47 protein-coding genes and 1 pseudogene (2 of these 48 running past the window's edge) are annotated in these 57,671 nt (G+C 72.2%); 27 read left to right on the top strand and 21 right to left on the bottom strand.

Annotated elements, in window-relative coordinates; translation table 11 throughout:
* Together Msi02_RS04885 and Msi02_RS04880 are read left to right on the top strand one after the other, a co-directional pair.
* Window positions 1–393, top strand: partial view of a Rieske (2Fe-2S) protein gene (locus Msi02_RS04885; RefSeq protein WP_204047261.1) — the final stretch only. Its footprint begins 528 nt before the window's first position; 393 of the gene's 921 nt are visible here — the last part of the coding sequence; its start codon lies off the left edge, out of view; the stop codon is at window positions 391–393.
* Complete coding sequence (locus Msi02_RS04880; protein WP_204047260.1) at window positions 390–944, top strand: hemerythrin domain-containing protein; 555 nt, start codon at window positions 390–392, stop codon at window positions 942–944. The genes Msi02_RS04885 and Msi02_RS04880 overlap by 4 nt, the downstream gene beginning before the upstream one ends.
* Before the next feature lie 87 nt (window positions 945–1,031).
* Here the strand turns inward: Msi02_RS04880 and Msi02_RS04875 are convergent, their stop codons facing one another.
* Entirely contained in the window at window positions 1,032–2,186 is a 1,155-nt protein-coding gene (locus tag Msi02_RS04875; protein WP_204047259.1) for a cysteine desulfurase family protein, read from the bottom strand.
* Window positions 2,187–2,288: 102 nt separating this feature from the next.
* Between Msi02_RS04875 and Msi02_RS04870 the strand changes: the two genes are divergently transcribed.
* Complete coding sequence (locus tag Msi02_RS04870; RefSeq protein WP_079312851.1) at window positions 2,289–2,780, top strand: TetR/AcrR family transcriptional regulator; 492 nt, start codon at window positions 2,289–2,291, stop codon at window positions 2,778–2,780.
* A gap of 154 nt (window positions 2,781–2,934) precedes the next feature.
* Window positions 2,935–4,149, top strand: coding sequence for an MFS transporter (locus Msi02_RS04865; RefSeq protein ID WP_204047258.1), 1,215 nt, complete (start codon window positions 2,935–2,937; stop codon window positions 4,147–4,149).
* 68 nt (window positions 4,150–4,217) lie between these two features.
* Here the strand turns inward: Msi02_RS04865 and Msi02_RS04860 are convergent, their stop codons facing one another.
* On the bottom strand, window positions 4,218–5,171 hold the full coding sequence (locus Msi02_RS04860) for an electron transfer flavoprotein subunit alpha/FixB family protein (protein ID WP_204047257.1): 954 nt from the start codon (window positions 5,169–5,171) through the stop codon (window positions 4,218–4,220).
* Between the two features lie 10 nt (window positions 5,172–5,181).
* Window positions 5,182–5,961, bottom strand: a complete 780-nt coding sequence (locus Msi02_RS04855; protein ID WP_079312857.1) for an electron transfer flavoprotein subunit beta/FixA family protein — start codon at window positions 5,959–5,961, stop codon at window positions 5,182–5,184.
* A 453-nt stretch (window positions 5,962–6,414) separates the two neighbouring features.
* Between Msi02_RS04855 and Msi02_RS04850 the strand changes: the two genes are divergently transcribed.
* Window positions 6,415–7,155 carry a DUF8094 domain-containing protein gene (locus Msi02_RS04850; protein ID WP_204047256.1) on the top strand — a complete coding sequence of 247 codons (741 nt, stop codon included), beginning with the start codon at window positions 6,415–6,417 and terminating at the stop codon, window positions 7,153–7,155.
* A gap of 13 nt (window positions 7,156–7,168) precedes the next feature.
* Here the strand turns inward: Msi02_RS04850 and Msi02_RS04845 are convergent, their stop codons facing one another.
* From Msi02_RS04845 to Msi02_RS04810, 8 genes are all read right to left on the bottom strand, one after another.
* Window positions 7,169–8,404: a serine/threonine-protein kinase gene (locus Msi02_RS04845; protein ID WP_204047255.1), complete on the bottom strand. Its 1,236-nt coding sequence runs from the start codon at window positions 8,402–8,404 to the stop codon at window positions 7,169–7,171.
* Between the two features lie 37 nt (window positions 8,405–8,441).
* Window positions 8,442–10,379, bottom strand: a complete 1,938-nt coding sequence (locus Msi02_RS04840; RefSeq protein ID WP_239108129.1) for a serine/threonine-protein kinase — start codon at window positions 10,377–10,379, stop codon at window positions 8,442–8,444.
* Between the two features lie 11 nt (window positions 10,380–10,390).
* Window positions 10,391–12,679 (bottom strand): serine/threonine-protein kinase, encoded by a 2,289-nt coding sequence (locus Msi02_RS43000; RefSeq protein WP_239108128.1) that lies wholly within the window; start codon window positions 12,677–12,679, stop codon window positions 10,391–10,393.
* A gap of 106 nt (window positions 12,680–12,785) precedes the next feature.
* Window positions 12,786–13,301 carry a YbaK/EbsC family protein gene (locus Msi02_RS04830; protein WP_204047253.1) on the bottom strand — a complete coding sequence of 172 codons (516 nt, stop codon included), beginning with the start codon at window positions 13,299–13,301 and terminating at the stop codon, window positions 12,786–12,788.
* Complete coding sequence (locus Msi02_RS04825; protein ID WP_239108127.1) at window positions 13,302–14,882, bottom strand: flavin monoamine oxidase family protein; 1,581 nt, start codon at window positions 14,880–14,882, stop codon at window positions 13,302–13,304.
* Window positions 14,883–14,930: 48 nt separating this feature from the next.
* Window positions 14,931–15,773, bottom strand: a complete 843-nt coding sequence (locus Msi02_RS04820) for a M55 family metallopeptidase (RefSeq protein WP_079316785.1) — start codon at window positions 15,771–15,773, stop codon at window positions 14,931–14,933.
* Window positions 15,770–16,996: a DUF6395 domain-containing protein gene (locus tag Msi02_RS04815; protein ID WP_204047252.1), complete on the bottom strand. Its 1,227-nt coding sequence runs from the start codon at window positions 16,994–16,996 to the stop codon at window positions 15,770–15,772. The genes Msi02_RS04820 and Msi02_RS04815 overlap by 4 nt, the downstream gene beginning before the upstream one ends.
* A gap of 6 nt (window positions 16,997–17,002) precedes the next feature.
* The gene (locus Msi02_RS04810) at window positions 17,003–17,371 is read right to left on the bottom strand and encodes a hypothetical protein (protein ID WP_239108126.1); all 369 of its coding nucleotides are present in this window, start codon (window positions 17,369–17,371) and stop codon (window positions 17,003–17,005) included.
* Window positions 17,372–17,514: 143 nt separating this feature from the next.
* On the opposite strand from Msi02_RS04810, the gene Msi02_RS04805 reads away from it, so the two are divergent.
* Window positions 17,515–20,214: a helix-turn-helix transcriptional regulator gene (locus Msi02_RS04805; RefSeq protein WP_204047251.1), complete on the top strand. Its 2,700-nt coding sequence runs from the start codon at window positions 17,515–17,517 to the stop codon at window positions 20,212–20,214.
* A gap of 3 nt (window positions 20,215–20,217) precedes the next feature.
* Window positions 20,218–21,087 (top strand): alpha/beta fold hydrolase, encoded by an 870-nt coding sequence (locus tag Msi02_RS04800; RefSeq protein WP_204047250.1) that lies wholly within the window; start codon window positions 20,218–20,220, stop codon window positions 21,085–21,087.
* Window positions 21,088–21,130: 43 nt separating this feature from the next.
* Here the strand turns inward: Msi02_RS04800 and Msi02_RS04795 are convergent, their stop codons facing one another.
* The 3 genes from Msi02_RS04795 to glgP all read right to left on the bottom strand — a co-directional run bounded on the left by Msi02_RS04795 (window position 21,131) and on the right by glgP (window position 25,649).
* Complete coding sequence (locus tag Msi02_RS04795; protein WP_079316776.1) at window positions 21,131–21,904, bottom strand: enoyl-CoA hydratase/isomerase family protein; 774 nt, start codon at window positions 21,902–21,904, stop codon at window positions 21,131–21,133.
* 21 nt (window positions 21,905–21,925) lie between these two features.
* A complete protein-coding gene (locus tag Msi02_RS04790; RefSeq protein WP_204047249.1) occupies window positions 21,926–22,984 on the bottom strand; it encodes a glycosyltransferase family 4 protein in 1,059 nt (352 codons plus the stop codon).
* A 67-nt stretch (window positions 22,985–23,051) separates the two neighbouring features.
* Window positions 23,052–25,649 (bottom strand): alpha-glucan family phosphorylase, encoded by a 2,598-nt coding sequence (glgP, locus tag Msi02_RS04785; RefSeq protein WP_204047248.1) that lies wholly within the window; start codon window positions 25,647–25,649, stop codon window positions 23,052–23,054.
* A 378-nt stretch (window positions 25,650–26,027) separates the two neighbouring features.
* Here glgP and Msi02_RS04780 point away from each other — a divergent pair, with 378 nt between their 5' ends.
* From Msi02_RS04780 to glgB, 4 genes are read left to right on the top strand one after another with little or no spacing between them, the layout of a single operon-like run.
* Entirely contained in the window at window positions 26,028–28,076 is a 2,049-nt protein-coding gene (locus Msi02_RS04780; protein ID WP_204047247.1) for an alpha-1,4-glucan--maltose-1-phosphate maltosyltransferase, read from the top strand.
* Between the two features lie 31 nt (window positions 28,077–28,107).
* Window positions 28,108–29,859 carry a maltose alpha-D-glucosyltransferase gene (gene treS, locus Msi02_RS04775; RefSeq protein ID WP_204047246.1) on the top strand — a complete coding sequence of 584 codons (1,752 nt, stop codon included), beginning with the start codon at window positions 28,108–28,110 and terminating at the stop codon, window positions 29,857–29,859.
* Complete coding sequence (locus tag Msi02_RS04770) at window positions 29,856–31,205, top strand: maltokinase N-terminal cap-like domain-containing protein (protein ID WP_204047245.1); 1,350 nt, start codon at window positions 29,856–29,858, stop codon at window positions 31,203–31,205. Before treS ends, Msi02_RS04770 begins: the two co-directional genes overlap by 4 nt.
* A 47-nt stretch (window positions 31,206–31,252) precedes the next feature.
* Entirely contained in the window at window positions 31,253–33,481 is a 2,229-nt protein-coding gene (gene glgB / locus Msi02_RS04765; protein WP_204047244.1) for a 1,4-alpha-glucan branching protein GlgB, read from the top strand.
* 47 nt (window positions 33,482–33,528) lie between these two features.
* Here the strand turns inward: glgB and Msi02_RS04760 are convergent, their stop codons facing one another.
* Window positions 33,529–34,683 carry an epoxide hydrolase family protein gene (locus Msi02_RS04760; protein ID WP_204047243.1) on the bottom strand — a complete coding sequence of 385 codons (1,155 nt, stop codon included), beginning with the start codon at window positions 34,681–34,683 and terminating at the stop codon, window positions 33,529–33,531.
* Window positions 34,684–34,745: 62 nt separating this feature from the next.
* Here Msi02_RS04760 and Msi02_RS04755 point away from each other — a divergent pair, with 62 nt between their 5' ends.
* The gene (locus Msi02_RS04755) at window positions 34,746–35,735 is read left to right on the top strand and encodes a helix-turn-helix transcriptional regulator (protein ID WP_204047242.1); all 990 of its coding nucleotides are present in this window, start codon (window positions 34,746–34,748) and stop codon (window positions 35,733–35,735) included.
* Here the strand turns inward: Msi02_RS04755 and Msi02_RS04750 are convergent.
* Window positions 35,725–36,708, bottom strand: coding sequence for an NAD(P)-dependent alcohol dehydrogenase (locus Msi02_RS04750; protein ID WP_204047241.1), 984 nt, complete (start codon window positions 36,706–36,708; stop codon window positions 35,725–35,727). The genes Msi02_RS04755 and Msi02_RS04750 overlap by 11 nt on opposite strands.
* 162 nt (window positions 36,709–36,870) lie before the next feature.
* Here Msi02_RS04750 and Msi02_RS04745 point away from each other — a divergent pair, with 162 nt between their 5' ends.
* Window positions 36,871–37,560: a DUF2306 domain-containing protein gene (locus Msi02_RS04745; RefSeq protein ID WP_204047240.1), complete on the top strand. Its 690-nt coding sequence runs from the start codon at window positions 36,871–36,873 to the stop codon at window positions 37,558–37,560.
* Between the two features lie 79 nt (window positions 37,561–37,639).
* Window positions 37,640–38,434, top strand: coding sequence for an ArsR/SmtB family transcription factor (locus Msi02_RS04740; RefSeq protein ID WP_079316770.1), 795 nt, complete (start codon window positions 37,640–37,642; stop codon window positions 38,432–38,434).
* Window positions 38,435–38,509: 75 nt separating this feature from the next.
* On the opposite strand, the gene Msi02_RS04735 is transcribed toward Msi02_RS04740, so the two are convergent.
* Window positions 38,510–39,754: an MFS transporter gene (locus Msi02_RS04735; protein ID WP_204047239.1), complete on the bottom strand. Its 1,245-nt coding sequence runs from the start codon at window positions 39,752–39,754 to the stop codon at window positions 38,510–38,512.
* Between the two features lie 146 nt (window positions 39,755–39,900).
* Between Msi02_RS04735 and Msi02_RS04730 the strand changes: the two are divergent.
* Window positions 39,901–40,389 (top strand): annotated as a pseudogene (locus Msi02_RS04730) (LysR substrate-binding domain-containing protein); the annotation flags it as partial.
* 57 nt (window positions 40,390–40,446) lie between these two features.
* Here the strand turns inward: Msi02_RS04730 and Msi02_RS04725 are convergent.
* Together Msi02_RS04725 and Msi02_RS04720 are read right to left on the bottom strand one after the other, a co-directional pair.
* Window positions 40,447–41,133 (bottom strand): response regulator, encoded by a 687-nt coding sequence (locus Msi02_RS04725; protein WP_204047238.1) that lies wholly within the window; start codon window positions 41,131–41,133, stop codon window positions 40,447–40,449.
* Entirely contained in the window at window positions 41,130–42,272 is a 1,143-nt protein-coding gene (locus tag Msi02_RS04720) for a sensor histidine kinase (protein ID WP_239108124.1), read from the bottom strand. Before Msi02_RS04720 ends, Msi02_RS04725 begins: the two co-directional genes overlap by 4 nt.
* Window positions 42,273–42,478: 206 nt before the next feature.
* Here Msi02_RS04720 and Msi02_RS04715 point away from each other — a divergent pair, with 206 nt between their 5' ends.
* Together Msi02_RS04715 and Msi02_RS04710 are read left to right on the top strand one after the other, a co-directional pair.
* Window positions 42,479–44,125, top strand: coding sequence for a glycosyl hydrolase family 18 protein (locus tag Msi02_RS04715; protein WP_193201292.1), 1,647 nt, complete (start codon window positions 42,479–42,481; stop codon window positions 44,123–44,125).
* 115 nt (window positions 44,126–44,240) lie between these two features.
* On the top strand, window positions 44,241–45,932 hold the full coding sequence (locus tag Msi02_RS04710) for a S49 family peptidase (protein ID WP_204047237.1): 1,692 nt from the start codon (window positions 44,241–44,243) through the stop codon (window positions 45,930–45,932).
* On the opposite strand, the gene Msi02_RS04705 is transcribed toward Msi02_RS04710, so the two are convergent.
* The gene (locus Msi02_RS04705) at window positions 45,925–46,404 is read right to left on the bottom strand and encodes a flavin reductase family protein (protein ID WP_204047236.1); all 480 of its coding nucleotides are present in this window, start codon (window positions 46,402–46,404) and stop codon (window positions 45,925–45,927) included. The genes Msi02_RS04710 and Msi02_RS04705 overlap by 8 nt on opposite strands.
* Window positions 46,405–46,566: 162 nt before the next feature.
* Here Msi02_RS04705 and Msi02_RS04700 point away from each other — a divergent pair, with 162 nt between their 5' ends.
* Window positions 46,567–47,841 (top strand): phytase, encoded by a 1,275-nt coding sequence (locus Msi02_RS04700; protein ID WP_204047235.1) that lies wholly within the window; start codon window positions 46,567–46,569, stop codon window positions 47,839–47,841.
* A 64-nt stretch (window positions 47,842–47,905) separates the two neighbouring features.
* On the opposite strand, the gene Msi02_RS04695 is transcribed toward Msi02_RS04700, so the two are convergent.
* Entirely contained in the window at window positions 47,906–49,078 is a 1,173-nt protein-coding gene (locus tag Msi02_RS04695; RefSeq protein WP_204047234.1) for an ABC transporter substrate-binding protein, read from the bottom strand.
* A 201-nt stretch (window positions 49,079–49,279) separates the two neighbouring features.
* Here Msi02_RS04695 and Msi02_RS04690 point away from each other — a divergent pair, with 201 nt between their 5' ends.
* The 9 genes from Msi02_RS04690 to Msi02_RS04650 all read left to right on the top strand — a co-directional run.
* Window positions 49,280–50,023: a GntR family transcriptional regulator gene (locus Msi02_RS04690; protein ID WP_204047233.1), complete on the top strand. Its 744-nt coding sequence runs from the start codon at window positions 49,280–49,282 to the stop codon at window positions 50,021–50,023.
* A 109-nt stretch (window positions 50,024–50,132) separates the two neighbouring features.
* Entirely contained in the window at window positions 50,133–51,104 is a 972-nt protein-coding gene (locus tag Msi02_RS04685) for a Gfo/Idh/MocA family protein (RefSeq protein ID WP_204047232.1), read from the top strand.
* Window positions 51,101–51,952 (top strand): sugar phosphate isomerase/epimerase family protein, encoded by an 852-nt coding sequence (locus tag Msi02_RS04680; RefSeq protein ID WP_204047231.1) that lies wholly within the window; start codon window positions 51,101–51,103, stop codon window positions 51,950–51,952. Before Msi02_RS04685 ends, Msi02_RS04680 begins: the two co-directional genes overlap by 4 nt.
* A gap of 47 nt (window positions 51,953–51,999) precedes the next feature.
* Window positions 52,000–53,007 carry a 5-dehydro-2-deoxygluconokinase gene (gene iolC / locus Msi02_RS04675; protein ID WP_204047493.1) on the top strand — a complete coding sequence of 336 codons (1,008 nt, stop codon included), beginning with the start codon at window positions 52,000–52,002 and terminating at the stop codon, window positions 53,005–53,007.
* Window positions 53,000–53,875, top strand: coding sequence for a Cgl0159 family (beta/alpha)8-fold protein (locus Msi02_RS04670; RefSeq protein WP_079316761.1), 876 nt, complete (start codon window positions 53,000–53,002; stop codon window positions 53,873–53,875). Before iolC ends, Msi02_RS04670 begins: the two co-directional genes overlap by 8 nt.
* Window positions 53,872–54,684, top strand: a complete 813-nt coding sequence (iolB, locus tag Msi02_RS04665) for a 5-deoxy-glucuronate isomerase (RefSeq protein ID WP_204047230.1) — start codon at window positions 53,872–53,874, stop codon at window positions 54,682–54,684. The genes Msi02_RS04670 and iolB overlap by 4 nt, the downstream gene beginning before the upstream one ends.
* Window positions 54,681–56,543, top strand: a complete 1,863-nt coding sequence (gene iolD / locus Msi02_RS04660; RefSeq protein WP_204047229.1) for a 3D-(3,5/4)-trihydroxycyclohexane-1,2-dione acylhydrolase (decyclizing) — start codon at window positions 54,681–54,683, stop codon at window positions 56,541–56,543. The genes iolB and iolD overlap by 4 nt, the downstream gene beginning before the upstream one ends.
* Window positions 56,543–57,523: an inorganic phosphate transporter gene (locus Msi02_RS04655; RefSeq protein ID WP_204047228.1), complete on the top strand. Its 981-nt coding sequence runs from the start codon at window positions 56,543–56,545 to the stop codon at window positions 57,521–57,523. The genes iolD and Msi02_RS04655 overlap by 1 nt, the downstream gene beginning before the upstream one ends.
* On the top strand, window positions 57,520–57,671 hold the 5' end (the start) of the coding sequence (locus Msi02_RS04650; RefSeq protein WP_204047227.1) for a DUF47 domain-containing protein. 508 nt of this gene lie beyond the right edge of the window; only the first 152 of its 660 coding nucleotides appear in the window; the start codon lies at window positions 57,520–57,522; its stop codon lies beyond the right edge, outside the window. Before Msi02_RS04655 ends, Msi02_RS04650 begins: the two co-directional genes overlap by 4 nt.

Genomic DNA, 57,671 nt, shown 5'->3' with positions numbered 1-57,671 from the left:
CAGACCGGCAGGCAGCTCGAACCACGTCACTTCGTCCGCGTCATGGCCGAGCACGACCTGACCGACAAAAGCCCTCGCCGGGCGCGGGCGGGCGACGTGGACGTCGTCCTGGTCCGCGCGGACGGCCGCATCCACGCCCTGGAGAACACCTGCCCGCACCTGCGCGGCCCGCTGTCCGAGGGCTGGCTCAGGGACGGCGCCCTCACCTGCCCCTGGCACGGCTCCCGGTTCGAGCTGTCCAGCGGAGAGAGCCTGAACGGCCCGGCCGCGGCGCCCGTGCCGTGCTTCCAGACCCGCGTACGCGACGGGTGGATCGAGGTGCGCCGTGCGCCTGCCGCGGCCACCGCCCCTCCCGGGAGCGCACTGGTCCACCAGCAGGAGGTGCAGCCGTGAGGAGGAGGCAGCAGGTGCTCACGGAGGCGCCGCAGGCGCCCGCCCGGCGGGAGCGGAAGACGGCGACGCGGGTGCTCGTGGAGCACCACGAGGTGTTGCGGGGGCTCATGCGGCAGCTGCGGGAGACGCCGCGCTCCCAGCCCGGCCGGCGGCGCGCGCTCGCCGACGAGCTGTTCGACGAGCTGTGGATGCACGAGCGGATCGAAGAGAGCGTCTTCTATCCCGCGATGCGGGACATCACCCCGGCCATCGCGGCGGCCTGGTCCGAGCACCGCCAGCTCAGCGACCAGCTGGCGGCGCTGGTGCGGGCCGACCCGCGGACCGAGCGGTTCGACCGGGAGCTGGGCGTGATGCACGACGCGCTGGAGTCGCACGCCCACCTGGACGAGGAGCGGCAGATGTTCCCGGAAATCGAGCGCTTCGCGGACGAGGAGCTGCTCGTCGACCTGGGCGACCGGCTCCAGGCCCGCCTGGAGTGGCTGCGCTCGTCACGGCGCATCCGGGCGGTCCTACGGCTGCAGCGGGCGCTGCTGCGCCGTACGGCCCGGTAGGCGCGGCGATGGCGGCGGGAGGTCACGGGTTCCGGCGGGGGCCGCTCGCGACGGTCGTGTGGCACTGCACCGGGCTCCGAAGGCAGGTTACGACAAGCCGGCACGTCGGGCGCGCTCGACGACGTGCCCGATGACCTCCGCGACCCGGTCGACGTCCTCCTCCACCGAGGTGTGGCCGAGGGAGAAGCGCAGCGAGCCGCGGGCGCGTACGCCGTCCTGGCCCATGGCGAGCAGCACGTGGGACGGCTGGGCGACCCCGGCCGAGCAGGCCGACCCGGTGGAGCACTCCACGCCCTTGGCGTCGAGGAGCATGAGCAGGGCGTCCCCCTCACAGCCGGGGAACGAGAAGTGGGCGTTGCCCGGCAGCCGGTTGACCGGGTCGCCGTTCAGCACGACGTCGGGCACGGCCAGCCGTACGCGCTCGATCAGGTCGTCGCGCAGCGCCGACAGCCGCTCGGCGGTGGCGGGCTGCCGCGCGACGGCCGTCTCGACCGCCGCCGCGAACCCGGCGATGGCCGGGGCGTCGAGAGTGCCGGAGCGGATGTCGCGTTCCTGCCCGCCGCCGTGCAGGACGGGCACCGGATCGACGCCCCGGGCCAGCAGCAGCGCCCCGACGCCCACGGGACCGCCGACCTTGTGGCCGGAGACGGTCATGGCGTCCACGCCGGACTCGGCGAACGAGACCGGGAGCTGGCCGACCGCCTGCACCGCGTCGGTGTGGAAGGGGATGCCGTATTCGTGCGCGATGGCGGCCAGCACGGGCACCGGCTGCACGGTGCCCACCTCGTTGTTGGCCCACATGACGCTCACCAGCGCCACGTCGTCCGGGTCGCGGGCGATGGCCTCGCGCAGCGTCTCCGGATGCACCCGGCCCCGCTCGTCCACTTCCAGCAGCTCGATCCGGGCGCCGTGGTTGTCGCCGAGCCAGTGGGCGGGGTCGAGGGCGGCGTGGTGCTCGACCGAGCTGATCAGGATCCTGGGCCGCTTCCTCGCCCAGAACAGGCCCTTGATGGCGAGGTTGTCGGCCTCGGTGCCGCCGGCCGTGAACACGACCTCGCTCGGGCGGGCGCCGAGCGCGCAGGCGATCGTCTCGCGCGACTCCTCGACGACCCGGCGGGCCCGGCGGCCCGCCGCGTGCAGGGACGAGGGGTTGCCGACCTGCCCGAGCTGGGCGGTCATCGCCTCGATCGCCTCGGGCAGCATGGGTGTGGTCGAGGCATGGTCCAGATAAGCAGCTCCCACGACCCCTCCCTGACACGTATTCAGCCCACCAAGCGTATCCGGGTGGGCAAAGGACACCGGCACGTGTCGCAACTTAACCGTCCAGACGGTACAGTAGAGGGCATGAGGAGGGACGAACTGCTGGACGCGGCCGAGGGCCTGCTGCAGGATCAGGGCGCCCAGGCCCTGACCCTGGCGGCGGTGGCCGAGCGCGCCGGTGTCAGCAAGGGCGGTCTCCTCTATCACTTCGCGAGCAAGGACGCGCTCGTCAAAGGCATGATCGAGCGCCTGATCGCCGATTTCGACGCGCTCATCGAGGCGCAGTCCGAGAGCACCTACACCCGGGCATACGTCGCCGCGACGTTCGAGGCCGTGGAGACCGGCCGGCTGCGACGATGGGCCGTGGTCACGGGCGCGGCCGGCGATCCCGGACTGCTCGCGCCGCTGCGCGAGGCGATGGACCGCTGGATGCGGCAGGGCCTGGACGACGAGCCCGACCCCCTGACCTCCCAGGTCGTACGGCTGGCCTGTGAGGGCGTCTGGGAGGTCGCCACCCACTGTGCGGCGATCATCGACTACGCCGCGATCCGCGCCAGGCTGCTCGCCCTGTTGTAGCGCGCCGCTTGTGAACAGCGCCGCTTGTTGACCCCTGACCCACACCTGGTGGTCGCCCTTCCTTCCGGCTCCGCCGTGAAAGGGCGACCTGCTGGTGTCTGCCCGTAAAACCGGGCCCGGAAACCCACTCCACTCACCTGGAAAGGAAGCTGTGATGACCCGCGCTTTGAGGAAGGCCCGTCACGGGGCAGTCCTCACCTTTGTCCTGGCCGGCCTTATGTGTGGAACTTTCACCGTGCGCCTCCCGGCGCTGGCCGACCGGCTCCGCCTGCCGGAGTCGTCGGTCGGGCTCACCCTGCTCAGCTGGGGGATCGGCGCGCTGCTCACCATGCAGCTCATGCGCGTCGTCCTGGCCAGGATCGGCAGCCGAGGCGTCCTGCGCGCGGCCGCTCCCCTGTGCGCGGCGTCACTGGTCCTCGTCGCGTTCGCGCCGTCCCTCCCGGTGCTGGCCGTGGCCGCCGCGCTGTTCGGCATGGCGTTCGGCGCGGTCGACGTCGGCATGAACGCCCAGGGCTCGGCCGTCGAGCGCGCGTACGGCCGGCCGATCATGAGCGGCATGCACGCGGGATGGTGCGTCGGCGCGATCTCGGCGGGCCTGCTGGGCACGGCGGCCATCTCCCTGGGCCTGTCCCTCACCGTCCACATCCTGGTCGTCGCCCTGGTGTCGGTGCCGGCGGCGCTGGCCCTGAGCCGTCTGCACCTGCCCGACCCCGCGCCCGAGGCGGACGAGGCGGGCCGGGCGCCGGCTCGTGCCCGGCGCAGGCTGCCCGGGGTCGTCTACCTGCTCGGCGCGGTCACCTTCGCCGCGTTCATGGTGGAGGGCGTCGTCGCCGACTGGAACGGCCTCTACCTGATCGGCACGCTGCACGCCTCCGAGGCGGTCGCCGCGCTCGGCTACCCGGTGTTCGAGGCGGGCATGCTGCTCGCCCGGCTGGCCGGCGACCGGCTGCGCGGCCGCTACGGCGCGCGTGGGCTGATCACGTTCTCCGGCGCCGCCACCGCACTCGCGTTCCTCGTGGTCATCGCCGCGCCGGTGACCGTGGCCGCCGTCGCCGGGCTGTTCTTCATCGGGCTGTCGGTGGCGACGATCTCGCCGATGGCGCTGTCGCTGGCGGGGACCGCGACACGCGAGCCCGGCCCGGCGATCGCGCAGGCGAGCGCGATGGGCTACGCGGGCCTGCTGCTCGGGCCCGTGGTCATCGGCTTCCTGTCCACCGCGGCCTCGCTGCGGCTCGCGATGGGCGTGGCGGTCGTGCTCGGCGTCGTCATCGCCGTGGCCGCACGGCTGCTGCCCGCGTCCCGTACGGAGATCATCCCGCTGCGGGCGTCCACGGAGGACGAGGAGCGGTCCCTTCCCCAGGCCGCGTGACTCCCGGCCCGCCCCGGCAGACGGAAACGGCGCCGCACTCCTCGTGCGGCGCCGCTTCCTGCTCGGTCCTACTTGCGCTTCTCGATCTCCTCGGTGAGTTGCGGGACGACCTGGAACAGGTCGCCCACGACACCGAAGTCGGCGATCTCGAACAGGGGCGCCTCGGCGTCCTTGTTGATCACGACGATGGTCTTGGAGGTCTGCATGCCGGCCCGGTGCTGGATGGCGCCGGAGATGCCGGCCGCGATGTAGAGCTGCGGGGAGACGGTCTTGCCCGTCTGCCCGACCTGGAACTGGTGCGGATACCAGCCGGCGTCGGTCGCGGCCCGCGAGGCGCCCACGGCCGCGCCGAGCGCGTCGGCGAGCTTCTCGATGATCGCGAAGTTCTCGCCCGAGCCCACGCCCCGGCCGCCGGAGACCACGATCGCGGCCTCGGTCAGCTCCGGACGCGCGCCCTTCTCCTGGACGACCCGCTCGACGATCCTGGCCGCGCGGGCGGCGTCCGACAGCGCGACCTCCACCTTCTCCTCGGCGCCGGCCGCGGCCGCGGCGACGGGGGCGGTGCTGTTCGGCCGGACCGTGATGATCGGCGTGCCCTTGTTCACGCGGCTGTGGACGTTGACGCCGCCGCCGAAGATGGACTGCTCGGCGACGAAGCCCTCGCCGACGCCCACCGCGTCCGAGATCACGCCGGAGTCCGTCTTGACCGCCAGGCGGCCGGCGATCTCCTTGCCCTCGCCGGTCGCGGCGACGAAGACCGCGGCCGGGGACCGCTCGGCCACCAGGTGCGCCAGCACCTCGGCCTTGGGAGCCACCACGTAGTCGCCGATCTCGTCGGCCGCCGCCACGTAGATCTTCTCGGCGCCGTACTCGGCGAGCCTGGCCTTCGCAGCGTCGGAGTAGCCGGGGCCGGCCCACACGGCGGCCGGGGTGCCCAGCGACCGGGCCAGGGTCAGCAGTTCGAGGGTGACCTTCTTGACGTCACCGTCGACGTGCTCGACGAGAACCAGAATCTCACTCATCCCAAGCCCCTCAGATGAACTTCTTCGACGCGAGGAACTCGGCGGCCTTGGCTCCGCCGTCGCCCTCATCCTTGATCACGGTGCCCGCGGCACGCGGCGGGGCGGCGGCGAAGTCGACGACCTCGCTCCAGGAGCTCGCCAGGCCCACCTGGTCGGCCGCGATCTCCGCGTCGGCGACGCCGAGCGTCTCGACCGGCTTCTTCTTGGCGGCCATGATGCCCTTGAACGACGGGTAGCGCGGCTCGTTGATCTTCTCGACCACTGACACGACGGCGGGCAGCGACGCCTCGACCTTGTCGTAGCCGTAGTCGGTGATCCGCTCGACCCGGATCGAGGTGCCCTCGACCTCGACCTTGCTGGCGAGCGTGAGCTGCGGGGCGCCGAGCCGCTCGGCCAGCATCGCGGCGAGCATGCCGGTGCGGGCGTCGGTCGACTCGGAACCCAGGATCACCAGGTCGAAACCGATCTTCTTCAGGGCCTGGGAGATGGCGTAGGAGGTGCCGAGGGCGTCCGAGCCGTGCAGCGCGTCGTCGTGCAGGTGCACCGCCTTGTCGGCGCCCATCGCCAGGGCCTTGCGGATGGTCTCGGTCGCCTTGGCGGGGCCCATGCTGAGGACGGTGACCTCGCCTCCATGGGCCTCCTTGAGCCGCAGCGCCTCCTCGACCGCGTACTCGTCGAGCTCGTTCACGACGCCGTCGGCGGCGTCGCGGTCGAGCGTCTTGTCATCGGACCTCAGCTTGCGCTCGGTCGCCGTGTCGGGGACCTGCTTCACGCAGACGACGATGTTCATGGCCGGTGGCCGACCTCCCCTTTCCGTACGGCTGACGCCGCGGTTCTCGGTACGTGGCGCGGGGTACGCGCACGTGATGCAAGACTGCCAGGTGCTCGCGGGCGCGCCTGTGCAGGTGGCCCGGGTGTCGAACTGACCCTGGTCCCCCCAGGCGTATGTTACCCATCGGTAGCTTAGGTGCAAACCTCCAGGTTTTTACGGCCGCGTCCTTCGGTTGAGGAATTACCCAGAACCCGGTCACGCCCACTGCCACCCTACCGAACTATGTTCCGGAGACGTCGCGGAGGTCCCTGTAGCCGGGACCTCCGAGCGGCGCTCGCCGCCCACGCCCGCCACTCCATGATCGTAAGCAGGCGGGACCTCGCGGCGCTTACCGTGCTCCGGTGTCCGATATGTTGGCATTTTGGGGCTGATCTTGGGGGGTCTCTGCCGGTGCGTGGGACGTGGCTGATCGTGGCTATTGTCGTGAGCCTGTCCGGCTGTGGTGTGGTCACCGATCTGGTCGCCCACCGCGCCGACGCGCCGAGCACGGTCACGTCACCCCGGCCGACGTCGAGCGCCGCCCCCACTCCCTCCGCCGGCGAGACCGGGCTGACCATCTCCCAGGCGAGGCAGGCCCTGCGGGAGTGGGTGGGCAAGTACAACGCGACGCTGCGGAAGCGCGAGTGGTGGCGGCCGGAGCGGCAGCAGCCGATCGGCGACTGGTTCATCGCGCAGGCGACCTACAAGGACACCAAGGGCCATGCCCGCCCCCACGCGCTCGCGTTCTTCCGCTCCCCCGGGCAGTCGTTCAGGCTGGCCGTCGCGACACCGATCCACTGGGGCGAGCGGATGCCGGAGCCGCGGCTCGACGCCGACGGCTACATCACCGATATGGACACCACCGTGGCGCGTGCCGTGGCCGAGGAGTACCTGAACTTCTGGAACAACGAGAAGAAGGAGGGCGCCTCCGGCTACCGCCTGGCCAAGGACAGCTACAGCCGCAAGGTGTTCCCCAAGGTGTACAAGGGAGCGTACGTCGCGTTCGCCGGGCACGGTTCGGTCTTCGGCTTCCGTACGGCGGACGGCGGCTCGTTCTTCCTGTTCGGCATGGTCAACGACCCCAAGCACGTCAACCAGGTGCTGAGCGAGGCGCTGCTGGTGCCCCAGGGCAGCAGGACCATCCGGGAGCTCGGCGGCAACTGGTTCTCCTAGCCGCCGGCGGGATTCAGCTCGCGAACACGAGCATGACGAGCAGGAACAGGACGGTGCCGACGGCCAGGAGGAGCGTCGCCGTGCTGAACAACGTGCTGAGCAGCGCCCACACCGCGACGGCCCCGACGCCGCCCGCGAGGTCCACCACGAGCCGCCGCCTCGACTTCCCCATCAGCCCGAACCCCGCGTCCACGAGCAGGGCGATGCCGTAGAGCACCAGCAGGAGAAGCGACACCTCGGGCAGGTCGGCGCGCGCCGCGGCGGCGAACAGGCCGACGACCACCGCCGAGCCGATCACCCAGCGCCGGTGCAGCTTCTCCCGGTGCGCGGCGCGCGTGTCGTCCACCTCTCCCCGCCGGGTTCCGCGCGAGGGCCGGCCCTGCCGCCGGTCACCGGGCCGCCACTGCTGGGTGGGCGCCTCCGACAGGCCGGGCCGCGCCGGCTCGATCCCCTCCAGCACCGGCGCGGCCTCCTTGACGAGCCCGGCCAGCTCGGCCGTCGCCGGGCGGTCCGCGGGATCGGCGCTCAGGCACCGCTCCACGATCGGGACGAGCCAGGACGGCACGCCCGACAGGTCGGGCTCGCGGTGGACGACCCGGTAGGCGATCGCCGCGGCCGGCCCGGTCCCGTACGGCTGCCGCCCCGACGAGGCGAAGGCCAGCGTCGCCCCCCAGGCGAACACGTCGGCCTCCGGCCTGGCCTCCCGGCCCTCCAGCACCTCGGGGGCCAGGTAGCCGGGCGTGCCGACGACCGCGCCCGACGCGGTGACCGAGGCCGACTCCAGCGCGCAGGCGATGCCGAAGTCGATCACGTACGGCTCGCGCTCGGAGACGATCACGTTGGCCGGCTTGAGGTCGCGGTGGACGACACCGGCCGCGTGGACGGACTCCAGCGCCTCCGCCAGCCCCAGGGCGAGCCGCAGCAGGTCGGCCCCGGCGACCGGACCGTCCTTGGCCACGACCGTGCTGAGCGGCCTGCCCTGGACGTACCGGGTGACGATGTAGGGCCGCTCCCCCGACAGCGAGACGTCCAGCACCTCGGCGACGTGGGCCCCGCGAACGCGGCGCATGGTCTCCACCTCGCGGGCGAGGCGGGTGATGGCGAACCCGTCGGAGGCGACGTGGGGATGCAGGACCTTCACCGCCACCGTGCGCCCGTCGGGGTCGAGCGCGAGGTGGACCTCACCGAACCCCCCGGAGCCGAGCGCGGAGACCAGACGGTAGGGACCAAGCTGTTCCGGCGTACCCAATTAGGTGCCTCCCGGTTCACCGTGGGGACCGGGGCGGTCAGGTCCAGAAGGTCAGGAAGCCCAGGCCGATCCTGTCCATGATGTCCCCGATCACGCCGCCGATCAGGTTGACGACCGTGTCCTGACCCTTCTGTTTGAGATCCGCGACGATGTGGTCCACCGCCACCGACGGCGGCCGCCAGGGGACCCACGAGGCGTCCGCGGACAGCGCCGTCATGACCGCGAACAGCGCGACCGTGCCGACCGCGATCGTCACGATCATTCCCGCTCCGGGGCTCCGGATCACCGCGCTCAGCGTCCGGGACACGGCCTTGCGGGGGGCCTTCCCGCCCGGGAGGAGGAACAGCCCCGCCACGAAGGCGCCCGCGGCGTACGCGGCGGCGGGGTCGGGCCTGACCCCGCCCAGGTAGTGGAACCCGCCCCACACGCACATCGCGAACATCACGGCCAGCGGCACCTGCACCACCGTCGCCAGCCCGGCCTTGATCAGCGCCCAGGGCGTGCCGAGCACCGCGAGGAGCGGGTCGGCCCCGCTGCTGCCCCGGGCGGCCCGGCGGTCGGCGAGATCGCCGAGCAGATACTGCCCCACCCGCAGGCACAGCGCCGCCACGACGGCGAACAGGCTCACCACGACCGGCAGCAGGCAGGCCAGCGCCACGATCGTGGCCAGCAGCAGGGCCGCGAGCACCGGATGCGGGGCCCGGTAGGGGGCCCGCCTCGGCTCGGGCTCGTGCGGCGCGACGGGAGCCGGCGGCGGCGCGACCCGGGGCTCCGGGTAGCCCGCCACCCGCTGGTCGGTGTACGGCTGGTACACGGGTTGCTGATACCCGGGAGGCTGGTACGGCGGCGGGGGCGGGCCCGCCTGCCCGTACGGCGGGGCCTGCGGATGCGCCGGAGGCGGCGCGGACACCGGGCGGCGCTGCCGGGGCGCCCGGGGCTCCCTGCGGGGGCGCTCCGGCTCCACGTAGTTCACCGGCGGCAGCAGGTCGGAGTAGCTGTCGTCGTCGGCCGGCAGCATGGTGGTCCGGCTTCCGTTGGCGCCGTTCACCGGGCCGCCCCCGTTCAAGCCGCCCGTGTTCCCCCGCGCCGGCTCGTCGAGCACGCGCGTGCCGTCCAGGATCCGCGTCCCGCCGTCACGTGGCGGCTCGTGGGCGGTCTCCTGGAGCACGGTGACCGAGGGGTCGAGCGAACGGGTGAGCCGGAGCAGCGACGCGGCCGTGGGACGTGACGTGGCCTCGGGCGCCAGCGCGGAGCGGAGCCAGCCCCGCAGCCAGGCCGGCGCGAGATCCACCTGCGCCTTGCCTTCGAGGATGTTGTAACAGACCGACTCGAACGTGCCCGAGCCGAACGGCGCCTTCCCTGTCGCCGCGAAGAACACCGTGGCCGCCAGCGCGTGCACGTCGGCGGCCTGGGTGATCTCGGTGTCCCGGATGATCTCCGGAGCGAGGTAGCCGGGCGTGCCGACGAACATCCCCGTCTGGGTCAGCCGGGTGGCGTTGACCAGGTGGGCGATGCCGAAGTCGATCACGAGCGGCTCGCCGTCCACGAGCATCACGTTGGCCGGCTTGAGGTCGCGGTGGATGACGTCGGCCGCGTGGATGGCGACCAGGGCCTCGCACAGCCCCACCGCGAGCCGGATCACGCCGTCGTCGGCGAGCGGCCCGTCCTCCAGCACCGTCTGCTCTAAGGTCCGCCCGGGGGCGTACCGCGTCACGATGTAGGGCGCGGCGCCGGTCAGGTCGGCGTCGAGCACCTCGGCGACGCGCTTGCTGCGCACCCGCCGCATGGTCTCGACCTCGCGGGTGAGCCGGTCGCGCGCCTTGAGGTCGGTGGCGACATGCGGGTGCAGGACCTTGACCGCGACCTCGCGCCCCTCCGCGTCAAGGCCGAGATGGACCACCCCCATGCCGCCCTCGCCGAGCTGCCTGAGCAGCCGGTAGGGCCCGATCCTCTCCGGAGCCTCAGTAGCCGACATGTCGTCCCCCGTCACCCGTTCCCCGCCTGGTTACGCAGGTCTCTCAGTCGTTCCAGTACTGACACAACGTCGATTGGGCCCCAGAAGTGCCCTGCTGTCTGTTTACCCAGGAGGCTGGAGAGCGCGATCGCCGCCGCCAGCACCGCGAAGGCGCCGATCCCCCAGGCGAGCCCCTTCGCCGCTCCCTCGCCGGGCACCAGTGAGGCCAGCGTCCGCCGCATCTGCCTGCCCGGGCCCACCACTCCGGGCCCCGCGCAGATCGTCCACAAGGCCGTCGCGATCCCCCAGCTCAGCGCCGCGAGCCGGAGCGCGGGCGTGCCGCCGAGGAGAACGGTGAGCAGCAGCGTCACCGGCAGCCCCAGGATCAGCGCGTACGGCACGAGCGCGATCGTGACGCCGATCGACTTCACGAGCTCCGCCGGACGGCTCAGCACCCGCAGTACGTCGGCCGCCGCGGCGCCCGCCGGACGGCGGGAGTTGAGGTGCGGCTGGGCCATGTCGGCGGCCCGCAGCAGCACCACGGCCGGCACGGCCACCAGGCACACCAGCAGCGGCGCCACGACCGCGAGAGACGTCATCACGACGAGCAGCAGCGCGCTCGCCACGCCGTACGCCTTGGAGCGCTGGAACAGCCCCCCGGGCGGGAACGCTATGGGCGGCACGGTCGGCGGCGGCACCCGCACGGTCGGCATGAACGGCGCGGGGTTCGGCTGGTGGATGTGCGGAGTCCGCTCGTAGATCTCGGGCGCGTGCCCGAAGAGCGCGTGGTCGCGCGCCGCCACGTCTCCCTGCTCGTAGGACCCGTGCTGTGGGGACCCGTGCTGTGGGGACCCGGGTTGGGTGAACGCCGAGGACGCCGCGCGTGGTCCCGTGGGATCGCCGGTGACGGCCTGGCGCACCTCCTCGGAGGTCACCCGCCGGGTGGGGATGTCGCCCTCCGGGCGCAGCATCGGCGTGGGCCACTCGTCCGCCCGGCCACGCGGCGGCGCGGACGGCCCACCGGTCGTGGGAGCCGGGCCCGACACGGGCGAGCCGGGGTACGCGGGCGGACCGGACGGGCCGGTCGGCGGGGTGCGGGGCGGAGCCATCCGCGTGGGGATGTCGCCCTCGGCCGGGTTCTCCACCGGGCCGTGCCCTGGGCCGTTCGCCGGGCCGTTCGGTGGAGCGGCCGGCCCGAGGCCCGCTCGGCGCAGGTCCTCTCCGGTCACCCGCACGGTCGGGAAGGGGTCGCCGCCCTGACCCGCCGCGGGCGTCTCGCGCAGCAGTGAGACGAACTCCTCGGCGCGGCCGCCCGGCTGGGCCGGCGCCACCGGCGGCGTCGCCACGGGCGCGACCGGCGGGGTGATCGGCGGCATCGGCGACCCGGTCGGCGGCCCGCCCGCGAGCGGCCCGCCCGTGACGGGCCCGCCGGGCCCCCGGCCGGCGCCTGGCGCCTGCTGACCGCCGGTGTCGTCGACGTTGGGCACCGTCGTGATCTCGTCGGGCACCCGCGGCCTGCCGCCCGGCGACCGGGGCATGAGCGGCGCGAGCTGCCGTACGAGCTCGGCCGCGGTCGGCCGCCTGGCCGGGTCGCGGTTGAAGGCGGCGCGCAGCATGGGCTGGATCGGCGCGGGGGCGGCCTCGACGTTGGCCCGGCCGGAGGTGATGTTGAAGAAGACCATCTCCAGCGTGCCCTTGCCGAACGGCGGCTGGCCGGTGGCGGCGAACAGCACGGTGCCGGCCCAGGCGTGCACGTCCACCTGCGGCCCGGCCTCCTGGCCCTCGATGATCTCGGGGGCGAGATAGCCGGGCGTGCCGATGACCATGCCGGTCTGGGTGAGCCGGGTGGCGTCGACCGCCTGGGCGATGCCGAAGTCGATCAGCACCGGCTGGCCGTCCAGCATCAGCACGTTGCCCGGCTTCAGGTCGCGGTGGATGACCCCGGCGGCGTGCACGGCGGCGAGGGCCTCGGCCACCCCGACGGCGACCTTGAGCACGGCGTCGAGGGACAGCGGCCCGTCGTTCTTGACGATCTCGTCGAGCGGCCGCCCCGGCACGTAGCGCGTGACGATGTACGGCCTGCGCCCGGTGACGTCGGCGTCGACGACCTCCGCGATGTTCGGCCCGCGCACCCGTCGCATGGTCTCGACCTCGCGCGACAGACGCCTGCGCGCGACATCGTCGCCCGCCACCTCCGAGCGCAGGACCTTGACGGCCACCTGCCTGCCCTGCGGGTCGAGGGCGAGGTGAACCACGCCCATGCCGCCCTCACCGAGCCGCCTCAGCAGCCGGTACGGGCCCAGTCGGTCGTCCTGATTCATTGCCTAAGCACCATACCGACTAAAAGAACGCCCATGAGTGAACCATCGCGCCACATCTCCGCTCAGCACAACGGAGAAAAGACGCCAACGGTTTCCGGGCAGACGGTCAAATGGTGAGCGCGAGGACCTCCCCCCGCGTCGCCGCGACCAGTGCCTCGCCGGAAAGCGCCAGCTTGGAGCGGCGGACGCCGCTGCCGATCACCACGAACGGCCGCCGGGTCACGTTTTCGTCAACGAGCACCGGCCAGCCCTCGGGAAGACCGATCGGAGTGATGCCGCCGTACTCCATTCCGGTCAGTTCGACGGCCTCCGCCTGCGGGGCGAAGGACGCCTTCCGCGCGTCCAGGTGGCGGCGCACGATTCCGTTGATGTCGGCCCGCCCGGTGGCGAGCACCATGACGGCGGCGTACCGCGTCTCCCCGCCCCGCTTGGCGGCGACGATGACGCAGTTGGCCGAGTCCTCCATCGCCACGCCGTACCGCTCGCAGAACGCCGCGGTGTCGGCGAGCGCGGCATCGATCTCGGCGACCTGCACCGTGACGTCGAGACAGGCCACGGCCTTGGCGACGGGATCGGCGAGCAGGTCGGGCCGGTCGGACGCGGGAACCCATTCGAGCGGCATTCAGCCCTCCTTGACGGCGCGCTCATGCAGTTGGGTGACCACCTTACGGGCCGACTCCAGCGCCCCCGCCTGCCAGGCGATGAGGTGCGTGAGCCAGTCGCCCGCGAAGTACACCCGGCCGGCCGGCCGCTGCAGGAGCGCGAAGGCGCCCTCGTAGGAGGGCCAGGCGACCCAGGCGCCCTCGATGTACGGCTGCCGCTGCCAGGCGATCGAGACGCTGGACAGCAGTTCCGACCGGTACTTCTCGCCGTGGATCTTCTTGCCCTGGATGAGCGCCCGCCGCTGCCGCTCCTCGTGGGTGAGACGGGCGTACGCCTCGGCGTCCTCGTCGAGGTTGTAGTAGCCGACCACCAGCCCCCGAGTGCCGTGGAAACCGTACGAGGGATACCAGATGTGCGCGATGTCCAGGTCGGTCTCGGTGATGCCGCCGTAGATCCGTTCGTCGGTCTCCCACCAGCGGCGGCGGTACTCCAGCCCGATCTTCCCGGCCGACACCGGAGTGGGCGTCCGCAGGGCCGCGACGACCCGGGCGTCCAGGTTGCCGGGGATCCGTGCGAGCACGTGCGGCGGCAGGGCCGCGACGCAGTAGTCCGCGCGCGTACGGCCGCCCGTGTGCTCGATCTCCACCCCGTCGGGCAGATTGGTGATCTTCTTCACCTCGGCCGAGGTGCGGATGCGGTCGCGACCGACCGCGTCGGCGAGCTTGACCGCTATGGCGTCCATGCCGCCGACCGGCTGGAACATCGGCATGGCCTGCTCAAAGCCGAAGGGGAACGCGATCGACCGGCCGAGCCCGTAGCCGAGCACCTCCGACAGGGCCGGCGGGCCGTCGAGCGGCGCCCCCGCGCCGGCGCCGGGATACGTCGCGAAGCCCCTGCGCTCGGACCCCGTGTAGACATAGCGCTTCCCGATGTCGCCGAACTCCGACAGGAAGTGGAGCAGGCGGTCCTTGTCCGCCGCCGTCAGCCGTGCGTCCAGCGCGCCGGTCCTCGTGGCCTTCGCCAGCAACTCGCTGATGTAGCCGTAGGTGTCGGCGCGCGCGGTGCGGGCCCGCACCGGGGCCTTCATCCCTTTGTTGAAGACGTACGCGCCGGAGTTCTCGTTGACGAACAACTCGATGGGCACGCCCAGCTCGCGGCAGTAGTCGAGGGTGACCATCCACTGGGCGATGCGGGCCGGCCCGGCGTTGAAGTAGACGCCCTCCCCGAACCGCGCTTCCTGCGTCGCACCGGACAACTCGGGCAGCCGGTCGCCGCCGCGCAGCGTGAGGCTGCGCCCGCCGACCCGGTCCCGGGCCTCGAGGATCGTGCAGTCGTACCCCGCCTTGCCCAGCTCGTACGCGGTGGCCAGGCCCGCGATCCCCGCCCCGAGGATCACGACGGACCCGGCGCCCCTCCCGCTCAGCGCGAAGTCGGACCGGCTGGGCGGCGTGTAGTCCTTCTGCTGGTGGTCGGGTGCGAGCCCGAGGGCGCCCATGGCCGCGTACATCGCTCCGGCGCCGCCGGCCGCGCCGACGCCCACCAGGAAGGCGCGCCGCGTCAGCGCTCCCGTACGCTCCCGGGTCACGCTGTCATTGCCCACCTTGCCTGCTCTTTCACCTGGGGGACGGATCGGAGAGGAGACCGGGCGTCAGCCGTACCGGCCGCTGCCGCAGGCCACCTGACCCCCGATCATCGAGAAGATCCCGAACAGCGCCATGATCTCGTGGTAGTCGTCCGTGGTGAACTCGGTGTGCCGGGGACCGGCGAGCCGTACGCCGGGCACGATCGAGCAGGCCGCGGCGATGGCGGTGGAGTTCCACTCCACGCCGAGGGTGTACGGCGGCTCGACCACGTAGGGCCGGAAGTCGGACAGTCTGCCGAGCGCGCGGGCGGCGCCCTCGCGGATGCGCCGCCAGGCGACAGACGGGGGCAGCAACTCGGCGGAGAACTTGTCGATGCCCTTCTTCACGGCGACCGTCTCGACCTCGCCGAGCAGTTCCCTGGCCTCCTCGCACACCGCCTCGTCGCCCGTGACGAGCGCGACCGGCACGCCCAGCGAGCCCGCGAAGCCCGCCACGATCCGGGTCTCGCCGCAGATCTCGCCGTTCAGGTAGACGTTCTGGATCTCCTTGCCCATCCACGTGTGGTTGAGCACTCCGTGCGGCACGCCGGCCCGGGCGTGGTAGCCGGCGAAGCAGGCGGCGTCCAGGCCGGCGACGAGGCCCTGCCCCATGCGGTGCGGCTTGCCCGGACCCCTGATCAGGGTGGCCCGCTCGTCCAGCAGGTCGATCCTGAGGTTCTTGGTGGACCCGTGGGCGTCGTTCACCAGCACGGACGCGGCGCCCGCGTCGAACGCGCCCTGGATCACCGCGTTGGCGTCCCCCGTCATCATCTCGCAGCCGCGCTCGTAGCCGCGGCCGCCGTGGTGCATCTCCTCGGGGTCGGTCAGCCCGGTGACCCCCTCCATGTCCACCGACAGGTAAATCTTCATCGTGACCCCCACGTCTCCACCCGGCGTGCCTCGTCCTCCGTCATCAGCCCGATGTTCTCACCGACGTACGCCTCGACCCGGGCGCGCCAGGGCTCGGGGATCTCCCTGAGCGCGGGCGGATAGCAGTGCTCCAGCCACCGTACGGACTCGGGCGTCGCCCGAAGGTACTCCGCCGCCTTGGCGAAGGGGGTGTCCTCGATGCCCGGGACGTGCGCGCACCCGTACTCGATGGTCTCCTGGCCACCGTACGGCGGGGGCTCCTGCCACTTGCGTGCGGCGGGCATCGCGGCGGTGATCGGCGTGTCGAGCGGCCGCCGCTCCACGGCCGCCAGGATCAGCTCCTTGCGCAGGCACTTCGCGCACTTCGCGCAGGGGCCGTCCATGTCCCCCCGCAGGCACCAGCGGACCAGATGCGCGAGGTCGGACTCCATGGCCATCCGCATGGTCACGGGCTCGCTCAGGCCGCCGGCGGGGAGGACCATCGCGACCCCGGCCGCGGCGAACAGGCGGCCCCACGGACCGTCGGCCGCCCACATGGGGTTGTCCGGGCTGTAGCGGTGGGTGTAGCGCTCGCCGCCGAGCCAGCGCGACCCCAGCTCGTGTCCGAAGGCGACGCCGCCGAGGTCGAGGTCGTCGGCGAGCAGGAGCGCGCCCGCCGTCACCGCGTGGTGCTCGGGGAAACCCGGCCGTGGCCGGCTCAGCACGAACTCCAGGTCCGACTGGACGACGTGGACCTCCCGTCCGGTCTTGTGGACGAGCTGTGCCAGCACCTCGGATCGGTAGTGCGTCCACCGGTTGGGCACCCGGGGGTGGCTCACCCGCTGGAAGTGCACGAACGGCGCGTCGGGGAACATCGCGGCCACGGCCATCGAGTCCGCGCCCCCGCTGTAGGAGACGGCCAGACGGGTGCCGCTCCTGGCGTCCGCCCCGACCGGCCCGGCGTCCACTCCCCACCCCGTACGCAGCGCCTCGGCGAGCCCGGCGGAGATCGGCCGGTCGAACGTCACCCGCCGCCTGACCCACGGCGCGACGACGGTCCACGCGGCGACGGCGAGCAGGTCGGGATGCGGGGACGCGCCGGCGTCCCCGGTCCGGACGTGGCAGGAGTTGGTACGCAACTCGATGGGGTGGCCGTCGGTGCAGGCCCCCGTGGTCTCGTCCTCCGCGTCGAGCAGGAAGACCAGCCGCCAGACGTCCGTGTCACGCGTCCACCGCACCCGCACGACCGGTCACCCCGCCCGTCCGGGAGCGCCCACCCGCGCCGACAGATCGTCGATCGCCTGCCAGATGCGCATCTCGTTCTGCAGCAGCGTGTCCACCGCCTCCGCGGTCTCGGTCGCCAGCCGGTGCGCCTCGGCCACCTTGGGGTCCGCCGTCACCCGGGGCTCCGGCGCCGCCTTGACGGGCGTCACGGTCGCCCGCCGCAGCCGGTCGACCTCGCCACGCAGCGCCACGATCTCCCGGCGGAGCATCTGGACCTCCCAGAGGGCGTCCTTCAGGTCCTGCCGATGGTCGGGCTTGGTGACGTATCGAGAGTCGAGCCGGGACAGCAGCGCCCGGCGCAGCCGTGACAGGCCCAGCACTCGCAACCGCATCATGAGCCGCCACGATAGCGGCATTTTCGAGCGATTCTTGACGCAAAGTACAGAGTTGCTCAAAGGTCGCTGAGAAGCGGCTCTCCGTCCCTCTGCCCGTATGGGCGCGTCGGACGCGACCTCGCCAGGCAATACAGTCTGCGGTTGTGCTTTACGGCAGATCGGCGGAAACGGCCGCAATCGACGACCTGATCGATCGGGCCGGGAAAGGCTCAGGGGGCGCGCTGGTGCTGCGCGGTGAGGCCGGTGCCGGCAAGACGGCGCTGCTCGACCTGGCGGCCTCCCGGGGTGGGCCCATGCGGGTGCTGCGGACCACCGGGGTCGAGGCGGAGGCCGATCTGGCGTTCGCCGCCCTGCACCAGTTGCTGCTGCCGGTGACCGGGCTGCTCGACGCGCTGCCGGAACCGCAGGCCGAGGCCGTGTGCGGCGCGCTCGGGCTGGCCCCGGCCGGTTCCGGCGATCGGTTCCTGCTGGCGGCAGGAGTGCTGTCGCTGCTGGCCGAGGCCGCCGCGCCGAACGGACTGATCTGCGTGGTCGACGATTTCCAATGGGTGGACCGGCCTTCGGCCGACGCCCTGCTGTTCGCCGCCAGGCGGCTCGGCACGGAGCCGATCGCGATGCCGCTGGCCGTACGCGGCGACATGCCGGTGAAGGGCCTGCCCTCGCTGGAGATCGCCGGGCTGGCCGAACCCGCCGCCGCGGAACTGCTCGACGCCGGCTTCACGCTCGCGGCGCCGGTCAGGCGAGACCTCGTGACACTGACCGGGGGCAATCCACTGGCGCTGCGCGAGTCGGCCCGGCTGCTCACCCCCGCCCAGCGGGCCGGCCGGGAACCGCTGCCCGACCCCCTGCCCGGCGGGAACCGGCTCTTCGGCGACCGGGTGGCCGCGCTGTCCGAAGGGGCACGGGTGACGGCCCTGCTTGCGGCCGTCGAGAGCGATCTCGGCCTGGTGCTGCGGGCCGCCGAGCGGCTGGGCGCCGGCGAAGCGGCGCTGCCCGAGCTCGAGTCCGCCGGGCTCGCGGGCGTGTCCGGGACGCACGTGCGGTTCCGCCATCCGCTGATCCGGTCAGCCGTGTACGAGGCGGGCTCCCCCGCCCAACGCCGCGAAACCCACGCGGTGCTGGCCGAGCTGTCCGACGGGGACCGGCGAGCCTGGCACTTGGCCGGGGCCGCGCTCGGACAGGACGAATCGGTCGCCGCCGCGCTCGCGCGGGCCGCGGAGCTGGACCGGGACCGGGGCGGATACGGCGCCGCCGCCACCGCCCTCACCAGGGCCGCCGAGCTCACCCCGGAACCGCTCGTACGCGCCCGGCGGCTCAAGGACGCCGCCGTGGCCGCCTGGCTCGGGGGGCGTCCCGGCCAGGCGGAGTCCCTGCTGGCCGAGGCCCGCGAGTTCGCGGGGGCGGACGCCGCGCTGCACATGGAGATCGCCCAGCTACGGGGGCGGTTCGAGCTGAACTCGGGCGACGCAGCCGAGGCCGTACGGATCCTCGCGTCCGGCGACACCCTGGACATGCTGGCCGACGCCTCGGAGGCGGCGGCGTACGTCGGCGACACGGAGGCCATCATCGAGATCGGGCGGCGGGCGGCCGCCTTCCCCGAGGGGTTCCTGCGCGACGTGGTCGCCGGCATCGGCGCGGCGCTCGCCGACGGCAGCGGGCACGACCTGCTCAGGCGGGCCCTCGGCCGCACGGGCGAGCTGCGCGAGGCGGCCGAGTTCCTGTGGGCGGCGGCGGCGGCCAGCCAACTGGGCGAGGTGGACCTGTCAGCCGAGCTGGCCGAGCGGGCCGGTCGGGTGGCCAGGGTTTCCGGGATGACGGGCCAGCTGCCCGTGGTGCTGGAGTTCGTCGCCACCGCGGAACGGTTGGCCGGGCGCCTCGCGGAGAGCCGGGCCGTCTCCGAGGAGGCGCTGGAGCTGGCTCGCGAGGCCGGATACACCAACACCGTGGCCGCGCATCTCGCCAACCTCGCGGCCGTGGCGGCCCTGCGCGGCGAGGAGGAGGTCTGCGCCCGGTACGCCAGGGAGGCGCTGGCCATCGCCGTCCCGCACCGGGTGGGGCTGCGCGCCGGGGTCGCGGCGTACGCCCTGGCCATGCTCGACCTGTGCCTGGGCCGGTTCGCCGCGGCGCACGACCGGTTCACCGCGATCGTCTCGGCGGGGCCGGGCGCCGGGCATCCGGCGGTGGTCTGGCGGACCACGCCGGACCGGATCGAGGCCGCCGTGGGCGCCGGCGACCCGGACGCCGCGCGCAGGGCGCTGGAGGCGTACGAACGCTGGTCGGCTCACGCGGGGACGGCCGAGTCCCGGGCACTGCTCGCCCGGTGCCGCGGCCTGGTCCTGCCGGACGACCAGGCGGTCGAGGCGCTCGGCGAGGCGTCGCGGCTGCACGCCAACCCGTTCGAGGCGGCCAGGACGGGGCTGCTGCTGGGCGAGCGGCTGCGCCGTACGCACCGGCCGGGTGAGGCCAGGGCGCATCTGCGCGCGGCGTTCGAGACGTTCCAGCGGGCGGGAGCCGCGCCGTGGGCGCGGCGCGCCCACGGGGAGTTGCGCGCGGCGGGCGAGAGCATGCGAACGGGTGCGGACGCAGCCGCGGTTCCCGAGGCGATCCCCGACGTAGGGGGGACGGCGCTGGACACGCTCACCCCGCAGGAGCTGCGCATCGCCACCCTGGTGGCGGGCGGCGCGACCAGCAAGGAGATCGCCGCCCGGCTGTTCCTCAGCCCGCGCACGGTCGAATACCACCTGTACAAGATCTATCCGAAGCTCGGCATCACCTCACGTACGGAACTGGCGCGGCTAGTAGTTCTACGGAAGGCGCCGGCGGCCGAAGAGGACAAGCTTTAGCCCATGCCAAACATCTGGAGTGAAGAGTTCGGGGCCGCGGCCGACGCGCCGATCGTGCTGGTGATGGGTTCGATGTCGCAGGGGATCCTGTGGCCCGACGAGTTCGTGGGCCGGCTCGCCGCCGGCGGCCGGCGCGTGATCCGCTACGACCACCGCGACACCGGGATGTCCGACGTCATCGACTTCTCGAAGGATCCGTACACATGGGACGACATCAAGAACGACGTGCTGCGGGTGATGGACGCGCACGGGCTGGACAGCGCGCATCTGGTCGGCCATTCGGCGGGTGGGCTGCTCGGGCAGCTGATCGCGGTGGAGCGGCCGGAGCGCGTGCGGACGCTCACCGTCATCGCCTCCTCGCCGCTCGGCGGCGGTGAGGGCGCGGTGCTCATGCGGGCGCTGATGGGCGAGCCGCAGCCCGAGGGCAGCCTGCCCGAGCCCACGCCGGAGTTCGTCGCGTTCTACCGCGAGCTGATCGCCGCGCCGCCGCCGCGCGACCGGCGGGAGCGGATCGAGCGCATGATCGCGGAGGACCGCGTGCTGCACGGCACCGGGCTGCCGTTCGACGAGGACGCCTCGCGCAGGCTGCAGGAACGCCTGTACGACCGGGCGCGTGACCTCGACGCGGCGGCCAACCACCGGCTCGCCGCGGCGGCGAAGCCGGACTTCGAACCGGTGGGCGTCCTGCACCGGATCAAGGCGCCCACCCTGGTCGTCGAGGGCACGCACGAACCCGCCAAGCCGGGCCACGGCGCCCTCATCGCCGAGCAGATCCCCGGCGCCCGGCTGGTGACGGTCAAGGGCATGGGCCACACCCTGCCGCCCGAGGTGCACGCGGAACTGGCCGACGCCATCCTCGCCCACACGGCCTGACCCGCGAGGGGCGCGGCAAATCAACACAGAGGGCGCGGCGAAGTCACTGGCCCGTGAACTTGGGGCGGCGCTTCTCGGCGAAGGCCGTCATGCCCTCACGGGCGTCCTGCGTGGCGAACAGGCCGGAGAACTGGAGCCGCTCGATCTCCAGGCCGGTGTCGAGGTCGGTCTCGAGGCCGTGGTCGATCGCGAGCTTGGCCGCCCGGACCGCGGCGACCGGCCCCTCGGCGAACGTCGCGGCGAGTTCGAGCGCCGCCGTGTAGACCTCGCCGTCGGGCACCACCCGGTCGACCAGGCCGATGGCGAGCGCCTCGGCGGCGTCCACGTGCCGCCCGGTGAAGATCAGGTCCTTGGCCCGGGCGGGCCCGACGAGCCGGGGCAGGCGCTGGGTCCCGCCCGCGCCGGGGATGATCCCGAGGGTGATCTCCGGCTGGCCGAGCTTCGCGCTCTCTCCGGCCACCCGGAAGTCGGCGCACAGCGCGAGCTCGCAGCCGCCACCCAGGGCGTACCCGGTGATCGCGGCGATCACCGGCTTGCCGATCCGCGCGACGGCGGTGAAGCACTCCTGCAGAGTGCGCGAGTGCACGGCCATGTCGGCGTAGGACATGACCGCCATCTCCTTGATGTCGGCGCCGGCCGCGAAGACGCGCTCGCCGCCGTAGACGATGACCGCGTGCGTGTTCGGATCGGCGTCCACGAGCCGCGCGGCCTCCGCGATCTCCTCCTGGACCTGCCGGTTCAGCGCGTTCATCTTCGGCCGGTCGAGCCGGATCGTGGCGATGTGCTCGGAGATCTCCACCCTGACGAATTCACCCATGGCCCCACCATAGAGGGGAGATCAGCGGCGGACCGGGAGGGGCCGCCGGGGAGCGACCGGCGTCGCGGCCGTGACGCCGTGGTAGACCTGCTCGTAACCCTCGACCATCACGGGCACGTCGAAGTGCCGGACCACGCGGTCGCGCACCGCGTGCGGGTCGAGGGCGGAGACCGCCTCGATCGCGGCGGGAAGCTCGTCGGGCGTGTCGCGGACGTAGCCGGTCACCCCGTCCGCCACGATCTCGGGGACCGCGCCCCGTCGCAGCGCCACCACCGGCGTGCCGCAGGCCATCGCCTCGATCATGACCATGCCGAAGGGCTCGTCCCACAGCAGCGGGAGCACCAGGCACCGGGCCCGGGAGAACAGTTCGTTCTTGAGCGGGCCGTCCGCCTCTCCCAGGTATTCGACGCCGGGCCCGAGCAGCGGCTCCACCCGCTCGCGGAAGTAGGCCTGCTCCGCCCGCTCGGCTCGCCTGCCGACCAGCAGGATGCGCCGCCCCGCCGCCCGCGCCGCCTCGATCGCGAGGTGCGCGCCCTTGTCCGGACTGAGCCGCCCCAGCCACAGCACCCAGTCGTCCTTGCGCTCCCGGAACGGCCACGCCGAGACGTCCACGGCGTTGTGCACCCGCCCCACCCAGTTCAGGTCGGGCGCGTGGGCGCGCTGGGCCGAGGAGATGGCCACCAGGGACACGTCAGCGCCGAGGCTCCGGTAGTAGCTCCCGAGTTCCCCGCTCACGTCGTTGTGGCAGGTGACGACCGTCGGCACGAGCCGCCCCGCGGCGGTGAGCGGCCCGGCCAGCGAGTGGTCGTGGACGATGTCCACGTCCAGGCCCCGCAGGAGGCGGGCCGCTTCGGCCGCGTGCACCACCTCGGGGAACGGCTCGCCGATCCGTGCCGAGGGCGGCTCGTCGTAGGTCCGCAGATCCACGTCTCGGCCGGCCCCGATGACGGTGACCTGGTGCCCGCGCCCCCGCAGGCCGCGGACCAGGGCGGCGGTCACCGCCTCGATGCCGCCGTACGCGCGGGGCGGGATGTCGTACCACGGCGGCGCGACCATCCCGATGCGCAGGGCCTGTGCCATGGTGCTGGTCTACCCCTCTCACCTGCCGCGGAAGCGGGCGAGAGGGGTGGACCGGGCCGGGCGCTCCCTAGCGCAGGGTGCCGTTGGTCATGCCGACCGGCTCCTCCGGGACGGCGACGAGGCCGAGCTCCGCCGCGGAGGCCATCAGCGGGTGGAACGGGACCACGCGCACGCTGTAGCCGAACGCGCCGGTGCGGTCCAGCGGCACGACGCCGGTGTAGTGCGCCCGGCCGTCGTCGCCCACCGAGTCGACCTTCAGCGTGACGTAGCCGGGCGACAGCAGCTCGTCGTGCGCGCCCACCCGGCCGTAGGCGGCCTGGACCTGGACGTCCTCGGGCGACAGCTCGCCGAGGGCGATCGTGGCCCGCAGCTCCAGCCGGGCCCCCAGCTCGGGGGTGTCCCCCACGCCGGTCGCCTCGACGTGCTCGACCCGTACGCCCGGCCATGCCTTGGCCACGCGCAGCTTCCAGGCCGCGAACAGCCGGGCGTTGGCGTGGCCGTCGGCCGCGAGCGACCGGGCGGAGGCCGCCGCCGGGGTGTACAGGTCGGTGACGTAGTCGTGCAGCATGCGCCCGGCGAGCACCTTCGGCCCGAGCGAGCTCAGCGTGTGCTTGACCATCTCCAGCCAGCGCCGCGGCAGGCCGTCGGCGGCCCGGTCGTAGAAGCGGTCGGCGACCTCGCGCTCGATGAGGTCGTACAGCGCCGTGGCCTCCAGCTCGTCGCGGCGCTCGGGGTCGTCCACGCCGTCGGCGCTGGGGATCGCCCAGCCGTTGTTGCCGTCGTACCACTCGTCCCACCACCCGTCGCGGATGGACAGGTTGAGGCCGCCGTTGAGCGCCGCCTTCATACCGGACGTGCCGCACGCCTCCAGCGGGCGCAGCGGGTTGTTCATCCAGACGTCGGAGCCCGTCACCATGAGCTGGCCGAGCGCCATGTCGTAGTCGGGCAGGAAGACGATGCGGTGCCGCACGTCCTCGGAGTCGGCGAAGCGGACGATCTGCTGGATGAGCTTCTTGCCGCCCTCGTCGGCCGGGTGCGCCTTGCCGGCGATGACGATCTGCACCGGCTTGTCCGGATCGAGCAGCAGCCTGCGGAGCCGGTCGGGCTGGCAGAGCATGAGGGTCAGGCGCTTGTAGGAAGGCACCCGCCGGGCGAAGCCGATCGTCAGCACGTCCGGGTCGAGCGCCTCGTCCACCCAGCCCAGCTCGGCCTCGCTGGCGCCGCGCTGCCGCCACGACTTGCGCAGCCGCCGGCGCGCCTCCTCGACCAGGCGGGCGCGCAGCTTGGCGCGGATGCCCCAGATGTCGGCGTCGGAGAGCTTGTGCACGCCCTCCCAGCCCTGCGCCTTGTCGATCAGCGAGGGCAGCTCCCTGCCGGCGAGCTCCATCATCTCCCGGCCGACCCACGTCGGGGCGTGGACGCCGTTGGTGATCGAGCCGATCGGCACCTCGTCCACGTCGAAGCCCGGCCACAGGCCCTGGAACATCTCCCGGCTGACGTGGCCGTGCAGCTCGGACACGCCGTTGACCCGCTGGGCCAGCCGCATGCCCATGACGGCCATGTTGAAGACCGACTTGTCGGCGTCGGGGCCGTCCGGCTCGGCGCCGAGCTCCAGGATGCGGTCCACCGACACGGTCGGCCAGGCGTTGGACCCGCCGAACTGCCGGGCGATCATCTCGGCGGGGAACCGGTCGATGCCGGCGGGGACCGGCGTGTGGGTGGTGAAGACCGTCCCGGCGCGTACGGCCTCCAGGGCCTCCTCGAACGACAGCCGGGCCTCGGTGAGCTCGCGGATGCGCTCCAGGCCGAGGAAGCCCGCGTGGCCCTCGTTGGTGTGGAACACCTCGGGCTCCGGGTGGCCGGTGATCCGGCAGTAGGCCCGGATGGCCCGCACGCCGCCGATGCCGAGCAGCAGTTCCTGCATCAGGCGGTGGTCGCCGCCCCCGCCGTACAGGCGGTCGGTCACGTCCCTGGCGACCGTGTCGTTCTCGGCGACGTCGGAGTCGAGCAGGAGGAGCGGCACCCGGCCGACCTGGGCCACCCAGATCTGGGCGTGCAGGACGCGCCCCTCCGGCAGGCCGATCTTGATGCGGGCCGGCGCGCCGTCCTCCTCCTTGAGGAGCGTGAGCGGCAGGCCGCCGGGGTCGAGGGAGGGGTAGTGCTCGAGCTGCCAGCCCTCGGCGGACAGCGACTGGGTGAAGTAGCCGTGCCGGTAGAGCAGGCCGACGCCGAGGATCGGCACGCCGAGGTCGCTGGCGGCCTTCAGATGGTCGCCGGCGAGGATGCCGAGGCCGCCGGAGTACTGCGGCAGGGCGGCGGAGATGCCGTACTCGGGCGAGAAGTAGCCGATCGCCTTCGGCGCGCCCTCCAGCGACTGGTACCACCTGGGGGCGGTGATGTACTCGCGCAGGTCGTCGGCGGCGTCGGCCAGGCGGCGCAGGAAGCGCCGGTCCTGGGCGAGCTCGCGCAGCCTGTCGGCCTCGACCGCGCCGAGCAGCGCGACGGGGTCGTGATCGACACGCTCCCAGACCTCCGGATCCACCTCGGCGAACAGGTCCATGGTCTCGGGGTGCCACGACCATCGGAGATTTTGGACCAACTCGCCCAGAGGTGCGAGCTGTGAGGGAAGAACGGTTCGGACAGTGAACCTGCGGATAGCTCTCACGGGGCCAGACCCTAGTTACTCAGCGCCACGACGCGCGACCGAATCAAACTTGTCGTACTGCGATGCCAGTTCTCGAACGCTCTCACCACCATCAAACCGGTTCAAACCTCACCAAAGTACCCTTGACCTGGTGATGTGCGCGCCCGACGACGGTGGCGGGCACGCAATGATCGATCTCCCGGGGACGCCATCCCAAACACGGCGAGCGGTCTTTCGTCCGACAGGGGTAAGAGTGGACTATTAGGGCAACCCCTGTATGGACGAGGAAGGACCGCGGCCAGCGGATCCTGTCTCCCGTGCTGCCCGCCCGACCACAGCTGTTCCCGCCCCGCAAGCCCCGGCGGCACCCGGTGTGCCGCCCCCGAATACGAAGTGACGATGATCGGACGCATTCCCATCCAGGACATCCAGCCCGTCGTCGACTGCGGCCAGTGGCCCGCCAAGGCCGCCGCGGGAGAGACCTTCGAGATCAGCGCGACGGTGTTCCGCGAAGGACACGACGCGGTCGCCGCCGGAGTGGTGCTGATCGACCCCAGCGGCACGCCGGGCCGGATGCTGCCCATGCGCGAGGTCGCGCCCGGCACCGACCGGTGGAGCGTGGAGGTGACGCTGCCCACCGAGGGCCTGTGGCAGTTCCGGGTCGAGGCCTGGAGTGATCCGATCGCCACGTGGATGCACGACGCGGGCATCAAGATCCCCAGGAACCTGGACGCCGACCTCATGTGCGAGGAGGGCGCCCGGCTGTTCGAGCGGGCGGCCAAGGGCGTGCGGGCGGCGGACTGCGCGGCGGCGGAGGCGGGCGGCACCTGCGGGCACCGGGCCGCGCTGCTGGCCCTCGCGGCCCGCCTGCGGGACGAGGCGGTGGACCCCAGGGCGCGCTTCGCGGCGACCCAGATGCCCGAGACGGCCGCGCTGATCGCCGCGCACCCGCTGCGCGACCTGCTCACCCGGTCGGGCCGCAACCGCGTGCGGGTGGACCGGCGGCGGGCGCTGTTCGGCTCGTGGTACGAGTTCTTCCCCCGCTCCGAGGGAGCCGTGGTGGGGCAGGAGGGCGTCGCGCCCAAGTCGGGGACGTTCAGGACGGCGGCCAAGCGGCTCCCGGCGATCGCCCAGATGGGCTTCGACGTGGTCTACCTGCCGCCGATCCACCCGATCGGGACGCAGTTCCGCAAGGGCCGCAACAACACCCTGACCCCCGACCAGTACGACCCCGGGTCGCCCTGGGCCATCGGCTCACAGGAGGGCGGGCACGACGCGATCCATCCCGATCTGGGCACGATCGAGGACTTCGACGCGTTCGTCGCCAAGACCCGCGAACTGGGCATGGAGGTCGCGCTCGACCTCGCGCTCCAGTGCTCCCCCGACCACCCGTGGGTGAAGGAGCACCCGGAGTGGTTCAACATCCGGGCCGACGGCTCGATCGCGTACGCCGAGAACCCGCCGAAGAAATACCAGGACATCTACCCGCTGAACTTCGACAAGGACCCCGAGGGGATCTACGCGGAGATCAAGCGGGTGGTCCGGCACTGGATGGACCACGGCGTGCGGATCTTCCGGGTGGACAACCCGCACACCAAGCCGGTCCGGTTCTGGGAGCGGCTGCTGTCCGACATCAACACGACCGACCCCGACGTGCTGTTCCTCGCCGAGGCGTTCACCCGGCCGGCCATGCTGCGGACCCTCGCGAAGATCGGGTTCCACCAGTCGTACACGTACTTCACCTGGCGCAACTCCAAGCCCGAGGTGGAGGAGTACCTGCGGGAGCTGTCCCACGAGACCTCGCACTACCTGCGGCCGAACCTGTTCGTCAACACGCCCGACATCCTGCACGAGTACCTCCAGCACGGAGGCGTGCCGGCGTTCAAGATCCGGGCGGTCCTCGCGGCGCTGATGGCGCCCACCTGGGGGGTCTACTCCGGGTACGAACTGGCCGAGAACGTCCCGGTCCGCCCGGGCAGCGAGGAGTACCTCGACAGCGAGAAGTACCAGTACAGGCCGCGTGACTGGGCGGAGGCGGAGCGTGAGGGCCGCAGCCTTGGCCCGTTCATTACCCAGCTCAATTTGTTGAGAAGAGCACACCCGGCGCTCCAGGAATTGCGTAACCTACGGTTTCACAACGTCGACCAGCCGGACGTGATCTGCTTCTCCAAGCGGCTGCCCGGCGCCTATGACACGGCCTCACGACGGCACGGACTAGGCGATCTCGTGCTGGCCGTCGTCAATCTGGATCCACACAACACACACGAGGCGACGGTCTGGCTTGACATGCCCGCCCTCGGTCTCGACTGGCATGCCGAGTTCGTCGTGGACGACCAACTGTCGGGCGAGTCGTACCGCTGGGGGCAGGCGAACTACGTGCGCCTCGACCCGCACGTCCATCCCGCACACATTCTCACGCTCCGCCACGGGTCAGCGCACCGCCCGTGAGCGCAGCTCGGCACATCCGGGGAGTCAAAAGGTGAGCTCGACGACACCTCAGCCCAGTCACTCGCAGCCCAGTCACACACAGCCCGTCCCGAACACCTTCACCGAGGAGGAGCCACGGGATCGGCGCTGGTACAAGCGGGCTGTCTTCTACGAGGTGCTTATCCGGGGCTTCGCCGACTCGAACGGCGACGGCACCGGCGACATCCGCGGCCTCATCGAGAAGCTGGACTATCTCCAGTGGCTCGGCATCGACTGCCTCTGGCTGCTCCCGCTGTACGAGTCCCCCCTCAAGGACGGCGGGTACGACATCTCGGACTACATGAAGATCCTTCCGGACTTCGGTGACCTGGGAGACTTCATCAAGCTGGTCGACGAGGCGCACAAACGGGGCATCCGCGTCATCGCCGACCTGGTCATGAACCACACCAGCGACCAGCACCCGTGGTTCCAGGCGTCCCGGCATGACCCCGAGGGCCCGTACGGCGATTTCTACGTGTGGAGCGACACGGACGAGAGGTACAAGGACGCCCGGATCATCTTCATCGACACCGAGGCGTCCAACTGGACCTACGACCCGGTCCGGGGGCAGTACTACTGGCACCGGTTCTTCCACCACCAGCCGGACCTCAACTTCGAGAACCCGGCGGTGCAGGACGCGATGATGGAGGTCATCCGCTTCTGGCTCGACCTCGGCATCGACGGGTTCCGGCTCGACGCGATCCCCTACCTGTTCGAGCAGGAGGACACCAACTGCGAGAACCTGCCGGCGACCCATGCGTACCTGAAGCGGGTGCGGGCCGAGGTGGACCGCCTCTACCCCGACCGGGTGCTGCTGGCCGAGGCCAACCAGTGGCCGGCCGACGTGGTGGAGTACTTCGGCGACCCGGTCACCGGCGGCGACGAGTGCCACATGGCCTTCCACTTCCCGCTGATGCCCCGCATCTTCATGGCGGTGCGGCGGGAGTCGCGCTACCCGATCTCGGAGATCATGGCCCAGACGCCGAAGATCCCCGAGAACTGCCAGTGGGGCATCTTCCTGCGCAACCACGACGAGCTCACGCTCGAGATGGTCACCGACGAAGAGCGCGACTACATGTACTCCGAGTACGCCAAGGATCCCCGCATGCGGGCCAACGTCGGCATCCGCCGCCGGCTGGCGACACTGCTGGACAACGACCGCAACCAGATCGAGCTGTTCACCGCGCTGCTGCTCAGCCTGCCCGGCTCGCCGGTCATGTACTACGGCGACGAGATCGGCATGGGCGACAACATCTGGCTCGGCGACCGGGACGGCGTCCGCACGCCGATGCAGTGGACGCCCGACCGCAACGCGGGCTTCTCGAACTGCGACCCCGGCCGCCTCTACCTGCCGGTGATCATGGACCCGATCTACGGCTACCAGGCGATCAACGTCGAGGCGCAGCAGAAGAGCGCCAGCTCACTGCTCCACTTCACCAAGCGGATGATCGAGATCCGCAAGCGTCACCCGGTGTTCGGCCTCGGCGAGTTCACCGAGCTGAACTCGTCCAACCCGAGCGTGCTCGCGTTCGTGCGCGAGCTGGGCGACGACCGGGTCCTGTGCGTCAACAACCTGTCGCGCTTCCCCCAGCCGGTCGAGCTCGACCTGCGCAGGTTCGAGGGATCCACGCCGGTCGAGTGCATGGGCGGAGTTCCTTTTCCCCCGATCGGTGAGCTTCCGTATCTTTTGACGCTCCCTGGGCATGGGTTCTATTGGTTCACACTGCCCGTCACGCACAGGACGGCCGGCACGAAGGAGGAGTGACGACTTCACTTCAGGGACTCCTGGCCGGCTGGATCACCGGACAACGGTGGTTCGCCGGCAAGGGGCGCGCCATCGACGACCTGTCCATCGAATCCGAGATCGAGATCGCCGCCGGCGACCCCGCGCTGCTCCACCTGATCGTGTGCGTGCGGCAGGGGGAGCGCCGCACGCGCTACCAGATCCCGGTCGGGCTGCGCGAGCACCTGCCCGACCGGCTCGGGCACGTGCTCGTCGGCACGTGCCGCCGCGACGGCCGCGAGGTGAACGTCTACGACGCGCTGCACGACTCCGCCCTGACCGGGCACCTGCTGGAGGGGATGGCCGCCGACCGCCGGTTCGACGGCCTCGGCTTCCACCCCGCGCACGGGGCGGAGATCGACACCTCGCTACGCAGCCTCGTGCTGACCGCCGAGCAGTCGAACACCTCGCTGGTGTACGGCGACAAGTACATATTCAAGCTGTTCCGCCAGCTCAACCCGGGGGTGAACCCCGAGCTGGAGATCATCACGGCGCTCGCGGACGCGGGCTCGGCCCACGTGGCCAGGCCGTACGGCTGGATCGAGACCGAGCTCCAGGGCGAGCCGACCACCTTGGCGATCATGCAGGAGTACCTGCAGAACGCCAACGAGGGCTGGTCGATGGCGCTGACCAGCGTGCGCGACCTCTACGCGTGCCCCGAGGGCATGCCCGCGGAGGACGCCGGAGGCGACTTCGCCGCCGAGGCGCGGCGGCTCGGGCTGGCCACCGCGCAGGTGCACCGCGAACTCGCGCGGGCCTTCCCCACGGGGACGATCGAGCCGCCCGAGATCAAGCGGATGACCGAGCGGTTCCGCCGCCGGCTGGACAAGGCGGTGGCCGAGGTGCCGCGTCTCGGCGAGCACGCCGCCGTGGCCGCCGAGGCGTTCGACCGGCTGTCCGACGTCGGCCACGAGATCCCGGTGCAGCGGGTGCACGGCGACTACCACCTCGGCCAGGTCATGCGCACCATGACCGACTGGGTCGTGCTCGACTTCGAGGGCGAACCGGGCCAGCCGCTGGCCGAGCGACGGGCGCTCGACTCGCCGCTGCGCGACGTGGCGGGCATGCTGCGCTCGTTCGAATACGCCGCACGGCACCTGCTGGCCGGGCACCCGAACGCCGACGGGCTGGAGAGCCGGGCCAGGGAGTGGTCGGAGCGCAACCGGGCCGCCTTCCTGGCCGGCTACTCCGAGGGCGGCGGGCGCATCCGCGGCGACGACGCGGTGCTGCTGCGCGCGCTCGAACTGAGCAAGGCGGTGTACGAGGTCGTCTACGAGGCGCGCAACCGGCCCTCGTGGCTGCCCATCCCGCTCGCGGCCTTTCGCTGACAAGATCAGGGTGTTCGGAGGGATATATCTAGGGCAGGTTGGGCGACATGGACTTGGACCGGCTGGCGGGGGGCGCGCACCACGACCCCCACTCCATTTTGGGGGCCCATCCCGGGCCCGACGGCGTCACGATCAGGGCCCTGCGCCCCTTCGCGGAGAAGGTCGAGGTGCTGGCCGACGGGTCGGCACACGAGATGGGCCACGTCGCGTTCGGGGTGTTCGAGGTGACGCTGCCCGGCGTCGACAAGATCCCCGACTATCGCCTGCGCATCACCTATCCCGACGCCCCGCCGTACGAGACGGACGACCCGTACCGGCACTGGCCGACGCTGGGCGAGCTGGACCTCCACCTGATCGGTGAGGGCCGGCACGAGCGGCTGTGGGAGGTGCTCGGGGCGCGGGTGATGCGCCACGAGGACGTGGACGGGACGGCCTTCTCGGTGTGGGCGCCGAACGCGCAGGGCGTGCGGGTGATCGGCGACTTCAACCACTGGAACGGGGCCGCCCACCCCATGCGCTCGCTCGGCCGGTCGGGCGTGTGGGAGCTGTTCCTCCCGGAGGTCGGCGAGGGCACGCGGTACAAGTTCCAGATCCTCGGCCTCGACGGGATCTGGCGGGAGAAGGCCGACCCGATGGCCCGCCGCACCGAGGTGCCCCCGGCGACCGCCAGCATCGTCGAGAGGTCCACGTACGAGTGGCGCGACGAGGAGTGGATGGCCGCCCGGCCGTCGCACGACGCCCTCGCCGAGCCGATGAGCACCTACGAGGTGCACCTGGGCTCCTGGCGGCCCGGCCTGTCCTACCGCGACCTCGCCCGTGAGCTGGTCGCGTACGTCAAGGACATGGGGTTCACACACGTGGAGTTCCTGCCGGTCGCCGAGCATCCGTTCGGCGGCTCGTGGGGCTACCAGGTGACCTCCTACTACGCCCCGACCTCGCGGTTCGGCTCCCCCGACGACTTCCGCCACCTCGTCGACGAGCTGCACCGGGCCGGCATCGGCGTGATCGTCGACTGGGTGCCCGCGCACTTCCCCATGGACGAGTGGGCGCTGGCCCGCTTCGACGGCACGCCGCTCTACGAGCACGCCGACCCCGCCCGCGGCACCCACCCCGACTGGGGCACGTACGTCTTCGACTTCGGCCGCAACGAGGTGCGCAACTTCCTGGTGGCCAACGCGCTCTACTGGCTGAAGGAGTTCCACGTCGACGGCCTGCGGGTGGACGCGGTGGCCTCGATGCTCTACCTCGACTACTCGCGCCGCGAGGGCGAGTGGACGCCCAACGTGTACGGCGGCAGGGAGAACCTCGACGCGATCGAGTTCCTCAAGGAGATGAACTCCGTCGTCTACCGCGAGGAGCCGGGGATCGTGACGATCGCGGAGGAGTCGACCGCCTGGCCCGGCGTGTCGCGGCCCGTCCACCTCGGCGGGCTCGGCTTCGGCTTCAAGTGGAACATGGGCTGGATGCACGACTCGCTCAGCTACATGTCCCGCGAGCCGATCTACCGGCAGTATCACCACCACCAGATGACGTTCTCCCTGATGTACGCCTTCTCGGAGAACTTCGTACTGCCGCTGTCGCACGACGAGGTCGTCCACCTGAAGGGGTCGCTGCTGGGCAAGATGCCGGGCGACGAGTGGCAGCGCTTCGCCAACCTGCGCGCGCTGTACGGCTTCATGTGGGCCCATCCCGGCAAGCAGTTGCTGTTCATGGGCGGCGAGTTCGGCCAGGGGGCCGAGTGGTCGGAGGCGAACGGCCTCGACTGGTGGGTGCTGGACTTCGACTTCCACCAGGGCGTACGCCGCCTGGTGAAGGACCTCAACCGCGTCTACCGGGAGTCGCCCGCGCTGTACTCGCGCGACAACACCCACGAGGGCTTCCGCTGGATCGACGCCGACGACGCCTCGGGCAACGTGCTGTCGTTCCTGCGGTACGGCGCGGACGGCTCGGTGCTGGCCTGCGTCGCCAACTTCTCCGGCGCCCCGCACGAGGACTACCACCTCGGCCTGCCCACCCCCGGGCGGTGGGAGGAGATCCTCAACACCGACGCGTACGAGTACGCCGGGAGCGGCGTCGGCAACATGGGCGCGGTCGAGTCGGTCGAGGAGCCGCGGCACGGGCTGCCCTGCTCGACCCGGCTGCGCGTGCCGCCGCTCGGCGTCGTGTGGCTGCGGCCGGTGGAGAGCCCGACGGCCGTGAGCCCGGAGATGGAGGAGCGGGCCGAGGAGCCGGAGGCGGCGCAGGCCGAGCCCGAGGGCCTGGTCGCCGAGTCCTGAGCCCCGCCTGAATCCCGGGGTCTACCCCGGGATTCAGGCGGAGCAGGTCAGGCGCGCCCTCGGAAGAACTCCCGCAGGTCCTCCACGAGCAGGCCGGGCGTCTCCAGGGCGGGGAAGTGGCCGCCCCGGTCGAACTCGGTCCAGCGCACGATGGTGTGCGTCGCGTCGGCGAACCTGCGGATGGCGAAGTCCGTCGGGAAGACCGCCACGGCCGTCGGCACGCTCGATCGCTCGCGCGGCGCCCACATGGACGGGTCGTTGAACCGCTCGAAGTAGGTGTGCGCGGCCGAGCCCGCGGTGCCGGTGTACCAGTAGAGGCTGACGTCGGTGAGGATCCGGTCGCGGTCCACGGCGTCTTCGGGCAGATCGGCGGCCGGGTCGGTCCACTCCTGGAACTTCTCCACGATCCAGGCGAGCTGGCCGGCCGGGGAGTCGTGCAGGGCATGCGCGATCGTCTGCGGCCGGGTGCCCTGGATCTGCATGTACGCGCTCGACCGGTCCTGCCAGTCCTTCATCCGTCCCAGCCGCTCCCGTTCGGCCTCGGTGAGCGCGGCCATGTCGGCCGGGTCCCCCGTCGGGAAGGTGACCAGCGCGTTGAGGTGGACGCCGATGACCCGGTCGGGCGCCGTCCGGCCGATCAGCGGGGCGATGAAGGCGCTCACGTCGCCGCCCTGCACGCCGTACCGGTCGTAGCCGAGCCGGTCCATCAGCTCCGCCAGCGCCGCGGCGGCACGTCCGTCGGTCCAGCCGGCAGCGGGCAGCGGGCCGGACAAGCCGTACCCGGGAAGCGACGGGATCACCACGTGGAAGGCGTCGGCGGGGTCGCCACCGTGCGCCACGGGGTCGGTGAGCGGGCCGATCACGTCGAGGAACTCCACGATCGAACCGGGCCAGCCGTGCAGCAACAGCAGCGGCGTGGCGTCCGGCACGGCCGAGCGGACGTGCAGGAAGTGCAGGTCGACGCCGTCGATCGTGGTCGTGAACTGCTGATGGGCGTTGATCGCCGCCTCGTGCGCCCGCCAGTCGTACTTCTCCGCCCAGTACACCGCCAGGTCGCGCAGGTAGCCGGTCGGCACGCCGCGCTCCCAGCCGGTTCCCGGCAGCTCGGGGGCCCAGCGGGTGCGGGCCAGCCGGTCGCGCAGGTCGTCGACGTCGGCCTGGGGGATCTCGATGCGGAACGGACGGATCTCGGTGTTCGTCATGCGATCACCGTAGGAACGATCGGTGTCAGCTTCGGTCACCAATGGCAGGCACAATTGCGGTCATGCTGGAAACCTCGGCACGACTGCTCCGGCTGCTGTCGCTGCTCCAGTCGCGCGGCGACTGGCGAGGCGCCGACCTGGCCGGACGACTCGGCGTGGGCCTGCGTACGGTGCGGCGCGACATCGACCGGTTGCGCGACCTCGGTTATCCGGTGGACGCGACCCCGGGAGTCGCGGGCGGTTACCGGCTCGGCGTCGGCACCGCGCTGCCGCCGCTGCTGCTCGACGACGAGGAGGCGGTGGCGGTCGCGATCGGGCTGCATACGGCGGCGACCGGCAGCGTGGCCGGGCTTGAGGAGAGCTCGGTGCGGGCGCTGGCCAAGCTCGAGCAGATGCTCCCGGCCCGTCTCAGGCACCGGGTGACCGCGTTCCGAGCGGCGGCCGTGCCGCTGACCGGGCCGGCGCCGGTCACCGAGACGGTCGACCCGGGCCTGCTGACCGCGCTCGCGGCGGCCTGCCGGGACCACCGGCGGCTGCGGCTGCGGTACCCGGGTGGGGACGGCCTGTCGGTCCGTACCGTCGAGCCCCACCGGCTGGCTCACACGCACCGCCGGTGGTATCTGCTGGCGTGGGACGTGGACCGCGACGACTGGCGGACCTTCCGGGCCGACCGGATCCAGGGACCTGTGGACCCGCCCGGCGCCCGGTTCACCCCGCGTACGCCTCCCTCCGGTGACGTGGCGGCGTACATCTCCCAGGCGATCTCGTCGGCGCCCTACCGCTATCAGGCCCGAATCCTGTTCGAGGCCCCGATCGAGGCGGTGGCCCGGCGCTCCTCCCCCACGGCCGGCCGGCTGGAGGCGCACGGCGCCGACGCCTGCCTGTTCCACACGGGCTCCGACTCGCTGGAGACGCTGGCCCTGCACGTCGCGGCCAAGGGATTCCCGTTCCGGGTGCTGGACCCGCCCGAGCTGATCCCGGTCCTGCGCGACCTGGCCGACCGGCTGAGCGTGGCGGCCGAAGCAGGCCCCGGAGGGCCGGTCAGACCGTGATGACGACCTTTCCGGGGGCGTGCCCCTCTTCTACGTATCCGATGGCCGCCGGGATCTCGCCGAACGAGTAGCCGCGGTGGACCACCGGGGTGACCTTGCCGTCCTCGATGAGCTCGGTCAGCCGCATCAGGTCGCCCCGGATGTTGCCACCGTCGGCCACCCGGGTCACGACCACGCGCTGGGACACGAACGGCGACACCGCGAGCGTCGCGATGATGTGGCCGACGGGCTGCAGCCACCGCCCGGCCGGCCCGCCGACGACGACATGGGTCCCCCGGGGCTTCAGCACCCGCGCGCAGGCCCGCAGCGAGCGGGTGCCCGCGATGTCGAGCACCAGGTCGTGGCGCCGCCCGCGCCGGGTGAAGTCCTCCTTCGTGTAGTCGACGACCTCGTCCGCGCCGATCGACCGCACCAGGTCCGCGTTCCGGCCGCTGCACACACCGGTGACCTCGGCGCCGAACGCCTTCGCGAGTTGCACGGCGAAGGTCCCCACGCCGCCCGAGGCGCCGTTCACGAGGACGTCGTGCCCCGCCTGGACCCCTCCCTGGTCGAGCGCCATCAGTGCGGTGACGGCCGCCATCGGCACCGCGGCCGCCTGCTCGAACGACAGGTTCTCCGGCTTCCGGGCCAGCGCGCTCTCCCGTACGCACACATACTCGGCGAAGCCGCCCTGCGTGAGAAGCGCGAACACCTCGTCGCCCGGGCGGAAGGCGGTGACGCCGGCGCCGACCGCCTCGACCTGTCCGGCCACGTCGGCGCCCAGGATGCGGATTCGCGGCCCGCGCGGGCCGAGCGTGCCGCCCATCAGGCGCGCGACGTACGGCTCGCCTCTCATGTGGTGCCAGTCGTACGGCTGGACGGAGGTGGCGCGCACCCGGACCAGCACCTCGCCGGGGCCGGGCACCGGCGTGCCGACGTCGGTGAGCTCCAGGACGCCGGGCGGACCGTACGAGCCCAAGACGTACGCCTTCATCCCATTCTCCTCGTCGCCTCGGCGGTGGGGAATGCCAGCGTAAGAAGCGCCGGACGCAGGGCGTATCGGCCGAAAGTACGCCCGATCGACAGCCGATCGGGCGGTGCCGATCCGGCCGTTGTGCCGATGAACCGCCGCCCTCTCGCGGACCACGATGGGCGCATGACCGAATCGACGAAAGCGCCCACGCTCGCACCCCGGTGGCTCGTGCCCACCGCGCTGATCGCGCTCAGTGCCGTCCCCGTGATCGCCGGCGCCACCCGGCTGGGCCAGTTGGCCGGCGGCGGGCCGGTCACGCACGACAGCGTCCGGTATTTCGCGGTGCCCGCGCCCGTCGTCGCGCACATCATCGCCGTCACGCTCTTCAGCGTCCTGGGGGCCCTCCAGTTCGCCCACGGATTGCGCCGCCGCATGCCCGCCTGGCACCGCGCCGCCGGGCGGCTCGTGGTTCCGTCCGGGCTCGTCAGCGCGCTCACGGGTCTGTGGATGACGCTGTTCTATCCCCACCTGCCCAACGACAGCGCCCTCCTCGTGGGCCAGCGGCTGGTGTTCGGCACTCTCATGATCGTGTCCCTCGTCCTCGGCTTCGCGGCGATCCGGCGCCGGGACGTCGCCCGTCACCGCGCCTGGATGACGCGGGGCTACGCGATCGGCATGGGCGCGGGCACCCAGATCCTGACCGTCGGCCCCTGGATGGCGCTGGCCGGCGAGCCCGGCCCGCTCCCCCGGGCGCTGCTGATGGGCGCCGGATGGGTGATCAACCTCGTCGTCGCCGAGTGGGTCATCCGCAAGGCCCCCCGAACTCCCCGCTCTGTCCCGAGGGGCGAAGCGCAGCGTAGCCGCGCGCGTTGACAGGCAGCCATTCGGCTGCCTAAATTGAAGGCAGCCGTTAGGCTGCATATCGACAGGCGACCCGGGTACGAGGGCGGGCATGGACGAGGTGTTCAAGGCGCTGGCCGATCCGAGCCGGCGCGCGCTGCTCGACTCGCTCAACGCCCGCAACGGGCAGACGCTGCGCGAGCTGTGCGCCGGACTCGACATGGCCAGGCAGTCCGTCAGCAAGCACCTCGCGGTGTTGGAGGAGGCCGGGCTCGTCGCCACCGTGCGGCGGGGCCGGGAGAAGCTGCACTACCTCAACGCCGCGCCCGTACAAGAGATCGCCCACCGGTGGATCAGCCGCTACGACCGGGCCAGGGTCGAAGCCCTGGCGGACCTGAAACTCGCCCTGGAGGAGACCCCGATGGACGCGCCGACCTTCGTCTACACCACCTACATCCGCACCACCCCGCAGAAGCTCTGGCAGGCGCTGACCGAGCCCGCCTTCACCCGCCGCTACTGGGCCACGGAGTTCACGACGGACTGGTCCGTCGGCTCGCCGATGACCTGGGACAACCACGGCGTGCTGATCAGCGACCCGGAGCAGGTCGTGCTGGAGGCCGAACCCTACAGCCGGCTCTCCTACACCTGGCACGCCATCACCCCGGAACTCGCCAAGCGCTTCGGCTGGGACGAGGAGATGCTCGCCCGGCTGTCCGGCGAGGCCCGCTCGAAGGTCACCTTCACGATCGAGGAGGCCGCCGCGCAGGTCGTGAAGCTCACCGTCGTGCACGACGGCTTCGAGCCCGGATCGAGCCTGGCCGAGATGGTCAGCCACGGCTGGCCGAACGTGGTGGCGAGCCTGAAGTCGCTGCTGGAGACCGGCGAACCGCTGCCGGAAGACGCGTGACCTCGGCGACGGCGCCGGCCACCCGTGCCGGCAGCGCTGGGTGAATGAGATCGCGGTGACGGCCGTGGCGGCCCGTCAGGCCCGGCTCGGTGCCGCCTCGGGCTGAGCGAGGGGCGCCGCGGCGCGCCGGGGAAGCAGCAGCGGGGTCGCCAGCAGGAGCACGCCGGCCAGGCCGATGGCCGTACGCGGGCCGAGCAGACCGCCCAGCACTCCCCATGCGGCCGTCAGGAGCGCGGTCGAGGCCTTGGTCGTCACCGACCAGGCGGACAGCGTGCGGGCGACCCGATCGGTGGCGGTGCGCTCGAGGCGGTAGGTGGCACAGACGGGGTTGAAAACCCCGCAGCAGAAGATGAGCCCGAGTTCGACGCCCATCACCAGCAGCAGCCCTCCGGTGCCCGGCCCCAGGAAGGCCAGGCCGACGGGCCAGAGCGCGCGCAGCACCCCGGTCACGACCAGGACCCGGTGCTGCCCGAACCGGGTGACGAGCGGCCGGGCCAGCCGCGAACCGAGCAGCCCGCCGATCGCGGGTACGGCGAAGGCGAGGCCGTACTGCCACGGCGCGAACCCGAGCCGGCCGAGCATCAGGACGGCAAGCAACGCATCGGCGGCCATCAGCAGGCCGTTGAACACGGCGGTGTTGAAGAACAGCGGGCGCAGCGTCGGGTCGGCGAGGATGTACCGCCAGCCGTCGAGCAGGTCCCCCGCCCGCGTGCGCGCGGCCTCGCGGCGCTCGGGCCGCGGCTCCTGGCCGCCCGCCGCGCGGATGCCCAGGGCCGAGAGCAGGTAGCTGACCGCGTCGGCCACCACCGTCGCCACCGGGCCGAGGAGCCCGATCGCGGCACCGCCGAACGGCGGTCCGATGATCGTGGTCGTCCAGGACGTGGACTCGAATCGGGCGTTGGCCACGAGCAGGTCCTCGGCCGGCAGCAGCGTCTTCAGGTACGCGCCGGAGGCGGCGCGGAAGGTGATGTCGGCCGCCGCGACGACGACCGAGACCAGCAGGAGCTGGACGAAGGAGAGCACGCCGAGCGCGAACGCGGCGGGGATCGTCAGCAGCGCCGCGAACCGCACCAGGTCCATCCCGATCAGCACCGGCCGCCTCGGGCGGAACTCCACCCACGGGCCCAGCGGCACCGCCACGGCCGCGCCCACCGCGGCCCCCACGGCGGACAACGCCGCGACCTCCACCGGCCCGGCGTGCAGCACCTGGACCGCGATCAGCGGGAACGCGCCGAAGGCGAGCCATGTGCCGAGCGCGCTGGTCCCGTACGCTGCCCAGAGCCATCCGAACCGCCGTCCCAGCCGGTGCCCGTTCCCCATGTCCGACGCCCCTCGCCACTCACCCGCACAACCGATCCGCGATCGGAAGCATCAAAGCGAGCGCCATGCTTCGAGATCAAACAACCACTGGGCCGCCCGGCCACAACCGGCGGTTGTGTCCCTAGGGTGTCCCGCATGGACCTCGACACCGTCCGGACATCGCGTCCGTGCGGGTGCTCGACGAGCCGCTCCAGCTCCTCACCGGTCCCGCCCACGCGCTGGCGGGCGCCCGGTCGGTGACCGTCGCCCAGCTCGCTGGGCACCGGATCTGGATGCCCGGCCTCGTCCCCGGCACCGAGTGGGCCGCCTACTACGACGACCTCGTCGCCGAGTTCGGCCTCACCATCGAGGCGACCGGCCCCAACTTCGGCTCCGACGCGCTCCTCGACACCATCGCCGACACCCCGGCCCTGGCCACCTTCATGGGCGGGCAGACCCGCGTCGTCTGGCCCGCCGGCCACGGCCTGCGCCGCATCCCGGTGACCGACCCCATGCCGGTCTATCCGCACTCGCTCCTGTGGCACCGCGACAACCCCCACCCCGCGCTGGCCACCCTCCGCGCCCACCTCGCCGCCACGGCGGCCGGCCACGACGCCGCCGGGACCTGGGTGCCGGACTGGGCGAGATCACGGTGAACGCCACCGCCCCGGCAGCGCGCCGATCGGCCGAAGGCGCGGGGGCCGGGACCCCGGTCAGCTCCCGACGCGGCCGGTCTCGTAGGCCCAGATGGCGATCTCCACGCGGTTGCGGGCGCCGAGCTTGGCCATCAGGCTGGCGACGTGGGTCTTGACCGTGCTGAGCGAGATGTGCAGCTCGGCGGAGATCTCACCGTTGGTCCGGCCGCGCGCCACGGCGGCGAGGATCTGCTCCTCCCGGTAGGTGAGCGCCTCGATGGGCTGCGCGGGTGACGGGGCGGGACCGGTGCGGGCGAAGGTCCCGAGCAGCCGCGCGGTGACGCTCGGGGCGATGAGCGCGTCCCCGCCGGCGGCGGCGTGCACGGCCTGCGCGAGCATGTCGGCGCCGGCGTTCTTCAACAGGAAACCCCGGGCCCCCGCTCTCAGCGCGGCGTAGACGTACTCGTCGAGGTCGAACGTGGTGATCACGACGACGGCGAGGGGGTCGGCGACGTCCGGACCGGCGAGGGACCGGGTCGCCTCGATGCCGTCGGTCCCGGGCATGCGGATGTCGAACAGGCACACGTCGGGGCGCAGCCGCCGCGCGAGCTCGACGGCCCGCCGCCCGTCGGCGGCCGTGCCGACGACCTCGATGTCCGGCTGCGCGTCGAGGATCATCGAGAGCCCGGTGCGGACGATCTCCTGGTCGTCGGCGATCAGCACCCGGACGCCGTGCCCACCGACTCGCTCGCTCCACTCGCTCATGAGGCGACGCCGGTCCGGGGAAGCACCGCGGTCACCGTCCACCCCCGATCGCCGTCGGGGCCGGCCACGCAGGTGCCGCCGAGCAGGTTCGCCCGCTCGCTCATGCCGATGATCCCGTACCCCGGCGACGCGGCCGGGCGCGCGGAGCCCCCGCCGCCGTCGTCGCGCACGCACAGGCGCACCGCCGTCTCGTCGGCGGCGACGCGCACCTCGACCCGGGTGGCGCGGCGCGCGTGCCGTACGGCGTTGGTCACCGCCTCCTGGGCGATGCGGTAGACCGCGGACTCGACCGACGGCGACAGACCGTCCAGGTCGCCCGATATCTCCACCTCGACCGCCGGGTGGTGGGAGCCGCCCCGGCTCGCGAGCCGTTCGAGCTCGGCGATGCGCCGGCCGGGGGTCAGCTCCGCCGGCCGGTCCCGGCGCAGGACGCGGACGATGCCGCGCATCTCGTCGAGGGCCCGTCCCGCCTCGGCCTCGATCACGCGAAGGGCCTCGGTCGCGGCGTCCGGCCGCGACGCCGCCGTGGCGAGCCCGGCCTGTGCGCGGATGGCCATCGCGGAGACGTGGTGCGCGACCGTGTCGTGCAGGTCGCGGGCGAGTTGCTCGCGCATCATCAGCTTGACCTGGTCCAGCTCGCGCATTCTCGCCCCGGCCCGATAGCGGAACACGCCGCCCAGGCTGGTGGTGGCGAGCATGACGGCGAACGGCCCGACCACGTCGGAGAGGGCGGCGTGTTTGACGAGCACGGAGAGACCGGCGGCGGCGAGCATGATTCCCAGGCCGGTCACGATCTCCCGGCCCGATCCCCACCGGAACAACGCGTACGGCAGGACCAGCATGTATACCAGCGTGTACATGTCGAGCGTCGTGCCGGTCACGAGGATCGGGATCACGCCCGTGGCGACGAAGCAGATCCCGAGCATCGCCAGCGGCCGGGTCCGCCGCCACAGCAGGGTGGGCGCAAGCCCGACGGTGACGGCCACCTCGAAGAGCCGCCAGGGAAGGTCCGGCCGCAGCACCCCTTCGAGCACCGCGAGCGGCACGAGCATCCCGACGAGCGCCCAGTCCCGCCACACCCGTACGGGTGCATCGGGGGGACGGGGCTCGGACCACACGGAGCGGGCGAAGCCGTACACCGACTCATGGTACGAGAGCCGGTGCCCGCCGCGCCCGCCCCGGAGTGGAGACTCTCCTGTCGCCCGGGCCGGCGCCGGCGACCTTAGCGGAGGCTTAAACGACGCTTAGAGGGGTGCGAGGGCGTTGACCCCTTCGCAGTCTGTGCTTACTCTCCTAACTAATAGGAAACTTTCCTGTCCTTTACCCCCCAAGAGCAGGAGCTCCGTTGCGAAAGATCCTCCTGGGGTCCGTGATCGCGGGCGCAGCGTTACTCGCGCCGATCGCGCTCGGGACCGCCACCGCCGCCACCCCCGCCACCGCCACGTACGCCGTCGACTCCGACTGGGGCTCCGGCTTCCAGGGCAAGTTCACCGTGAAGGCCGGGTCGGACGCCCTGCCGAGCTGGACCGTCGAGATCGACATGCCCTCGGGCGCGACGATCAGCTCGGCCTGGGACGCCACCATGACCAAGAGCGGCAACCACTACACGTTCAAGAACCCCTCCTGGAGCGGCGGCCTCGCGGCGGGCGCCTCGGCGAGCTTCGGCTTCGTCGGCGCGCCCGGCGGCTCGACCCCGCTGAACTGCACCCTGAACGGCGCGCCCTGCACCGGCGGGCCGACCGCCTCCCCCTCGGCCAGCCCGAGCAAGAGCCCGAGCCCCAGCCCGTCCGCCTCGCCCTCGGCCTCGCCGTCCGCATCGCCGTCCGCATCGCCGTCGCCCTCGGCGAGCCCGAGCTCGCCCCCGCCGCCCGGCGGCAAGAAGGTGATGGGCTACTTCACCGACTGGGGCGTCTACGGCCGGCAGTACTTCGTGAAGAACATCGTGAGCAGCGGCTCGGCCGCCAAGCTCACCCACATCAACTACGCCTTCGGCAACGTGACCAACGGCCAGTGCGCGATCGGCGACTCCTACGCCGACTACGACATGGCCTACACGACGGCCAACAGCGTGGACGGCAAGGCGGACACCTGGGACAACCCCAACGCGTTGCGCGGCGCGTTCAACCAGCTGCGCAAGCTCAAGGCGATGTACCCGAACATCAAGATCCTCTACTCCTTCGGCGGCTGGACCTGGTCCGGCGGCTTCGGGCAGGCGGCGGCCAACCCCACCGCGTTCGCGAACTCCTGCTACAACCTGGTCGAGGACCCGCGCTGGGCGGACGTGTTCGACGGCATCGACATCGACTGGGAGTACCCGAACGCCTGCGGCCTCAGCTGTGACAGCAGCGGCCCGGCGGCGTTCAAGAACCTGATGGCCGCGCTGCGCGCCAAGTTCGGCAAGGACTACCTGATCACCGCGGCGATCACCGCCGACGGCAACTCCGGCGGCAAGATGGACCTCGCCGACTACGGCGGCGCGGCACAGTACGTCGACTGGTACAACGTCATGACCTACGACTTCTTCGGCGCCTGGGACGCCAAGGGCCCGACGGCTCCGCACTCGCCGCTCACGTCCTACTCCGGCATCCCGGTGGCGGGCTTCTACACCGACAACGCGGTGCAGAAGCTGAAGAGCCTGGGCGTGCCGTCGAACAAGATCCTGCTCGGCATCGGCTTCTACGGCCGCGGCTGGACCGGCGTCACCCAGGACGCCCCCGGCGGCACCGCCACCGGCGCCGCGCCCGGCACGTACGAGGCGGGCATCGAGGACTACAAGGTCCTCAAGACCAGCTGCCCGGCCACCGGCACGGTCGCCGGCACCGCCTACGCCAAGTGCGGCTCGAACTGGTGGAGCTACGACACCCCCGCCACGATCGGCGGCAAGATGACCTACGCCAAGAACCAGGGTCTCGGCGGGGCCTTCTTCTGGGAGTTCAGCGGCGACACCTCCAACGGTGAGCTGATCACTGCGATGTCCAACGGACTCAAGTGACGCCGTCCAACGGCCTGAAGTAACCGCTTCGCGCCGGCCAGGGCCCCCGTGCGTCTCGCACGGGGGCCCTGATCATCCGGCCATCCTGGCGAAACCTTCGCTTATGGTGGCATTTATGGACGCGACGAGGACGATCGTAGAAACGGTCGGCAAGCTGCGGCAGCGCCGCACCGCGCCGCTCGTGCTGGAACTGGACCTGACCGAGGGGCTGTCGGAAGGCCCGCCCGCCGACCCCGTCACCGCCCTGCTGTCCATGCGCAAGACGCGCCTCACCGAGGTGCTGTCGGGCCTGCGCCGCGCCCGCAAGGACCCTCGTGTCACCGCCCTGATCGTCAAGATCGGCGGCAACCCCCTCGGCCTCGGCATGGTGCAGGAGCTGCGCACGGCCGTGGTCAAGCTGCGCGCCGCGGGCAAGCGGACCGTCGCGTTCGCCGAGACGTTCGGCGAGTTCGGCGCCGGCACCGTCCCCTACTACCTGGCCAGCGCCTTCGAACGGGTCTACCTCCAGCCCTCCGGCGACGTGGGCCTGACCGGGGTGGCGCTGGAGCAGCGGTTCCTGCGCGACGCGCTCGCCAAGGCCGGGGTGGAGTATCAGATCGGCCAGCGGCACGAGTACAAGACCGCCGCCAACACCTTCACCCAGAACCACATGACCGACGCCCACCGCGAGTCGGCCGGGCGCATCGCCGAGTCGGTCACCGAGCAGATCGTCGCCGGCATCGCCGAGGCCCGCGGCCTCGCCCCGGAGCGGGTGCGCGAGCTGATCGACCAGGGCCCGTTCATCGGGTCGGAGGCCGTCGAGGCCGGGCTCGTCGACGGGCTGAAGTATCGCGACGAGGTCTACGCGGAGACCGTCGAGGACGGCGCGCACCTGCTCTACGTGTCGCGGTACGCCAAGAGCGCGCTGGCCGGCAGGCTCCCCCGCCCCGGAGCGGACACGGTCGCCCTGGTCCACGGCAACGGCATGATCCGCCTCGGGCGCAGCGGCCGTTCCCCGCTGGGCGGCGGGGGCGCGATGGGCTCCGACACCATCTGCGCCGCCCTGCGCTCGGCCCGGCGGGACGAGAAGGTCAAGGCCATCGTGTTCCGCGTGGACAGCCCCGGCGGGTCGTACGTCGCCTCCGACGCGATCTGGCGTGAGGTCGTGCTGGCGCGCCGGGCGGGCAAGCCGGTCATCGTGTCGATGGGCGACCTGGCGGCCTCGGGCGGCTACTTCGTGTCGATGGCCGCCGACGTGATCGTGGCCCAGCCGGGCACGCTGACCGGCTCGATCGGCGTGTTCGGCGGCAAGCCCGTCGTCGGCGAGCTGCTCGGCAAGCTCGGCGTGGTGACCGAGTCGGTCGCCGAGGGCGCCAACGCCGGGATGTTCTCGCCGTCCACCGCGTTCTCCGACGCCCAGTGGGAGCGGGTGAACGCCTGGCTCGACCGCATCTACGACGACTTCGTGGGGAAGGTGGCACAGGGCCGCGGCCTCACCAAGGAGCGGGCGCACGAGCTGGCCAGGGGCCGCGTGTGGACCGGCGCCGACGCCAGGGCGGCGGGTCTCGCCGACGAGCTCGGCGGCCTGGAGGACGCCCTCGCCCTGGCCCGCCGCCGGGCCGGGCTGGCCGGCGACGCCCCCGTACGGACCTATCCCCGCATGCACCCGCTGGAGCGGCTGCGCCCGCCGGAGTCCAGCGAGGACAAGTCGGCCGCGCTCGCCCGGGTGCGCCTGGAGGCGTGGGGACCGCTGGCGCGGATGGCCGGGCAGCTCGGCCTCCCGGCGTACGGCCCGCTCGTGCTGCCGGGCTGGTGGACGATCAGATGACCGGACGGTAGCGGGAGCGCAGCCGTACGAGCGGGGCCTTCGACGCGTCGACGTAGTCGACGCCGAGGACCTCCCCGATGAACAGCGTGTGATCGCCGGCCGGGACGACCTGCGTCGTCTCGGCCTCGATCGCCGCCACCCCACGCTCCACGACCAGCGCCTCGCTGTGCGCGCCGCGATGATGGGCGACCCCGGCCAGCAGGAGCCGGGCACCCGGCCGTCCGGCCGTGGCGAACCTGGAGGCGACCGTCTGCTGGCCGTCCGCGAGGACGCTCGCGGCCCACCGGTCCCTGCGCAGCAGCACCTCGGCGAGGTATCCGGCCGAGTCGAGGCTGATCAGCACGAGCGGCGGGTCGAGCGACACCGACATCAGGGTCGCGACCGTCGTGCCCAGGTCGTCGCGGTCGTCCTTGACCGTCACCACCGCCACGCCCGCGGCCACCTGCCCCATGGCCTCGGTGAACAGTCCCACGTCCGCGCTCCTTCCCCTCCGGTGTGCGACTGTGCCATCGAGGGTCCAGGACGCGCAACCGAAGTTCTGGTGAATATGTCATGACATAAGGATGACCTATTGCATTGGTGTTAATTGGTCATTACGGTCGAGGCGACATCATCCCCCAACCGAGGAGGCGCGATGCGTCCCCTGTCCGGGCTGTTCCTTGCCACCCTGACGATCTCCCTGATAGGCGGGGCGGCGGTCCCCGCGTCGAGCAGCGGCGTCGCCACCGTGTACCCGCAGGTGGAGACCCCCGCCCTGTACGACGACGAGGCCGGCGGCAACGCCAACGGCGACGACCCCGCCATCTGGGTGGACCCCCACGACTCGGACGACAGCGTGGTGATCGGCACCGCCAAGCAGGCCGGGCTCTTCGTCTACGACCTCGACGGGCGGGAGGTCCAGCACCTGCCCGCGCCCGCCGCGCCGGGCCCCGACGACGAGGTCGGCAGGTTCAACAACGTCGACGTGGCCTACGGTTTCGGCGGCCGGGACCTCGCGGTGGTCTCCGACCGGGGCCGCGACCAACTCAGGATCTACGCCATCTCCCACGGCCGGCTCACGGACGTGACCGACCCGGCCGCGCCGTTCGTCTTCAACTCCACGCAGGAGCAGGTCAACGACAAGGAGACGGCGTACGGCCTGGCCACCTGGACGGACTCCACCGGGACGTACGCGCTGGTCAGCCGGCGGCACCGGACCTCGGTCGGGCTGGTGAAGCTGCTGCCCAAGCCGGGCGGGAAGGTCGGCTACCAGCTCGTCAGGACGCTCGACCTGCCCGCGTCGTTCGCCCTGCCCAACGGCCAGACCTGGGCCCCGTGCGACGAGCCCGGAGTGCAGCCGCAGGTCGAGGGCATGGTCGTGGACCAGGAGAAGGACGTGCTCTACGCCGCCCAGGAGGACGTCGGCATCTGGCGGATCCGGGCCGACCTCACCGGTACTCCGGTGCTGGTGGACAAGACCAAGGAGTTCGGCGTGCCCGGCACGTACGACGCCGCGACCGACGAGTGCACGCCCGGCGCCGATCCCGGTTACGGCGGCAAACACCTGGCGGCGGACGCCGAGGGCCTGACGATCTACTACCGCGAGGACGGCAAGGGCTACCTGCTGGCCTCCAGCCAGGGCGACAGCACCTTCGCCGTCTACCGCAGGGAGGGGTCCAACGCCTACCTCGGCCAGTTCCGCGTGGGCGAGAAGAACGGCCGCGACGGCGTCGAGCACAGCGACGGCTCGACCGTGCTGAACGTCCCGCTGGGCGACTTCGACGAGGGCCTGTTCGTCGCGCACGACGGGGAGAACACCCCCGCCGAGCCCGACCGGGAGATCACGAACTTCAAGTTCACGAAGTGGGACGACATCGCGGACAAGCTCGGCCTTGACGTGGACACCGACGGCTGGGACCCGCGCGGCTGACGCGGACACAGCGGACACATCAGAAGGCCCCCGGGGGTTCCCGGGGGCCGTTCCGTTCACCGGGTCAGCCGTGGTTGACGCGCCAGAAGTCCGAGACCGTCTGCCGGTTGCGCAGGTCGCCGAGCAGCCCCGCGGGGTCGGTGTGGAAGAGCTGGCCCTTCCAGTCGCTCAGGCCGGCCGGGGTGACCAGCGGCTTCACCGTGCTGTTGCCGGAGACGCCGCCCTCGCCGATCTCGTGCTTCACGCCCTCCTCGGTCATGATGAAGTGGACGTACAGCTTGGCCGCGTTGGGGTGCTTGCTCTTGGCGGCGATCGCGACGTACTTGGGGTAGCTGAAGCCCACGAAGGGCGCCATCCCCTCGCAGGTCGCCTGCGCGTATCCCTTGTCCTCGTTGTTGCGGAACTTCGAGATCGACATGAAGCCGATCTTCTTGTCGGTGGCGTTCGGCGCGCCCACCGCCGCCGAGATGTCCTCGTCGGAGCCGGTCAGCACGGGCTTGTTGGCCGAGATCCGCTTGACCCACTCGTAGGCGGCGCTCTTCTCCTGGGTCTGCAGCGGCTTGCCGTACTTCGCCTGGTAGGCCTGCTCCAGCGCCTGGTTGCCGTGCGCGTCGAGCTGGGTGAAGAACGACAGCACGGTCGGCTTGCCGAGCGGGTCCTGCATGACGAGCTTGCCCGCCCACTCCGGCTCGGTCAGGTCCCACACGTTCTTGATCGGGCATCCGCCGGGCGAGAGCTTGGTGTTGTACGCGAAGACCGTGGCCTTCGACAGCGCGAGCAGCGGGTTCTGGTTCTCCGCCGGGATCTGGTCCTTCAGGTCGGCGGGCACCCACGTCCGGGCGACGCCCTGCGGGATGAGCTGGCCGACCAGCACCCCGCCGTCCTCGTACATGGCCGCGTCGATGGTGACGTTGCCGGCCGCGTGCTCCCTCGTCATCTTCTCGGCGGTCTGCGGGGTGTCGGACTTCACCCCCTCCATGGGGATGCCGTACTTGGCGGTGAAGGCCTTGGCCACCTCTTCGATGTCGCCGCTGGAGTCGTAGACGAGCAGGCCGCCCTCCTTCTTCGCGGCGGCGACCAGCGCGTCCAGGTCGAGGGACGCGTCGATCGAGGGGCCGGGCAGCGGCTGCTCTGCGCTCGTCGCGGAGGACGGCGCGTCCGGGCCGGTGGAGGGCGCGCAGGCGGCGACGGCGAGCGCGAGCAGTGCCAGGGGAACGATCTTCCGGGTACGCCTCAAGGTGGCGTCACTCCTCTTGCCTCTCGGGGGTCGTCGGGCGCCGCCCAGAGCCCCGATCCGGCGCCGCGGTGTGCTCCACGATGAACGTCACGTGAATAGTTTGTCAAGACATAATGACCGCCGTTGCGAACTGGACATCTCTCGTTAATCGGGCCACGGCGGCATTGGTCAAGACATTCTGATGTCAGCTACCGTCGAGTCGTGACAGTCACCAGATTGGACATCGACCTCGACAGGTCGAGCCCCGTGCCCCTCTACTTCCAGGTGGCCGAGCGGATCACGGAGGCCATCCAGGCCGGCAAGCTGCCCCCCGGCTCCCGGCTGGACAACGAGATCCAGCTCGCCGAGCAACTCGGCCTCTCCCGCCCCACCATCCGCCAGGCGATCCAGTTCCTCGTGGACAAGGGCCTGGTCGTCCGCAAACGCGGCGTCGGCACCCAGGTCGTGCACGGCCAGGTGAAGCGCGCGGTCGAGCTCACCAGCCTGTACGACGACCTCCGCAGGGCCGGACAGGAGCCGGAGACCCGGGTGCTGTCCCTGGACACCGTACCGGTCGAGGAGGAGGTCGCCGCGGCCCTCGGCGTCGAACCGGGCACGGAGGTGCTGCGGCTGGAGCGGATCAGGTACGCCATGGGAGAGCCGCTCGCCCTGCTGCACAACTGGCTGCCGGTCGGGCTGGCCCCGCTGACGGCCGAGTCGCTGATGGAGCGCGGGCTCTACGAGATGCTCCGCCAGACCGGCATCCGGATGCGGGTGGCGCACCAGCGCATCGGCGCCCGCGCCGCCACCCCGGCGGAGGCCCGGTTGCTGGAGGAGCGGCGCGGCTGCCCGCTGCTCACGATGGTCCGCACGACCTACGACGACCAGGGCCGGGCGGTCGAGCACGGCTCGCACGTGTACCGGGCCTCGCACTATTCCCTCGAGGTCACGCTCGTCGAGCGCTGAGTCACGCTTTTCTCATCGGGATGATAGTTCATCCGAATGTCAGGACAAACTCTTGACCTTTACCTTCCGCTCATCTAGAACTGGAGGCCCCTGGACGAGGAGCTGACACATGCGTGTGGGTTTGCTGGGCCTTGGCCGCATAGGCGTTTTCCATGCCGCCACCCTTGCCGGTCTCGCGGACGAACTGGTGGTCTCCGACGTGGACCGCAGCCGGGCGGAGGAGGTGGCGGCACGCTTCTCCGCGACGGTCGGCGACCCCTTCGAGGCGGACGCGGTGGTGATCGCGACCCCGACGTCCACCCACGCGGAGGCACTCGAACGCGCCTGTGAGCTGGGCGTCCCGGCGTTCTGCGAGAAGCCGGCGGCGCCCACGGTGGAGGAGACGCTGCGGGTCGCCGAGACCGTCGAGCGCACTGGCGCCGTCGTGCACATCGGCTTCCAGCGCCGCTTCGACGCGGGCTACCTGGCCGCCCGCGACGCGCTGCGCTCCGGCGATCTGGGTGTGCTGCACCGCGTCCACCTGATGACCGCCGATCCCGCGCCTCCGCCCGCCGGCTACATCCCGTTGTCCGGCGGCATCTTCCGCGACTGCCACATCCACGACTTCGACATCCTGCGCTGGGTCACCGGGCGCGAGGTGGACACGGTCTACGCGACCGGCGCCAACCGCGGCGAGCAGTACTTCGCCGAGGCGGGCGACGTGGACACCAGCGCCGCGATCCTGACGATGGACGACGGCACGCTGGCCACCCTGCAGGGCTCGCGTTACAACGGCGCGGGCTACGACGTGCGGATGGAGCTGGCCGGCACCCGCGGCGCCTGGGCGGCGGGGCTCGGCGGGCGCACCCCGCTGCGCTCGGCCGAGGGCTTCGCGCCGGACGGCGACCCCTGGCCGGACTTCCAGGCCAGGTTCGAGGAGGCGTACGTCGCGGAGATGACCGCCTTCCTGGAGGCGGCGCGGGGCGAGCGGGAGAGCCCCTGCACGGTCCGCGACGCCCTGGCCGCGCTGTACGTGGCCGAGGCGGCGGACCTGTCCCGCCGGACCGACCGTCCCGTCCGCGTGGTGGAGGTGACCAAGTGAGGATCGCCGCCGCCCCCATCTCCTGGGGGGTCTGCGAGGTGCCCGGCTGGGGCCACCAGCTCACCCCGGAGCGCGTGCTGGCCGAGATGGCCGCGCTCGGGCTGACCGCCACCGAGCTGGGCCCCGACGGGTTCCTGCCGCCGGAGCCGGACCGCCGCGCCGCCCTGCTCGACGGCTACGGCCTGCGTGCGATCGGCGGCTTCGTCCCGGTCGTCCTGCACGACCCGGCGCACGACCCGCTGCCCGCCCTGCGGGACACGGTGGGCGCCTTCGAGGCGGACGCGGTGGTCGTGCTGGCCGCCGCGACCGGGGTGGACGGCTACGACGGACGCCCCGCCCTGGACGACGAGGGCTGGCGGACGCTCCTGTCCAACCTCGACCGGATCGACGGGGAGATCTCCCACCTGGTCACCCTGCACCCCCACGTGGGCACCCTGGTCGAGACCGGCGAGGAGGTGGAGCGGGTCCTGGAAGGCTCGGCCGTCTCCCTCTGCCTGGACACCGGGCACCTGCTGGCCGGCGGCGCCGACCCGCTGGACGTCGTCAGGAAGGCCCCCGAGCGGATCGCCCACGCGCACCTCAAGGACGTCGACGCCGGCCTCGCCGGGCGGGTCAGGGCGGGCGAGCTCACCTACACCGACGCGGTGCGGGCCGGGATGTACCGGCCGCTCGGCCGCGGCGATGTGGACGTGGCGGGCATCGTCTCCGGTCTGACGGCCGCCGGGTACACCGGCTGGTATGTCATGGAGCAGGACGTGATCCTCACGTCGGCCGACGCCGATCCCGTGGAGGACGTGCGCGCGAGCCTAGCCTACCTCACGGGCCTGGCCTCCCCGGAGGACGCGTGACCGGCACTGAAGCAGACACCGCGGCGGCCGCGCCGGAGGTGCTGACCATGGGGCGGGTCGGGGTCGACCTCTACCCGCTGGAGGTCGGGGTCTCCCTGCGGCAGGTGACGACCTTCGGCAAATACCTGGGCGGCAGCCCGACCAACGTGGCCGTGGCCGCCGCCCGCCTGGGCCGCCGCGCCGCCGTGATCACCCGCACCGGCGCCGACCCGTTCGGGCGGTTCGTGCACGACGCGCTGCGCGAGTACGGCGTGGACGACCGCTACGTCACCGCGGTGCCCGGCCTGCCGACCCCCGTGACGTTCTGCGAGATCCGGCCGCCGGAGGACTTCCCGCTGTTCTTCTACCGCTGGCCCAAGGCGCCCGACCTGGAGATCCTCCCCGCCGAGCTCGACCTGGCCGCCGTCACCGGCACCGCGCTGCTGTGGACGACCGTGACGGGCCTGTCGGACGAGCCGTCGCGCGGCGCGCACCTGACGGCGCTGAAGGCCCGGGGACGCGCCCCGCACACCGTGCTCGACCTCGACTACCGGCCGATGTTCTGGCCCGACCCGCGTACGGCCCGGCGGCATGTGCGCGAGGCGCTCGAACACGTGACGGTCGCGGTCGGCAACCTCGACGAGGCCGAGGTGGCCACCGGCCTGCGCGATCCCGAGGCGGCCGGCCGGGCCCTGCTCGACGCCGGAGTCGAACTCGCGATCATCAAGCAGGGATCGGCCGGGGTGCTGGGCATGACGGCCGGCGAGACGGCGGTGGTGCCGCCCGTCGATGTCGAGGTCGTCAACGGGCTGGGCGCCGGGGACGCCTTCGGCGGAGCGCTGTGCCACGCGCTGCTCGCGGGCTGGCCCCTGGAGCGGACGCTGCGGTTCGCCAACGCCGCGGGCGCGATCGTCGCCGGCCGGCTGGCCTGCGCTCCGGCGATGCCGACCCTCGGCGAGATCGAGACCGTCGTGACACGGGGTTCCGCGCGGGGGCTGCCCCCGGAGCCGGGGAACGTCATCCAGGGGGACGTCCCTCATGGACGATCAGGAAGGGGGGACGCCGGGCATGCGTGAGGAGGACTACCGCCGCCTGCTGGACGACCGGGCCTGGCACCCGGAGCGGGTGGCCCAGGCGGCCGCGGTCCGCAGGCGCCGTCCGCTGCTGAGCGGGCGCGGCCGGCTGCTGATCATCGCGGCCGACCATCCGGCCCGGGGCGCGCTCGGCGTGGCCGGGCGCCCGATGGCGATGGAGAGCAGGATCAGCCTGCTCGACCGGCTGACGACCGCCCTGGCCCGGCCCGGCGTGGACGGGCTGCTCGCCACTCCCGACATCGTGGAGGACCTGCTGCTGCTCGGCGCCCTCGACGACAAGATCGTGATCGGCTCGATGAACCGGGGCGGCGTCCAGGGGGCGGCGTTCGAGTTCGACGACCGCTTCACCGCCTACGACGCCGACTCGCTCGCGGCGATGGGCTTCGACGGCGGAAAGATGCTCTGCCGGATCGGGCTGGAGGACCACGCGACCGCCGCCACGCTGGCGAGCTGCGGGCAGGCCGTCACCCAGCTCGCGCGGCACAGGCTGATGGCGATGATCGAGCCGTTCTGGTCCCATCGTGTCGGGGGCGTGGTGCGGCACGACCTGTCGCCCGAGGCGATGATCCGCGCCATCAGCGTGGGCCAGGGGCTGGGGGCGACCTCCGCCCACACCTGGCTCAAGCTCCCGGTGACCGAGGACATGGAACGCGTCCTGGAGGCCACGACGCTGCCCGTGCTGCTGCTCGGCGGCGAGCCCGGTTCCGACGAGATCTGGGACTCCTGGAGCAAGGCCCTGCGCCTGCCGGGCGTGCGCGGCCTGGTCGCCGGCCGGGCGCTGCTCTATCCACCGGACGACGACGTCGCGGCGGCCGTGGACGCCGCGGTCAACCTGCTGGAGACCACATGACCTACATTCCCCACGGCACGGCCGCCTCCGGCCCCTGGGACGTCGAGATCACTCCCGAGGCCGCAGGCTGGACGTACGCCGGGCTGCGGGTCGTGGACCTGGCGGACCGGCCGGTGGAGCTGTCCACCGGCGAGGAGGAGATGCTCGTCCTGCCGCTGTCGGGGGCGTGCGACGTCGTCGCCGACGGCCTGAGGTTCTCGCTGACCGGACGCCTCTCGGTGTTCTCCGGGCCGACCGACTTCGCGTACCTGCCGATCGACGCCCGGGTCACGATCACCGGCAGAGGCAGGATCGCGCTCCCGGCCGCCCGGGCCACCCGCCGCTTCCCGATCAGATACGGCCCGGCGGACGCCGTGCCGGTGGAGATCAGGGGCGCGGGGCAGGCGACCCGGCAGGTCAACAACTTCTGCTCCCCGGAGGCGTTCGACTGCGACAAGCTGGTGGCGGTCGAGGTGATCACGCCGGGCGGCAACTGGTCGTCCTATCCGCCGCACAAGCACGACACGCCGTCGGAGCACGAGGCGGTGCTCGAGGAGATCTACTACTTCGAGGGCGGCCCCGGCTACCAGCGGGTGTACGGCACCCACGAGACGCTGGCCGAGGTGTCGGCGGGCGACGTGGTGCTCGTCCCGCACGGTTACCACGGCCCGTCGATGGCCGCGCCCGGCTACGACCTCTACTACCTGAACGTCCTGGCCGGCCCGGCGGACAAGCGGTCCATGGCCTTCTCCGACGATCCGAGGCACGCGTGGATCCGCGACTCGTGGGCCGATCAGCCCGTCGATCCCCGGCTCGGAGGTGCGTCATGAGGAACACGACGAGGCTCACGGTGGCGCAGGCGCTGGTGCGGTTCCTCGCGCAGCAGTGGACCGAGCGCGACGGCGTGGAGCACCGGCTGATCGCCGGGTGCGTGGGCATCTTCGGGCACGGCAACGTCGCGGGCATCGGCCAGGCCCTGGCCGAGCAGGGCGCGGGCACCCACGACCCGCTGCCCTACTACCTGGCCCGCAACGAGCAGGCGATGGTGCACACGGCCGTCGGCTACGCCCGGCAGTCCGACCGGCTGTCCACGCTCGCCTGCACCAGCTCGATCGGGCCGGGCGCGACCAACATGGTCACCGGGGCCGCGCTGGCCACGATCAACCGGCTGCCGGTCCTGCTGCTGCCCGGCGACCTGTTCGCCACCCGGGTCGCCTCGCCGGTGCTGCAGGAGCTGGAGGACCCCCGGTCGTACGACGTCAGCGTCAACGACTGCCTCAGGCCCGTCAGCCGCTTCTGGGACCGGGTCAACCGGCCCGAGCAGCTTCCGGCGGCGCTGCTGGGGGCCATGCGGGTGCTCACCGACCCGGCCGAGACCGGCGCGGTGACGCTGGCGCTGCCGCAGGACGTGCAGGCCGAGGCGTACGACTGGCCCGAGGAGCTGTTCGCGCGCAGGGTCTGGCACGTGGCCCGGCCGGTCCCCGAACCCGCCGCCCTGGCCAGGGCCGCCGGGCTGCTGCGCGGCTCGCGCCGCCCGCTGATCGTCGCCGGGGGCGGGGTCAGGTACAGCGGCGCCTGCGCCGAGCTGGCCCGTTTCGCCGAACGTCACGGCGTGCCGGTGGCCGAGACCCAGGCGGGCAAGGGCGCGGTGCCGTACGACCATCCGTGCGCGGTGGGCGCGATCGGGCACACCGGAACCCGTGCCGCCGACACCCTGGCCCGCGAGGCCGACCTGGTCATCGGGATCGGCACCCGCTACAGCGACTTCACCACCGCCTCGCGGACACTGTTCCGGCAGGCCAGGTTCCTCAACGTCAACGTGGCGGCGTTCGACGCGGCCAAGCACGCGGCCGAGACGCTCGTCGCCGACGCCCGCGAGGCCCTGAAGGCGCTGGACACGGCTTTCGACGACGTGGACTGGCGGGCCGACCCCGGCTGGACGAGCCGGGCGGCCGAGCTCGCCGCCGCGTGGCAGGCCGAGACCGACCGGTTCTACGGCGGGACCGAGCTGACCCAGCCGGTCGTGCTCGGTGTCCTCAACGAGGTCGCCGCGGGCGGGGTGGTGGTCAACGCGGCCGGGTCGATGCCGGGCGACCTGCACCGCCTCTGGCGGGCCTCCGACCCGGGGCAGTACCACGTCGAGTACGGCTACTCCTGCATGGGCTACGAGATCGCCGGAGGGCTGGGGGTGAAGCTCGCCGCCCCGGAGCGCGAGGTGTTCGTGCTCGTCGGCGACGGGTCCTACCTGATGATGGCCCAGGAGATCGCCACCGCCGTGCAGGAGGGCGTCAAGCTCGTCATCGTCCTGGTGGACAACCAGGGCTTCGCCTCTATCGGCGCGCTGAGCGAGTCGGTCGGCGCGCTCCGGCTCGGCACCGCCTACCGCATGCGCGGCCCGGACGGCCGGCTCGACGGAGCGCGGCTGCCGGTGGACCTCGCCGCCAACGCGGCCAGCCTCGGCGCCGACGTGCTGACGGCGGCCGATCCGCAGACCCTGCGGGCCGCGCTCGCCAAGGCCGTCGCGTCCCCCCGCACGACCGTGGTCTACGTCGAGACGGTCCCCGGCCCCGCGCCGGGCGCCGAGGCGTGGTGGGACGTGCCGGTGGCCGAGGTGTCCGGGCTCGCCGAGGCGCGCGCCGCGCGCGAGCGCTACGACGAGGCCAAGCGTGACCAGCGGCCCTACCTCTGATGGGGTGGACGCTCGCGTTCGCCGCGGCGGCGGTGCTCTTCACGGTGATCAGCGGGGCGAACGACGGGGCGACCCTGATCGGGCTCGGGCTGCGCTTCCCCCGCTCCCCGGGCTGGACGGCCGCCGTCCTGCTCACCGCGACCCTGTTCGCCGGGCCGTACGTGCTGGGCGTCACGGTCGCCCGGACGTTCACCGAACGCCTGGCCGGGCTGGACACCGGGCAGGGGGCGGCGGCCTTCCTCACCGGAGTGGTGGTCGCCGTGACGGTGGTCGCGATCCTGACCGGCCGCGGCCTGCCCACGAGCCTCACGCTCGCCGTGATCGGCGGCATCACCGGCGCCGGGCTCGGCGCGGGTCTGCCGGTGTCGTGGCGGGGGGTGGCCACCGTCCTCGCGGTCGGGGCCGGGGCGCCCCTGGCCGGGCTGGCCCTCGGCTACCTGCTCGGGACGGCGTCCCGCCGGGTGCCGTCCTACCAGCGGATGCCCCGGCTCGTGGGCACCGCCCACCTGCTGGCGTACGCGGCCCAGTGCCTCGCGTACGCGGTGAACGACGGCCAGAAGATGATCGCGGTCGCGAGCGTGGCGATCGGCGTGGGCCGTGGCGGGCTCGGCCGGGTGGGCCCGGTCGACGTGCCGCCGGTGTGGATGGCCGTCCTCGCGGCGCTCTTCCTCGCCGGGGCGCTGGCGGGTCTCCCCCGGGTCGGCGCCCGGCTCGGCCGCGGCCTGGTCATCACCCGGCCGCTGCACGTCGTCTCGGCGGAGACGGCGGCCACCGGCGCCGTGCTCGGCAGTTCGGCCCTCGGCAGCCCGGTGAGCATGACCCAGTCCATCACGGCCGGCGTGGTCGGCGTGGCGGCAAGCGAAGGAGCCAGGAGGGTGCGATGGCAGGCAGTGGTGAACATGGGAACGGCGTGGCTGGTCACGCTGCCGTCGTCGCTGGCGCTGGGCTGCCTCGCGGGGCTGGCCCTCAGGCTGCTGTGACCGGCGCGCGCGGGCGTGCCCGCCGGTTCGCGCGGGCCTGGGACGACCTGCGGGGGCGGTCGGCACGGCGGGTGGTCGACCTGGTCCGGGGGCAGATCGCGGTCGTGCGGGACGGGGCGGGGCTCGCCCGCGCCACCGCCACCGGCGC

This window comes from Microbispora siamensis (genome assembly GCF_016863095.1).
Lineage (GTDB): Bacteria > Actinomycetota > Actinomycetes > Streptosporangiales > Streptosporangiaceae > Microbispora > Microbispora siamensis.
The sequence above is the reverse complement of the archived record's forward strand: the minus strand, read 5'-3'. Positions and strand labels throughout refer to the sequence as shown.

What these genes read in the sequence shown, in the direction of transcription:
- Msi02_RS04780 (WP_204047247.1), top strand. Translation starts at nt 26,028, where the DNA reads ATGATCGGACGCATTCCCATCCAGGACATCCAGCCCGTCGTCGACTGC.
- Msi02_RS04855 (WP_079312857.1), bottom strand. Translation starts at nt 5,961, where the DNA reads ATGAACATCGTCGTCTGCGTGAAGCAGGTCCCCGACACGGCGACCGAG.
- Msi02_RS04670 (WP_079316761.1), top strand. Translation starts at nt 53,000, where the DNA reads ATGCGTGAGGAGGACTACCGCCGCCTGCTGGACGACCGGGCCTGGCAC.
- Msi02_RS04795 (WP_079316776.1), bottom strand. Translation starts at nt 21,904, where the DNA reads ATGGGTGAATTCGTCAGGGTGGAGATCTCCGAGCACATCGCCACGATC.
- Msi02_RS04870 (WP_079312851.1), top strand. Translation starts at nt 2,289, where the DNA reads ATGAGGAGGGACGAACTGCTGGACGCGGCCGAGGGCCTGCTGCAGGAT.
- Msi02_RS04750 (WP_204047241.1), bottom strand. Translation starts at nt 36,708, where the DNA reads ATGAAGGCGTACGTCTTGGGCTCGTACGGTCCGCCCGGCGTCCTGGAG.
- Msi02_RS04840 (WP_239108129.1), bottom strand. Translation starts at nt 10,379, where the DNA reads ATGTCGGCTACTGAGGCTCCGGAGAGGATCGGGCCCTACCGGCTGCTC.
- Msi02_RS04820 (WP_079316785.1), bottom strand. Translation starts at nt 15,773, where the DNA reads ATGAAGATTTACCTGTCGGTGGACATGGAGGGGGTCACCGGGCTGACC.
- Msi02_RS04830 (WP_204047253.1), bottom strand. Translation starts at nt 13,301, where the DNA reads ATGCCGCTCGAATGGGTTCCCGCGTCCGACCGGCCCGACCTGCTCGCC.
- Msi02_RS04655 (WP_204047228.1), top strand. Translation starts at nt 56,543, where the DNA reads ATGGGGTGGACGCTCGCGTTCGCCGCGGCGGCGGTGCTCTTCACGGTG.
- Msi02_RS04740 (WP_079316770.1), top strand. Translation starts at nt 37,640, where the DNA reads ATGGACGAGGTGTTCAAGGCGCTGGCCGATCCGAGCCGGCGCGCGCTG.
- Msi02_RS04800 (WP_204047250.1), top strand. Translation starts at nt 20,218, where the DNA reads ATGCCAAACATCTGGAGTGAAGAGTTCGGGGCCGCGGCCGACGCGCCG.
- glgB (WP_204047244.1), top strand. Translation starts at nt 31,253, where the DNA reads ATGGACTTGGACCGGCTGGCGGGGGGCGCGCACCACGACCCCCACTCC.
- Msi02_RS04760 (WP_204047243.1), bottom strand. Translation starts at nt 34,683, where the DNA reads ATGACGAACACCGAGATCCGTCCGTTCCGCATCGAGATCCCCCAGGCC.
- Msi02_RS43000 (WP_239108128.1), bottom strand. Translation starts at nt 12,679, where the DNA reads ATGAATCAGGACGACCGACTGGGCCCGTACCGGCTGCTGAGGCGGCTC.
- iolD (WP_204047229.1), top strand. Translation starts at nt 54,681, where the DNA reads ATGAGGAACACGACGAGGCTCACGGTGGCGCAGGCGCTGGTGCGGTTC.
- Msi02_RS04725 (WP_204047238.1), bottom strand. Translation starts at nt 41,133, where the DNA reads ATGAGCGAGTGGAGCGAGCGAGTCGGTGGGCACGGCGTCCGGGTGCTG.
- Msi02_RS04755 (WP_204047242.1), top strand. Translation starts at nt 34,746, where the DNA reads ATGCTGGAAACCTCGGCACGACTGCTCCGGCTGCTGTCGCTGCTCCAG.
- Msi02_RS04735 (WP_204047239.1), bottom strand. Translation starts at nt 39,754, where the DNA reads ATGGGGAACGGGCACCGGCTGGGACGGCGGTTCGGATGGCTCTGGGCA.
- Msi02_RS04685 (WP_204047232.1), top strand. Translation starts at nt 50,133, where the DNA reads ATGCGTGTGGGTTTGCTGGGCCTTGGCCGCATAGGCGTTTTCCATGCC.
- Msi02_RS04710 (WP_204047237.1), top strand. Translation starts at nt 44,241, where the DNA reads ATGGACGCGACGAGGACGATCGTAGAAACGGTCGGCAAGCTGCGGCAG.
- Msi02_RS04700 (WP_204047235.1), top strand. Translation starts at nt 46,567, where the DNA reads ATGCGTCCCCTGTCCGGGCTGTTCCTTGCCACCCTGACGATCTCCCTG.
- Msi02_RS04865 (WP_204047258.1), top strand. Translation starts at nt 2,935, where the DNA reads ATGACCCGCGCTTTGAGGAAGGCCCGTCACGGGGCAGTCCTCACCTTT.
- Msi02_RS04860 (WP_204047257.1), bottom strand. Translation starts at nt 5,171, where the DNA reads ATGAGTGAGATTCTGGTTCTCGTCGAGCACGTCGACGGTGACGTCAAG.
- Msi02_RS04810 (WP_239108126.1), bottom strand. Translation starts at nt 17,371, where the DNA reads ATGATGCGGTTGCGAGTGCTGGGCCTGTCACGGCTGCGCCGGGCGCTG.
- iolC (WP_204047493.1), top strand. Translation starts at nt 52,000, where the DNA reads ATGGGGCGGGTCGGGGTCGACCTCTACCCGCTGGAGGTCGGGGTCTCC.
- Msi02_RS04790 (WP_204047249.1), bottom strand. Translation starts at nt 22,984, where the DNA reads ATGGCACAGGCCCTGCGCATCGGGATGGTCGCGCCGCCGTGGTACGAC.
- Msi02_RS04745 (WP_204047240.1), top strand. Translation starts at nt 36,871, where the DNA reads ATGACCGAATCGACGAAAGCGCCCACGCTCGCACCCCGGTGGCTCGTG.
- iolB (WP_204047230.1), top strand. Translation starts at nt 53,872, where the DNA reads ATGACCTACATTCCCCACGGCACGGCCGCCTCCGGCCCCTGGGACGTC.